Annotated in this window: 46 protein-coding genes (1 of these 46 running past the window's edge); 26 read left to right on the forward strand and 20 right to left on the reverse strand. The window is 52.1% G+C overall.

All coding sequences use genetic code 11. The features are described 5' to 3' along the window. Nucleotides 1–660: IS3 family transposase (locus tag AB1N33_RS13915; protein WP_411272168.1), on the forward strand; the 660-nt coding region annotated here is incomplete at its 5' end. A gap of 473 nt (nt 661–1133) precedes the next feature. After that, nucleotides 1134–4343 carry a M12 family metallo-peptidase gene (locus AB1N33_RS13920; protein WP_411272169.1) on the forward strand — a complete coding sequence of 1070 codons (3210 nt, stop codon included), beginning with the start codon at nt 1134–1136 and terminating at the stop codon, nt 4341–4343. Between the two features lie 173 nt (nt 4344–4516). Here AB1N33_RS13920 and AB1N33_RS13925 read toward each other — a convergent pair whose 3' ends face one another. Further along, complete coding sequence (locus AB1N33_RS13925; RefSeq protein WP_411272170.1) at nt 4517–5410, reverse strand: ABC transporter substrate-binding protein; 894 nt, start codon at nt 5408–5410, stop codon at nt 4517–4519. Nucleotides 5411–5774: 364 nt separating this feature from the next. Between AB1N33_RS13925 and AB1N33_RS13930 the strand changes: the two genes are divergently transcribed. Further along, the gene (locus tag AB1N33_RS13930; protein ID WP_411272171.1) at nt 5775–6611 is read left to right on the forward strand and encodes a lectin-like domain-containing protein; all 837 of its coding nucleotides are present in this window, start codon (nt 5775–5777) and stop codon (nt 6609–6611) included. Nucleotides 6612–6672: 61 nt separating this feature from the next. Here AB1N33_RS13930 and AB1N33_RS13935 read toward each other — a convergent pair whose 3' ends face one another. Beyond that, nucleotides 6673–7704, reverse strand: a complete 1032-nt coding sequence (locus AB1N33_RS13935; RefSeq protein ID WP_411272172.1) for an efflux RND transporter periplasmic adaptor subunit — start codon at nt 7702–7704, stop codon at nt 6673–6675. Beyond that, nucleotides 7697–10774, reverse strand: coding sequence for an efflux RND transporter permease subunit (locus AB1N33_RS13940; RefSeq protein ID WP_411272173.1), 3078 nt, complete (start codon nt 10772–10774; stop codon nt 7697–7699). The genes AB1N33_RS13935 and AB1N33_RS13940 overlap by 8 nt, the downstream gene beginning before the upstream one ends. A 251-nt stretch (nt 10775–11025) precedes the next feature. Between AB1N33_RS13940 and AB1N33_RS13945 the strand changes: the two genes are divergently transcribed. Continuing rightward, complete coding sequence (locus AB1N33_RS13945; RefSeq protein WP_411272223.1) at nt 11026–12396, forward strand: MFS transporter; 1371 nt, start codon at nt 11026–11028, stop codon at nt 12394–12396. On the opposite strand, the gene AB1N33_RS13950 is transcribed toward AB1N33_RS13945, so the two are convergent. From AB1N33_RS13950 to AB1N33_RS13960, 3 genes are all read right to left on the reverse strand, one after another. Further along, nucleotides 12393–13328, reverse strand: a complete 936-nt coding sequence (locus AB1N33_RS13950; RefSeq protein ID WP_411272174.1) for a tetratricopeptide repeat protein — start codon at nt 13326–13328, stop codon at nt 12393–12395. The two genes, AB1N33_RS13945 and AB1N33_RS13950, sit on opposite strands and share 4 nt — an antisense overlap. Nucleotides 13329–13408: 80 nt before the next feature. Next, nucleotides 13409–14512 (reverse strand): threonine aldolase family protein, encoded by a 1104-nt coding sequence (locus tag AB1N33_RS13955; protein WP_411272175.1) that lies wholly within the window; start codon nt 14510–14512, stop codon nt 13409–13411. Nucleotides 14513–14515: 3 nt separating this feature from the next. Next, complete coding sequence (locus AB1N33_RS13960) at nt 14516–14767, reverse strand: hypothetical protein (RefSeq protein ID WP_411272176.1); 252 nt, start codon at nt 14765–14767, stop codon at nt 14516–14518. A gap of 131 nt (nt 14768–14898) precedes the next feature. On the opposite strand from AB1N33_RS13960, the gene AB1N33_RS13965 reads away from it, so the two are divergent. Continuing rightward, complete coding sequence (locus AB1N33_RS13965; protein ID WP_411272177.1) at nt 14899–15426, forward strand: DUF3750 domain-containing protein; 528 nt, start codon at nt 14899–14901, stop codon at nt 15424–15426. A gap of 4 nt (nt 15427–15430) precedes the next feature. Here the strand turns inward: AB1N33_RS13965 and AB1N33_RS13970 are convergent, their stop codons facing one another. Both AB1N33_RS13970 and AB1N33_RS13975 read right to left on the reverse strand, forming a co-directional pair. Further along, nucleotides 15431–16300, reverse strand: coding sequence for an MBL fold metallo-hydrolase (locus tag AB1N33_RS13970; RefSeq protein WP_411272178.1), 870 nt, complete (start codon nt 16298–16300; stop codon nt 15431–15433). Between the two features lie 77 nt (nt 16301–16377). Beyond that, nucleotides 16378–17028 (reverse strand): peroxiredoxin, encoded by a 651-nt coding sequence (locus AB1N33_RS13975; protein ID WP_411272224.1) that lies wholly within the window; start codon nt 17026–17028, stop codon nt 16378–16380. Between the two features lie 194 nt (nt 17029–17222). Here AB1N33_RS13975 and AB1N33_RS13980 point away from each other — a divergent pair, with 194 nt between their 5' ends. Then, complete coding sequence (locus tag AB1N33_RS13980) at nt 17223–18911, forward strand: acyl-CoA dehydrogenase family protein (RefSeq protein WP_411272179.1); 1689 nt, start codon at nt 17223–17225, stop codon at nt 18909–18911. Here AB1N33_RS13980 and AB1N33_RS13985 read toward each other — a convergent pair. From AB1N33_RS13985 to AB1N33_RS13995, 3 genes are read right to left on the reverse strand one after another with little or no spacing between them, the layout of a single operon-like run. Next, complete coding sequence (locus AB1N33_RS13985) at nt 18850–19263, reverse strand: protein tyrosine phosphatase family protein (RefSeq protein WP_411272180.1); 414 nt, start codon at nt 19261–19263, stop codon at nt 18850–18852. The genes AB1N33_RS13980 and AB1N33_RS13985 overlap by 62 nt on opposite strands. 13 nt (nt 19264–19276) lie before the next feature. Continuing rightward, nucleotides 19277–20131 (reverse strand): MBL fold metallo-hydrolase, encoded by an 855-nt coding sequence (locus AB1N33_RS13990; RefSeq protein ID WP_411272181.1) that lies wholly within the window; start codon nt 20129–20131, stop codon nt 19277–19279. Between the two features lie 11 nt (nt 20132–20142). Continuing rightward, nucleotides 20143–20952 (reverse strand): sulfite exporter TauE/SafE family protein, encoded by an 810-nt coding sequence (locus AB1N33_RS13995; protein ID WP_411272182.1) that lies wholly within the window; start codon nt 20950–20952, stop codon nt 20143–20145. A gap of 354 nt (nt 20953–21306) precedes the next feature. Here AB1N33_RS13995 and AB1N33_RS14000 point away from each other — a divergent pair, with 354 nt between their 5' ends. After that, nucleotides 21307–22389, forward strand: a complete 1083-nt coding sequence (locus tag AB1N33_RS14000; protein WP_411272183.1) for a GGDEF domain-containing protein — start codon at nt 21307–21309, stop codon at nt 22387–22389. Between the two features lie 114 nt (nt 22390–22503). Continuing rightward, nucleotides 22504–23499, forward strand: coding sequence for a 5'-methylthioadenosine/S-adenosylhomocysteine nucleosidase (locus AB1N33_RS14005; RefSeq protein WP_411272184.1), 996 nt, complete (start codon nt 22504–22506; stop codon nt 23497–23499). A 75-nt stretch (nt 23500–23574) separates the two neighbouring features. Here AB1N33_RS14005 and AB1N33_RS14010 read toward each other — a convergent pair whose 3' ends face one another. After that, nucleotides 23575–24141, reverse strand: a complete 567-nt coding sequence (locus AB1N33_RS14010; RefSeq protein ID WP_411272185.1) for a YceI family protein — start codon at nt 24139–24141, stop codon at nt 23575–23577. A gap of 199 nt (nt 24142–24340) precedes the next feature. Here AB1N33_RS14010 and AB1N33_RS14015 point away from each other — a divergent pair, with 199 nt between their 5' ends. Continuing rightward, nucleotides 24341–24649 (forward strand): hypothetical protein, encoded by a 309-nt coding sequence (locus AB1N33_RS14015; protein WP_411272186.1) that lies wholly within the window; start codon nt 24341–24343, stop codon nt 24647–24649. 42 nt (nt 24650–24691) lie between these two features. After that, the gene (locus tag AB1N33_RS14020) at nt 24692–25252 is read left to right on the forward strand and encodes a CBS domain-containing protein (protein ID WP_411272187.1); all 561 of its coding nucleotides are present in this window, start codon (nt 24692–24694) and stop codon (nt 25250–25252) included. Between the two features lie 532 nt (nt 25253–25784). Here AB1N33_RS14020 and AB1N33_RS14025 read toward each other — a convergent pair. Continuing rightward, a complete protein-coding gene (locus AB1N33_RS14025) occupies nt 25785–26798 on the reverse strand; it encodes an alpha/beta fold hydrolase (protein ID WP_411272188.1) in 1014 nt (337 codons plus the stop codon). Nucleotides 26799–26905: 107 nt separating this feature from the next. Between AB1N33_RS14025 and arfB the strand changes: the two genes are divergently transcribed. Beyond that, complete coding sequence (arfB, locus tag AB1N33_RS14030) at nt 26906–27319, forward strand: alternative ribosome rescue aminoacyl-tRNA hydrolase ArfB (protein ID WP_411272189.1); 414 nt, start codon at nt 26906–26908, stop codon at nt 27317–27319. A gap of 13 nt (nt 27320–27332) precedes the next feature. Here the strand turns inward: arfB and AB1N33_RS14035 are convergent, their stop codons facing one another. Next, a complete protein-coding gene (locus tag AB1N33_RS14035) occupies nt 27333–28535 on the reverse strand; it encodes an MFS transporter (RefSeq protein WP_411272190.1) in 1203 nt (400 codons plus the stop codon). 515 nt (nt 28536–29050) lie between these two features. Between AB1N33_RS14035 and AB1N33_RS14040 the strand changes: the two genes are divergently transcribed. Then, on the forward strand, nt 29051–29230 hold the full coding sequence (locus AB1N33_RS14040) for a hypothetical protein (protein ID WP_411272191.1): 180 nt from the start codon (nt 29051–29053) through the stop codon (nt 29228–29230). A gap of 51 nt (nt 29231–29281) precedes the next feature. On the opposite strand, the gene AB1N33_RS14045 is transcribed toward AB1N33_RS14040, so the two are convergent. Beyond that, entirely contained in the window at nt 29282–29722 is a 441-nt protein-coding gene (locus tag AB1N33_RS14045) for a hypothetical protein (RefSeq protein ID WP_411272192.1), read from the reverse strand. Nucleotides 29723–30231: 509 nt separating this feature from the next. Between AB1N33_RS14045 and AB1N33_RS14050 the strand changes: the two genes are divergently transcribed. The 3 genes from AB1N33_RS14050 to AB1N33_RS14060 all read left to right on the forward strand — a co-directional run bounded on the left by AB1N33_RS14050 (nt 30232) and on the right by AB1N33_RS14060 (nt 32730). Further along, nucleotides 30232–30945, forward strand: coding sequence for a sulfite exporter TauE/SafE family protein (locus AB1N33_RS14050; protein ID WP_411272225.1), 714 nt, complete (start codon nt 30232–30234; stop codon nt 30943–30945). 86 nt (nt 30946–31031) lie between these two features. After that, a complete protein-coding gene (locus AB1N33_RS14055; RefSeq protein WP_411272193.1) occupies nt 31032–32006 on the forward strand; it encodes a cation diffusion facilitator family transporter in 975 nt (324 codons plus the stop codon). 82 nt (nt 32007–32088) lie between these two features. Continuing rightward, nucleotides 32089–32730: a transporter substrate-binding domain-containing protein gene (locus AB1N33_RS14060; RefSeq protein ID WP_411272194.1), complete on the forward strand. Its 642-nt coding sequence runs from the start codon at nt 32089–32091 to the stop codon at nt 32728–32730. Nucleotides 32731–32733: 3 nt separating this feature from the next. Here the strand turns inward: AB1N33_RS14060 and AB1N33_RS14065 are convergent, their stop codons facing one another. The 4 genes from AB1N33_RS14065 to AB1N33_RS14080 form a co-directional block, all read right to left on the reverse strand. Further along, nucleotides 32734–33537 (reverse strand): TSUP family transporter, encoded by an 804-nt coding sequence (locus AB1N33_RS14065; RefSeq protein ID WP_411272195.1) that lies wholly within the window; start codon nt 33535–33537, stop codon nt 32734–32736. 53 nt (nt 33538–33590) lie between these two features. Beyond that, complete coding sequence (locus AB1N33_RS14070; RefSeq protein ID WP_411272196.1) at nt 33591–36281, reverse strand: family 16 glycosylhydrolase; 2691 nt, start codon at nt 36279–36281, stop codon at nt 33591–33593. A gap of 95 nt (nt 36282–36376) precedes the next feature. Continuing rightward, entirely contained in the window at nt 36377–38923 is a 2547-nt protein-coding gene (locus AB1N33_RS14075) for a glycoside hydrolase family 3 protein (RefSeq protein ID WP_411272197.1), read from the reverse strand. Continuing rightward, nucleotides 38923–40176, reverse strand: coding sequence for a sugar MFS transporter (locus AB1N33_RS14080; RefSeq protein ID WP_411272198.1), 1254 nt, complete (start codon nt 40174–40176; stop codon nt 38923–38925). Before AB1N33_RS14080 ends, AB1N33_RS14075 begins: the two co-directional genes overlap by 1 nt. A gap of 605 nt (nt 40177–40781) precedes the next feature. Between AB1N33_RS14080 and AB1N33_RS14085 the strand changes: the two genes are divergently transcribed. From AB1N33_RS14085 to AB1N33_RS14135, 11 genes are all read left to right on the forward strand, one after another. Then, the gene (locus AB1N33_RS14085) at nt 40782–43748 is read left to right on the forward strand and encodes a TonB-dependent receptor (RefSeq protein WP_411272199.1); all 2967 of its coding nucleotides are present in this window, start codon (nt 40782–40784) and stop codon (nt 43746–43748) included. A gap of 196 nt (nt 43749–43944) precedes the next feature. Beyond that, nucleotides 43945–45513 carry a tryptophan halogenase family protein gene (locus tag AB1N33_RS14090; RefSeq protein ID WP_411272200.1) on the forward strand — a complete coding sequence of 523 codons (1569 nt, stop codon included), beginning with the start codon at nt 43945–43947 and terminating at the stop codon, nt 45511–45513. A gap of 12 nt (nt 45514–45525) precedes the next feature. After that, nucleotides 45526–46236, forward strand: coding sequence for a SapC family protein (locus AB1N33_RS14095; protein ID WP_411272201.1), 711 nt, complete (start codon nt 45526–45528; stop codon nt 46234–46236). A 3-nt stretch (nt 46237–46239) separates the two neighbouring features. Then, nucleotides 46240–47244, forward strand: coding sequence for a cupin-like domain-containing protein (locus tag AB1N33_RS14100; RefSeq protein ID WP_411272202.1), 1005 nt, complete (start codon nt 46240–46242; stop codon nt 47242–47244). Between the two features lie 14 nt (nt 47245–47258). Continuing rightward, complete coding sequence (locus tag AB1N33_RS14105) at nt 47259–48737, forward strand: tryptophan halogenase family protein (RefSeq protein ID WP_411272203.1); 1479 nt, start codon at nt 47259–47261, stop codon at nt 48735–48737. Nucleotides 48738–49066: 329 nt separating this feature from the next. Then, nucleotides 49067–50404: a GH1 family beta-glucosidase gene (locus AB1N33_RS14110; RefSeq protein WP_411272204.1), complete on the forward strand. Its 1338-nt coding sequence runs from the start codon at nt 49067–49069 to the stop codon at nt 50402–50404. Nucleotides 50405–50417: 13 nt separating this feature from the next. Beyond that, nucleotides 50418–51761 carry a glycoside-pentoside-hexuronide (GPH):cation symporter gene (locus AB1N33_RS14115; RefSeq protein WP_411272205.1) on the forward strand — a complete coding sequence of 448 codons (1344 nt, stop codon included), beginning with the start codon at nt 50418–50420 and terminating at the stop codon, nt 51759–51761. 44 nt (nt 51762–51805) lie between these two features. Beyond that, nucleotides 51806–52807 (forward strand): LacI family DNA-binding transcriptional regulator, encoded by a 1002-nt coding sequence (locus tag AB1N33_RS14120; RefSeq protein WP_411272206.1) that lies wholly within the window; start codon nt 51806–51808, stop codon nt 52805–52807. Nucleotides 52808–52887: 80 nt separating this feature from the next. Beyond that, complete coding sequence (locus AB1N33_RS14125) at nt 52888–53979, forward strand: methyl-accepting chemotaxis protein (RefSeq protein ID WP_411272207.1); 1092 nt, start codon at nt 52888–52890, stop codon at nt 53977–53979. A gap of 93 nt (nt 53980–54072) precedes the next feature. Further along, on the forward strand, nt 54073–55071 hold the full coding sequence (locus tag AB1N33_RS14130) for a diguanylate cyclase domain-containing protein (RefSeq protein ID WP_411272208.1): 999 nt from the start codon (nt 54073–54075) through the stop codon (nt 55069–55071). Nucleotides 55072–55262: 191 nt separating this feature from the next. Then, nucleotides 55263–56849 (forward strand): methyl-accepting chemotaxis protein, encoded by a 1587-nt coding sequence (locus tag AB1N33_RS14135; RefSeq protein WP_411272209.1) that lies wholly within the window; start codon nt 55263–55265, stop codon nt 56847–56849. 39 nt (nt 56850–56888) lie between these two features. Here the strand turns inward: AB1N33_RS14135 and AB1N33_RS14140 are convergent, their stop codons facing one another. Next, nucleotides 56889–57671, reverse strand: the 3' portion of a protein-coding gene (locus tag AB1N33_RS14140) for an ABC transporter permease (protein ID WP_411272210.1). Its footprint extends 501 nt past the window's final position; 783 of the gene's 1284 nt are visible here — the last part of the coding sequence; the start codon falls outside the window, past its right edge — the gene reads right to left on this strand; it ends in the stop codon at nt 56889–56891.

A 57671-nucleotide genomic window follows, 5' to 3' on the forward strand; every position in this document is an offset into this window, starting at 1 on the left:
CGCGATGAAGGCATCGTCATGGGCCGGTTCAAAGTAGGCCGGCTGATGAAAGAACAAGGGCTGATGAGCAAGCAGCCGGGTAAGCACGCATACAAAAACGTGCAGGTTGAGCGGCCAGACATCCCTAATTTACTGGACAGGCAGTTCAATGTGGAACAGCCTAACCAAGCTTGGTGCGGTGATATCACCTACATCTGGACTGGCTCAGCCTGGCATTATGCAGCCGTCGTGATTGACCTGCATACTCGACGGGTAATCGGCTGGAGTATGTCACATCGACCGGATGCGGAGCTTGCCGCAAGGGCTTTAGATATGGCTTACGAGCTGAGGGGTAAGCCAACAGGCGTGATGTTCCACAGCGACCAGGGCTCGCAGTACGGTGCTCGTAAATTCAGACAAAGGCTGTGGCGCTACAAGATGGTTCAGAGTATGAGTCGCAGAGGTAACTGCTGGGATAATAGCCCAATGGAACGCGTGTTCAGAAGCCTGAAATCCGAATGGATGCCATCAACCGGCTACCATTCGCCAAATGAAGCAAAACGAGATGTGGGATATTACCTGATGAATTATTACAACTGGGAAAGACCGCATCAATTTAACGATGGGCTACCACCGGCAAAAGCGGAAGAATTAGCTAAAATGGTGTCCGGGTTTTATTGACCACTACAAACCTTAACTATCTTTGTTTGTGACTAAAAGCCGAAGTTTACTCTCCATATGCCATATATGGTTTGGCGTAAGTTATTGTATTGTAGGTAAGTATGATGGTTTTTTGTTGTCATATTCTGGCTTGAACCAGATGGAGCCGTTAAAAGTATGATACTTTTCACAAAGCGGTTAAATATAATTCATAATAAAATCAATATGTTGAAAAATTGAAAGTATGATGCTTTTTTGTAATCTTACAGCTGCATAAAAAGGATTATTAAAATTAGTACATCTTGATTTTAGCTCATTTTAATTGTCGCATACTTAGTCGCTTCTTTTATGATAGATTAGTGGGACTCATGGAGAGTTCTTCATTCTATTTTTGACTACGTTTTTTCCTTTCTGATTATCAGGGAGGTGGCTTGCAAAGTGCGCCAACGTCAGCCAAAGCGTAGAAGATAACCGGCGCAAAGGAGAAGTAGATTATGCGTCTAACACGTTTACTGCCAGTGGCGGCTGCCGTTTCCATGGCACTTAGCGCAACAGCGAATGCCAAAGTAACTCTTAGCGAACTGGATAACAGCCCTTTATCAACTGCACTTAAAGCAGCTTCTGTAGAAAAGCAGGAGACGATCTCGTTAAGAGGTAACACCTATACCCTGCTGAAAGCCAAAACCGACCAGCGCGGCCACGTTAGAATGTATTCTGACGGACAAGGCAACACATTCACTGTTCGAATGAAAGATGGTGAATTGAATGCGACGGCGAGCATCGATGGTGTTGAATACGACGTGCAGGGCAATAAACTTTCGCCAACATCAGTGTCAAAATTACAGGATGATGTTCTGAGAGCGGAGCCCCGGCAGCAGCGCATCAAACTCGACACATCACGCCTCGAATCCAGTGTGCGCGAAGCCATTAGGACACAACACGGCGCTCAGGCCACACAGAACGCGATGCAGCAGTCACCCGGTCAGAGCATCGTGATAAGCGATAATATCAATGGTCTAAGAACCGTTACTTTCGAAGCCTTTCCAGATGATAAGTTTGATGCCGTATCAGATCTGGCGTTTAACAGCGCTCAGTTATCTCAAATCCAGAGTCGCGGCGTTACGCTTGAAGAGTACACCCGTGGGGATAACAACCACAGGATCAGCATTGATTACCGGTTAAGCCCTAATTACCTGCTTAAGCTATACGACAATGGGGCAGATAATGCCTACGACGTAGCCGTCGAAGAAGTTATCGAAAGTGTAGATTTGGCAGCATCATACTACGAGCAAAGCAATGTTAATGTTGATTTCGCGGTCAATGATATCTCTGTAGCCACAGACAGCGCCGACCGCTTCAATTCGACTTTCAATGCCACCTATGAAGACAAACCCTTCATTACGGCATTTATCGGTACGAGCGATGACTCCCCTTTTTCTGAAAACTTCATTTGTGGTAACGCGGGGTTGGGTGATTATGCGCCAATGGAAACGCCGTCATTGCGCGGTGCCGTTACTCCGATTAATACCATCAGGGGAACCACAAACATTAAAGATACCTGTATGGCCGGCGTGACAACTGCGCATGAATTTGGCCATATTTTCGGTCTGAATCACGATCGCGATATTGACGGTCAGGGCAATCCCACTACTCGTCCGGACTTTAATTTCAATTTCGGTTTCGAGAATAACGATCCGACGGTGAACAAATATTCCATCATGAGTTACGGGCTCAACTGTGATGACTGTCAGAGAGTAGGCTTCTTCTCGTCACCGGATACTTATGATTATGTGCTGGGTGTCGATCCGTATGCACCAACCGGTGCTGATGCCAGTACATACCTGAAAACTGCTGTACCTGTTCTGGCCGCTGATAATAGCGTTGCTGCAAAGCATACACAGCAGGAAGGCGGTATTTATACTATCCCGGGGGATGGCGGCGACGAGACGATTATTGGAGTTATCCACCGCTGGGAGCCAAGCTCACCCACAGCGCCACAGACGCTGGCCATTTACGAAACATTTGGCGATACGTTTCTGGCTACGGTACCGCTTGAGCCCGGTCAGGATGAAATCCTTATTCAGTATGGGTCCTACGAGATTGCTATCGTAGAGGGCGTGTTGGATGGTGAAGATGTACAACCTGTCGTAACCTACACGAGCCGGGGCAACGACCCTTCAACATTGCTGGGAGTGTATGACACAGTATCTCGCGTCAGTAACGTTAACCCTGAGACACTTCTGACAGCCGGCACCAGCAGCATTGTGGAATATGAAGTCAGTCAGTCACTGCTCGATGAAATCCAGAGCTACCTTGATTATTATGAAGATGTGGTCATGGAAATACTGCCTGACTCTATCTACCAGACATCGGTTGTTGAGAATGATCTCATTACTGATATCGAAATAATCAGCACTATTGACGATGTAATAAGTACTGGGCGATTGGAGCTGCGCGTGACAACGGCAGACTATGGTCAATTCTCACCTAACTTTATTTTCCGCAACTACTACGCCGGTTCAAGGGCGTACCAGCCAATTGCTTTCAAATATGTAAGCAGCGGGTCGGAAATAGTGTTTGGTTATGAAGATGCTGTGTTTAACCTTGATGAAAACTCGTTCTACCATGATGTGAAAATCAGTACGGATACGCCGTTTGTTGAATACATCGTCGATCAGGGTGAGGACGACTATATCGATGTGAAATTCACCGTAGAGAAAGCTGGGGACTTGGTTGATTACTCCCTGTTGCAGTCGTATGTAAAAACGGCAGGAACGGTAGATGCAGCCTATGTTCTGAGTGAGACGGATATCAATGACGACATAATCGAAGTGGTTGTTCGTGTCGATAAGGCAGCAATCGATCAGCAATCTGGTGATGCGCTTACGGTATCACTAGCAAGCAATATCGGTTACCAAACCAGAGGTACCGCAGTATTGAAGCGACGTGAAGCGCCCGTTATCCGTTTCGATGATGATAACGTGCTGGTGGCTGAGTCAGGTACTGAAGTTTCTCTGCCTATTGAGATTTCTAACCTCAATGCAGACCTTGAGTATGTAGTGGAAGTTGCCAATGCTGATGTTGAGCGCGACGAAACCGGTGCCGTTGTTTATGAGCGCACCAGTGACAACCGTATTACGCTCGATGCGTCGGCGATAGTGCCGGCCTCTGGCAGTCTTGATGTCGAAATCACTGCCTATCCGGTTGATGACATGGATGCGAGAAACAATCCACGTAACACCGACACCGTTGTGGTAGAGGTGAACACAGCCCCGGTCATTCTTGGGGAAAATGGTGCATCACAGTCTGAATATGTGATTAACGTGGATGAGACGGGGGAGTATGTCGTCGATATCCTCTCAATCTCTGACTATAACACTGGGCAGAGTCTGACTGTGGAATGGACAGCCGGAAACGGCGCGTTTGACTTCGTTCAGAACGATGATAATTCCATCACTGTTTCGTTGCCAAACTCCGTACAGACCGATTGGGAGAGTGTATCGTACACGGTAACAGCGGATGATGGTTTGGCGCAGAAGTCAGCAACAGTTGTGCTGCAAAACGCCAATTATGAGGCGCCAACGACACCTACGCCCGAGCCTACACCGTCACAGCCGTCAGGCGAAAGCGGCGGTGGTTCGTTTGGCTTTGGTATTGGCCTGCTGGCGTTAGTGGCCGCGTTCCGAAGACGGATGACCAAGTAGCATAGGAGGTGGGCAATAGCCCACCTTTTTTTGGACGGAAAAACGCCGGATCCAGCCAGATTCGTTGCCAAATATAATATCTTTTCGTGCCACATGATTAATGTCCAACGACACTGCAACATCTGGTAGTGTGTGTTGTTTGTCGTCAGATGGGGCCGCGTGATATCAACGGGTCAGTCCACATAGTAGGTAATGCCGGTGAGATCTGCCGGTATCGTCAAATTCCATTTTATGAGTTGCGCCCGGCTAAACAGCAGCATTGAACTGGTTGTGGTTTGTGGCATTGAGGTATCGCCCTTTTTCCCTTCAAACTGCGCGGCAATCTGCCCGGCAAGTTTGCCCTGGTCATAACCAGAGATAACATAGCCACCGACGGCCTTATGACTGCCCACGGCATAGTCCCACAGTGCAAACGGAGGGACGCCGGCATTGTCTGATGTCCAGGCGATAACCGTTTCTTCCGGCACACTGTTGCCATGTTCATCGGTTAACGTCTGATAAAGACCGACAAGTACCGCATCATATTCCCCGGCGTTGTGTATGGCCTGCTGCCAGTCGGCAAATGTGGTTGCCTGCTGCACATCCACAGCAATTCCTGAATAGGTATGATGAGGCTTATTCTCAAAGACGGTCTGGACGATTGCGGACGATGTTGTGCCGTTATCAAACAACACCAGCACACGTTTTACGTCTGCAAAACGGCGTAACAGTAAAATGGCGCGTTTAATCAGTAGCCTTTCCAGTACCCCGCCAAATTCACTGGAGATCCCGATGCCGTAGTCGCGGGGGTTAGCGTTAATGCCAAAATACACAAAGGGAATGTGATGGTCGATGAGTATCGGGCCGACATATTTCAGTGCATTGTCATCGGCCAGCATTACGATGTCAGGTGACTGCTGCTGGCAGGCTTGCCATGCTGCTAAGGCCGCCCCTCCAAACGCATCATGCGGAATACGCTTGGTGTTCATTTCAAAATAGCTGACAGAATGGGCTGGCAGCAACACGTCCTCAAGGCCTGCCCTGTAGCTTTTTACCCAGGGATAGTCGGCATGGTAACTATCAATCACCAGGATATCTTTTGCTGCCAGGTGCGAAGAGAACAATACGGAAAGGAACAGTAAATTACAGCACATATTAACTGAACGTCTGCGTCGTCCTGACTTAAAAGTATTGTTCGTCAAAAAGGCTTTCCTCACCGTGCATCAACCAATTAGCGTCACGCTCTTATCCTAGACCTAATTACGCTTCATCGCACGAACAGTCATCAACTGGGTGGGCCGCTTTACGCGAAAGCGTGTCAGATAATTTTACATGATTTATCCAATGATTAAGTATTTTGTTTTAATTCAATAGGTTATGACTTGGCACGTGTTCTGCTAATGCCTCGGGATCAAGGACATTTAGTCTGTCGTTCTTTTTGAGGTAGTAGTAATGAACAAACTGATTCTGGCCGCCGGCCTGTTAAGCGCGGTAACATTCAATGCGCAGTCTGCGCTAATCACCTATAACGATTTCTCTGATACCAGCAACATTCAGCTCAATGGAACTACCCAGGCTGTCAGCAATGGTTCGCAGGATGTATTAAGACTGACCGAGGGGCTGGGACAGTCAGGTACGGCGTTTATTAAAGATTCTATTTCGCTGCTTAATGATGCGTCATTCAGCGCGTTCTTCAGCTTTCAGATAACCAATAATACGGGTTGGACAGACGGGGCTGACGGTGTGCTGGGTGCAGACGGTATTACCTTTATTCTGCAGACGAACGACAACACAGCGGGTGCGTCAGGTGGTGGTATCGGCTATCAGAATATTCTCAACTCGGTTGCGATTGAATTTGATACCTGGTCAAACGGTGGCGTCGATGACAATAACGGCAACCACGTTGGCGTTAACCTGAACGGCTCAATGGACTCAGTTGCGCAGTACAATTACGCCACACCATTTAACAATGGTGACGTATGGTATTCATGGGTGGACTACGACGGTGCAACGGACACGCTGGAAGTGCGTGTCGCGTCTGACAGTGTCAGACCTGGTTCGGCGCTGCTGTCTTACAACTATGATCTGGCAGGCGTATTCGGTTCGTCGGATGTGTTTGTTGGCTTTGGTTCAGGTACAGGTGCTGCTGGTGGTACGCACGATATTCTGAGTCTGAGCTTTGCGGATGACTTTGAACCCATCACTGAAACCAGTGTTCCAGAGCCTGCGGGCCTGATGCTTATGCTGGCAGGTCTGCTGGGTCTTCGCGTGGCGCGTGCCCGCAAATAAGCCCGTCAGACAATATGTCAAAAAGGGATTGCACGTCGGTGCAATCCCTTTTTTTGTCTCATCAATATTGCACCAGACTACCCGGTTGTAGCCGTTCACCCCCGCGGATGATGACGTAATCGCCGTCGTTAACACCCTCTTCCAGCACCAGATAAGGGCCGTGTGCATAGCGAATAGTCGCCGTCACTTTTTGCGCTTTATTATTGGCGTCAACCACGTAGATAAAGCGGTCGTTCCCTTTAATAATCAGCGCGTCACGGGGTATCGCGACCTCGTTGCCTGACGGTGCTTTGGGCACCAGCACGGTAACCGCATCACCGGCCAGCAGTTCACTGTCACTGGCATCCAGGCGAACTTCTATCATCCGTGAATTCATGTCACCGACCGGCACGACACTGCGAACCGGCAGCGTGAAAGTGCGATCACGGCTGGTGACGTCCAGTTGCATGCCCTCGCGCAGCAACGGCTCATAGCGAAGTGGCACCGGTACGCTGATGTCTTTTTGCTGGCTGTTAACAATGCGTACCAGCGGCTCTCCCGCCCGGATAAACTCACCAATATTGGCAAGACGCTCTGCTATTACGCCGTCGAACGGCGCCCTGGGTGTTGTATCTGCCTTGTTGCGCTCGGCCCGGGCCACATCGGCCTGGGCTGCAAGAATGTTTTGTTCGACCACCTGCTTGGCCGCCAGCTCACGCTGATATTGTGTGGCAGAGGCATTATCCTGTTTTATGAGTGTTTCCAGCCGCGCAACCTCGTTGTTACGAAACGTCAGATCTGCCCGTAACGCCTTTAACTCAGCGCGCTCTCTGGCAAGCTCAAACTCGTAGCGGTCAGGGTTAATCTGGCCCAGCTGCTGGCCTTTTTGCAGCAAGGTGCCAACCAGTACAATGTCTTCCAGTCGCCCGTCCACTTCTGCCGACACCACGGCGTTTTTTAACGCCATGACATTGCCCTTCAACTGGACGGTGGGCGTCATGGCCTGGCGCGTGACCTGCACGACCTCGACCTGGGCCGGGGGCATATCCTGGGCTGCTGCAGTCAGTGGTGTCAGGGCGGTAAACAGTGCCAGATATCGTAGCCGGTTACGCATGAGATGAACGACTCCTGAAGGTAAGCTGCAATAAGCAGGGTAATAAAATCAGTGTGAACACGGTAGAGACACTCATACCACCAACAATCACCGCGGCCATGCCACGATAAATATCACTACCGTCACCCGGAAACAGCAACAGGGGCAGCATGCCAAACAGGCTGGTGAGTGTGCTCATAAAAATCGGACGTAGCCGTATGCTGAGCGACTGTTCAACAGCCTCCTCCACAGGCAGGCCCTGCCGGAGACCATCCCGGGTCTGACTTACCAGCAATATGGCATTGTTGACGACCAGACCCAGCAGGATGATAAACCCAATCATGCCGAGTAAGTCCAGTGGCTGGGGCCTGAACAGATTCAGTAACTGCAGCGCAAGCACACCGCCTACGCCCGCCAGTGGCAGGGCGATACACACCTGGATAGCGGCGGTCAGTGATTTAAACAGGCCGGCCATAATCAGAAGCAGAAGCAAAAAGGCCAGTAAAAAATTCAGGCTTAACGTCGACATGGCGCGTGCCAGATCTTCCGCACTGCCGGCATAATTGATGCGCGCATCAGGCGGCAATTGTGCACGCAATGCCGGCTCGACCTCGGTTTTGAGGGCGGTAATCAGCGCCTCCAGCGACATATCCGGCGGCGGGTTGACTACCAGACTGTAGCCACGCTTGCGGTCCATGCGCACAATCGCACTGGGTGCCAGTACGGTATCGATATGTACCAGTTCTGACAGCGGAACCACCCCGCCCTCAGGCGTTTGTACCGGAACCTGGGCAATTGCATCGGGCGATGCAAAACGGGCAGTTTTCAGATAGATATCCAGTTTCTCCTGACCATCAAAATATTCACCAAGCCAGAGACCCTGTCCCAGACTGGCGATGACCGAGGCAAGCTGATCGCGGCTCCAGCCAACCTCTCTCAGGCGACTGTCATTCGGGCTGAAGCGCAGTTCTGTGGTTTCAGAAAACGGATCAGGCTCGGGATTGGCGGTAGCGCCCGGCAGGGTTTGCATTACCAGCCCCATCCCCATCATGGCGGTATTTTTAACCGCGTCCAAATCGGTACTGGTCAGTTCTATACGCACGCTGTTGCTGTCGCTGAATCCGCCAAACAGGCTGCGACGCATTGAAAAACCAAACATATCCGGTATGCCACTGATGATGTCGTTTTGCAGTGTGGCCTGTAGCACATCGAGATCGGTGCCATCCTCACCGTTAAGCGCCAGCCATCCTCCGGAGCCTCCCGGAAACGACCAAAAGAAGTAATCGCGCACCGCAGGCTGCTTTTCACCGGTCAGGTAGGGTGTCAGACGTGCGGCAATAAGCTGGGCAATTTCTTTGTCTGCGGTTTCAATGTTAGTGCCGGGCGGAAAAAACAGAAAGCTGTCGACGGTGTCGCGCTTTACCGGCGGCAGGTAGTTGCTGGTAGGCCATAACAAGAAGACCAGCGCCAGCGGGATAATGATCAGCGAGCCTATCCAGGCAAGTCGCTTAGTGCGTGTGTTGCTGATACGCATTAACAGCGCGGCAGCACGATGATATTTGCTTTGCTCAGGCTGGTGATGGAGCGACGCGGTGCTGCGCAGCAGATAACGTGCGCCGGTCGGAAGCAGCGTCACCGCAACAACCAGCGAGGCGGTGATGCCAATAGCAATGGTCATTGCCAGATCAGCGAACATTTGTCCCTCAGCATCTTCCAGGAACATGATTGGGATGAAAATCGCGACGGTCGTTGCAGTGGAGGCGACCAGCGCGCCCCAGACCTGTGTGGTGCCCTGATCACTGGCTTCATCGAGCGAGGCGCCCTGTTCGCGCAGGCGGACAATGTTCTCCAGCACAATAATAGCGGCATCCAGTACCATGCCTGACGAAAATGCCAGCCCGGCCAGTGAGATCACATTCAGCGAGCGACCGGTCACATTCAGTACCACAAACGTGGCGAGCAGGGACACGGGAATGGCAATAGCAATAAGCAATGTCGCACGCCACTGTCGCAGAAACAGCCACAGCACGGTCACGGCGAACAGCATGCCAAGTACAAGATTACTGGTTAGCAGCCCCATCGACCGCTTGATATAGCGTCCTGGGTCAAACGAATACTGGGCGTGCATGTTACGACTGGCAAAAACCGTTGCGTTCAGTTCATCCATCTTGCTTTTGATGCCGTCCAGGGCCTTTAACACATTGGCATCATTGGTTTTAGACACTGCCAGACGAAAAGCAGGGTTATTGTTCTGATAGATAAAGCCGCCAGCGCGGCCAGGCGCTATTTCCACCCGGGCGAGGTCACTGAGGCGAATTTCAACGCCATCGCGTTCTTCCAGGATCAGACTGGCAAGTTCTTCTGCGTCGTAGCGCCCCTCAAAGCGCACCGTGTACTGCTTGCGGCCGACATCCACGAAACCGCTGGACAGATCCTGTGAACGCCCGATTTGGGCAGGCACCCGCGAGATATCGATACCAAGCTCAGCGGCACGGTAAATATCAAAAATAATCTGCAGCTGCTCACCATCGCCCCAGCTACCGTCATCAAATTCAATACGGGACACACCGTACAGTGACTGCAGTTCAGGCAGAATGACATCGCGAATAAAGTTACTGTTAGCCTGCTTTTCCTGCGGGCTGATACCCGCCTCATTCTGGATAAAATAGTCAATCAGCGTGTCATTCGCATCGCCCCATTCGCCCATCATAATCTGGGGACGCTGGGCATTCGCCGGCAGCGGACGTAAGCGGTTCAGACGACTGATAACGTCGATCAGGGCGCGCGTCATGTCCGTTTCCAGCGCGAACTCCAGTTGCATAAAACCAAAGTCAGACATACTCCAGGCGACCTGGTCGGTCATCCCGGGAGTGCCTGCCAGCACCTCTTCGATGGGCACGGTCAGTTCGGCTTCAATTTCCGCCGGTGAGGCGCCGGGCCAGTTGCTGATAACCGTAATAACGGGCTTTTCAATATTAGGCAATAGCTGCGCAGGAATTTTCAGCAGCGAAATAACACCAATGGCAATGACCATCAGCGTGACAATGATCACGGCGATCGGGTTTTGCAAACTCTGTTGTGTGAGTTTCAACGCGTTGGTCACATCCTTGTTGGTAATGTAGATACAGTGTAGTGCGAAGTGCGTAACAGACGCACGTGTTTATTCGCGCGGTCAGACCTCGTATGCCGCGTCAGTGAGCGCACGACAGTGGGGCTACACCGTAAACTGCGCGTCCCGCGACGCAATCTCATTTATACTGTGGCGCGTATAATCCTTAAATTCTGTCGCATTCAAATGATAAGGAGCCCCTCATAAAATCACTCACCAGTGCGCAGGTTGCGCTGATCGCCGTTTGTAGCGGATATCTGATTGCCCCCATGGGGCTTGCCTCTGTCAATGTGGCTATTCCTGCGCTGGCTGCGGATCTTACCGCCAGTGCCAGCCAGGTGGGATGGCTGCCAACACTGTACATGCTGGGTAGCGTCGCCTTCATGCTTCCCTGCGGCAAACTTGCCGACATGTTCGGGCGCAAAAAAGTCTATGCCCTGGGTCTGGTGGTTAATGCCCTGGCGGCGCTTTTTTGTGCGCTGGCAGATTCTATCCAGAGTATTCTTCTGTGGCGATTTGTGCAGGGCGTGGCGGGGGCGATGATTTTTGGTACCGGTATTGCCATCGTAACGTCCGTGACACCGTTTAATAAACGAGGGAGTGCGTTAGGCGTGGTAGCGTCCTGTGTGTATATCGGTCTGACCGCCGCACCGGCCATCGGGGGCTATCTTACAGAGGCACTGGGCTGGCGCTCGGTATTCTATTTTCAGTTACCGTTTATCGTGGTGCTGGTGGCGTTTATTGCGCTTAAGCTGAAAGGGGAGTGGCGCGGCGACTCCGACACACGCTTTGACTGGTTTGGTACGGTACTGTTTATGGCCTTTGCCGGCCTGCTGGTGTACGGCCTGGCAAAGCTGCCAAACCTCACTGGCATTGCGTGCAGTCTGGGCTCACTGGCGATGCTGGTGCTGTTTGTGTCGCACCAGCAACAGCATAAGCAGCCGCTCATTCGTGTCCGGCTGTTCAAAGAGAGCCGGGTCTTTAGCCTGTCGCTGTCATCGTCGTTTTTTATGTATGCCAGTAATTTCGCTATTGTTTTCCTGCTTAGTCTTTATTTGCAGTATATCAAAGGGTTATCACCTGCTGATGCCGGTAGTGTGCTGTTAATACAGGCATTGTGTATGGCCATTACTGCGCCGGTTGCAGGCAGGCTGGCGGACCGGTTCCAGTCGCGCATTGTGGCAACCGCAGGCTGTGTGCTGGTTGCCTGTGGGTTTGTTTTGCTGAATATGATTGATGCCAGTTCGGCGACCTCGCACGTCGGTATTTCACTGGCCGTTGTGGGGGTGGGATTTGGTCTTTTTTCCACGCCAAACAATAATGCCATCATGAGCGCGGTGGATCACAGCGAAATGGGAGTCGCCTCAGCCAGCATGAACCTCGCGCGCACCATTGGTAATCTGGTCGGAATGAGTCTGGTCAATTTCTTACTGCATGCCAATCTGGGCGATGTGGCACTGAGTCACTCCCCGCGTGGCCCGCTGATGGACACCATTTCCGCCGCGCTTCAGCTGTCCCTTGGTCTGGTGATGCTGGGTATTGTCATGTCGCTGTTACGTGGCAGGCAGGCGCCCGCGCCGGCTACTGACGGCGAAACGCCTTAGCGAAACGCGGCACCGATGCTGTCATACAAGTGCTGGTGGTAATGGTGCAGCTGGTCACGTGAAATAGTCGCAAACAGCGTACTTGCTTCATTGGCTTTGCCCTGCGCAAGCCAGACCTCACACAGTCGCAACTGCATGTAGTAGGTGTCCCGCAAGACAGTGTCAGGGCTGTATCTTTCCTGATGTGCAATGGCCTCTTGCAGGGCTGTTGCAGCCTCATCAAATCGTCCGTCTGCCTGATACGCCCGGCCAAGATTAAGGAAAGCCGTGGACGCTCCCATCAGGTTGCCTTCGTCACGGTTAGCAACCACAGCCTGCTGATACCAGGACTGCGCGGTCTCCCATTTTTTAAGATGGTACGCGTTGTGACCGGCGGCGGTCAGTAAATCTGACTTGGCGTACGCTTTGCCTATATTGGTAAAGCGGCGCATGGCGTCATCAATGAGTTGCTGCGCGCGGTCAAAGTTCTGAAGATATTGTTGAAGCACAATGACTTCGGCATAGCGACGTGGGGTGAGTGCATCATCCGGCATAGACATCATCAGGTGCGCGGCTTTTTCGGCGTAAGCTTCGCCCTCTTCGCGCCGCCCGGCATTGAGCAGCTGCTTGGCATAAATAGTACTGGCCGTGGCGGCAAAAACAGGTGGGCTGCGCTGTAGTGACGCATAATCCTGCATCTGGTCCATCGGGATACTCATACGGTCGGTTTCCCACAGGGCATGCATCAGCAGGTAGGTTGTGCGAAACCAGGCGACCGAGTGGGGTGTCTGAATGGCCTGCAGTTCCCTGGCTATCTGCTGACAGGTGACAGCGCGGGCGATACAGGACTCAACTGAGGATAAAACCGGATGCGATGGCGATGCGGCGGCGATCTGCTGGGCATGGCCAGTGCAACAAAACAGTACGCAACAAAAGGCGATGACGCGTAACATTTTCTGACCACTCCTCACATGCTCGCACTTTACCGGCGACTTAACGCCCCAGAGTATGCCCTGCACCGTTGGTTAAGTCATTACAAAGATTGGTGCAGGCAGGCATGGAGGTGCTTTGCCCAAAAATCGGGGGCGTGACGAACTGCGTTATCGCCCACAGAAACTTCACAGACGCAGTGTGTATCACTGCCACTGCGGGGTAACGGCAATACCATAACGCCGGTTTGCTGTGCATAGTCGTTTAACCGTGTGACCAGTCTATTGGCATCCATGGGGAGCCTGACATGGAACATCGCCGCTTCTGGCTGCTCGGGGATCAGTGTCAGTGGCAGCGGACGAATGGCATCACACAGGACGCGGGTATAGTGGACAAACTCCGGCATCATCGGCAGGTAATGTGCAAGACCGCGACGTGCGGCCAGCACTTCGGCATACTGCGTAATGGGGTTGCCCCCTGCCCGTCTGGCCCATACTCTGGCCTCATCGATCAGCGCCTTGTCCGCCAGCAGGGCAGCACCGAAAATGCCGCCTAAGTCTTTGTAGAAACTAATGTAAATACTGTCAAATACGCCGGCGATCTGTGCCAGTGTGCGCTCGTATCCGCGTGCCGTTTGCCACAGGCGTGCGCCATCCAGGTGCAGATGGACGCCGTGCGTATCGCACCACTGGCGTATCGCCAGCAGGTCGTCCCATGACGGCATGGCCCCACCAATTTCCCGCATCGGCGTTTCAACAATCAGTGCGCACAGCGAGGCAGGATCAAGCGCATCAAGATCGCGTGCCTTCAGCACCTGCTCAGGCTTTCCCGTTTCGACACTTTTTAGCCCCCACAGGTGTTCTACCGCCATATGTTCATGCAGCAACAAATGTGATGTCGGGTGCAGTGCCACGCCCTGTCGGCCGGTGCGCAGACTGGCACACTTAACTGCAACACATTGTGCGAGCGTGCCGGTGGGTAAGAAGAGACAGTCAGGCTTGGACAGCAGCGTACACAGCTCAGCCTCAAAGGCTTCCAGCATACCGCCACGGCCGTAGGTATCCCGTCTGTCATCGTCACGAACCGTGTCGGCGAGTACGCTAAGTTCGTCTTTAACGCTAAGTGGCTGATGTCTGTGGATCACCGCCGTTGCCTGGTCGAGCAGGCTGGCGTAGCGGGCTTGTAGCGAGGGTGAGATCAGGCTCATGGTTTACTTCATATGGACTTTACCGCCAATCATTTTATACGCCGGTGTGCCACGTATGAGGGTTTCCCGTGCAAACGCCTGACCACAGCCGGGACAGTGACAGGCTGTGGTGGTGAAGTCTTCGACAATACGCTCGATAAAACATTTCACCAGCGCCCCTTTACCGCCTTTGCGGTATTTAAACAGCGGGGCTTTACATTGCAGACAGGAAATTTGTACGGTGCGTACCGGCCCTTTTTTGTTTGGCTTTGCCATAACTCCCTTAACATCGTGTGTTTGTGTGATGGTAAAGGTTTTAACATTGTCTTGCTATTGCATTGAGGTAACACTAATCCTGGAGCGTCCCAACACAGTAGTAACAATGTCTGCTTATTGGGTGATGTTTTATGAAGTTAGTGTGTATTTTGATGATTGTTGGCGTATTAGTCGGTTGTGCTTCTGCAGACTGGCGCACTGCCAGCCGTGAACCGGCGGGCATTGCTCTGGATCCGAAGGTGGTATCAGATGCCGTTATAGAGGTGTATGCTGCTGACGCATTTTCCTGGCGAGGCTGGTTTGCTGTGCATACCTGGCTGGCGCTTAAACCACAGCATGCCTCTGAGTACACTGTCTATGAAGTCGTCGGATGGCGCGTAGATCGCGGTTTGCCAGCACTGCGGGAATACCGCACTGCCACCCCCGACCGCTTCTGGTATGGCGCCCGACCCGAGAAAGTACTGTCGGTGACCGGTGATAAAGCACAGGCGCTTATCCCAAAAGTGACTGACGCCATTGCCCGCTATCCCTGGGCCAATGAATACACAGTTTTTCCCGGCCCCAACAGCAATACTTTCCCGGCCTGGGTAGGCAAGCAAGTCCCGGAGCTGGGACTTGTGTTGCCATTCAGTGCGATAGGCAGTGGCTACGCCGACTAACCGGTTACAGCTGGTTGAGCGGCACCTTAATGTACCTGACGTCATTGTCCTCGGCAGGTGGCAGTTCACCGGCACGCACATTCAACTGAATTGACGGCAGTATCAGGCGCGGCATGCTTAATGTGGCGTCGCGACGCTCGCGGCGTTCAACAAATGCGGCTTTGTCGGTGCCGTCCTTAACATGGATATTCTCCTTGCGCTGACGGGCGACGGTAACCGCATACGCATGCTCGCGGTCTGCTGGTGGATAGTCATGACAGACGTAGATGGTGGTCTCGTCGGGCAACGCAAGGATCCGTTGGATAGAGTCATACAGTGTTGCAGCGTCCCCACCGGGAAAGTCACAGCGTGCAGTGCCGACGTCAGGCATAAACAGTGTATCACCCACAAACACCGCATTATCGTTAAGTACATACGCAATGTCGGCGGGTGTGTGCCCGGGCACGTGCATAACGCGAAAAGATAACTTGCCGACGGTTAACACATCACCCTCATCAAACAGGCGATCAAACTGGGCGCCGTTAGGCAGGAATTCTTTTTCCACATTAAACAGTGCTTTGAACGTTTTTTGCACCTGGGTAATGTGCCTGCCAATACCTATACGGGCGTTAAACCGTTGTTTAAAAAACGGTGCGGCCGAGATGTGATCGGCGTGGGCATGGGTTTCCAGAACCCATTCAACATCAAGCTGATGTGCATCAATGTACTCAGCGACTTTCTCAGCGCTGTCTGTGGTGGTTCGGCCTGAGCTGTAGTCAAAGTCCAGGACAGGGTCAATAACCACGGCCTTGGCCGTTGACGGATCGCTCACCACATAGGTAAACGTTTCGCTGTCGTTATCTAAAAAGGCTTCAATATCATAACGTGTCGTCATGGTGTTGCTCCTATCTGGTTGTCAGGATGGCGGCACCTTGCGGTGCCGCCGGTGTCACACCCGGAGAGTAAGCCAGGTTATAACGCCCGTTTGCTGAAGTACCAGTCTACGTAGTTGTAGCCCTGATCCTTGCGGCTTTCAGCATCTTCTGTGGTGTGCGGTGGTGGAACAATTACCTCATCACCCTTCTTCCAGTTTTCCGGTGTGGCACAGCTGTTGGCATCACTGGTTTGCAGCGCCTCGACGAGACGGACAAATTCATCCACACTGCGGCCATTGCTCATGGGATAGTACACCATTGCCCGCAGGATCCCTTCCGGGTCGATAATAAACGTGGCACGTACCGCCGATGTATCGCTGGCGCCTGGCTGTACCATGCCATAGGCGTGGGCGACTTCCATCGACAAATCCGCAATGATCGGGAACGGAATGGTCACACCGAAGTTTTCTTTAATGTTTCTTACCCAGGCAATGTGCGCATGAATGCTGTCGATGGACAGACCCAGCAGTTCGGTATTCAGTTCAGCGAACTTGTCGGCGGCATTGGCAAAGGCCATAAATTCAGTGGTACACACTGGCGTGAAGTCAGCCGGATGTGAAAACAGCACCAGCCATTTTCCTTTGTAATCAGCCAGCGTTTTCTGACCATGCGTGGTTTTCGCATTGAAGTCAGGCGCAGGTTTATTTAGTTGTGGAAATGTTACTTGTGTTTGGGTTTCAGTATTTATATATCACCTAGTTATATCATTATGCCTTAAATGCATAACAAGTATTGCCGTTTAAGAACAGTAATTCCAATCTGTTTTGTTAATTGAAGTGATTGGCAATCCCGTTCACGCAAAATCAGGTGATCAGGCCACTGGTCCGATGTGAATAATATGTTAAAGTGAACAAGGTATCGTGCTATCTAATAAGGTCAGTTATGTCGTCGCCGCTTTCAAATGGTGAAACCCATACGGTATTTAACCAGCCAGCGCCGCTGGAAAATTATAATGTCTATCAGTCTGATCAGGTTCTGCAGTACTGGGTAAGCCGTTTTGGCGGGACATCGGCATCGCCCCGGCTGACCACCTTTGGCGAACGTTGTGGCACAGATTTGCTGGAAGCCGGATTTCTGGCCAATAAACACCTGCCGGAACACCAGTCCCATGACCGGTTTGGCCACCGGATTGACCAGATTAATTTTCATCCGGCATATCACATGCTCATGCAGCATGCGATTGAAAATGGCCATTGCAGTCTGCCGTGGACGTCTGAGTCCAGAAGTGCGCATGTTGACCGCGCCGCTATGGCATTTATGCATACCCATGCGGATCCTGGATCAGGTTGTCCGCTCACCATGACCTTTGCGTCGGTACCTGCCATCGCGTCGCAGCCGGATGTTGCCGAAAAATGGTTGCCTAAAATCATGAGCAATATTTATGACAGCCGCAACATTCCCTGGTTTGAAAAGACCGGCGTGACCATCGGCATGGCAATGACGGAAAAGCAGGGTGGCAGCGATGTGCGGGCCAATACAACCGTGGCGACCCCGGTTCACGAACCCGGCCCCGGGCAGTTGTATAGCCTGACTGGCCATAAGTGGTTTTGCAGCGCGCCGATGTGTGACGGGTTTCTTGTGCTGGCGAATATTGGCGAAGCGCTGTCGTGTTTTTTAGTGCCACGCTGGCGCGAAGATGGCTCAAAAAACCCGATACACATTCAGCGGCTCAAAAATAAGCTGGGCAACAAGTCGAATGCCAGCTCCGAAATAGAATTTCGCGGCGCGCATGGCTGGCTGCTGGGTGAGGCAGGGAGAGGCATTGCAACCATCATTCAGATGGTCGCGCTTACCCGCTATGACTGTATGCTGGGCTCGTCTGCGCTAATGGCTCAGGCAGCAAAGGAGGCAATATGGCACACGGCGGGACGCAGTGCGTTTGGTAAAAATTTGCACGAGCAGCCTTTGATGCAGAATGTGCTGGCCGACCTTGCACTGGAAGCAGAGGCGGCGACAGCCATTAGTTTCCGTTTGTCTTATGCGCTGGCACACAGCGAAGATGCACACGAGCGCGCGCTGATGCGCAGTGCGACGGCGATAGGCAAATACTGGATTTGTAAACGGGCAATACAACACACTTATGAGGCGATGGAGTGTGTCGGCGGCGTAGGATACGTGGAAGAAAACGTGACTTGCCGTCTTTATCGCGAAGCGCCGGTCAATGCTATTTGGGAAGGGTCTGGCAACGTTCAGTGTCTTGACTTACTGCGTGTTCTGGCACGTGAACCCGATACGCTGGAGGCACTGCTTGCAGAACTGGAAAAAGCGCGCGGGCATTATGCTAGGTTTGATAGCGCGCTGGATGACCTGCGGTCGGCATTTTCACAACCCGAACGCCTGGAAGTGCGCGCCCGGGCTGTAATGGAACAACTGGCGGTGTGCTGGCAGGCGGCTACCCTCATTACGTACGGCGAGCCTCTGGTTGCCGCTGCGTTTGTTAACGGGCGGCTGGGCCAGAATCACTACCATCAGTATGGCAACTTGCCGGATGATACCGACTTTCTGGCTATCATCCGGCGTGCAATGCCGCAAACCCGGCCAGGTCATAGCCCGCACGCTGCGACAGTTTGAGCACCTCATCAGGCCCAAGTGATTTTGAGGCTGACATCGCCCACAGGGTGATCGACCGCGTACCCGTGCGACAATAGGCCAGTGTCGGGCCTGGCAGCGTCTGAACAGACTGTACGAAAGTATCTGCATCGTCCAGCGTCACTTTACCGCTGGTTACGGGCTGATACACACAGGTCATACCGAGTTTTTCGGCTTCCTGCTGTATTTCGGTAAATGTCGGCTGATCGTTGCCCTCGCCGTCGGGACGATTACAGACAATCGACTTAAAGCCCATCGCGTGAACAGCGTGGACGTCCTGCGGCAATATCTGGGGAGCAACGCTCAGCTGTGGTGTGACGTTTCTGATGTCCATAAGACTCTCCTCATTAAAGCGCATTAACCGGTATTTTGACGTACTGCATCCCATTGCCTGCAGTGGCGCCAAACTGACCGTTTCTCAGATTCGCCTGGATAGCAGACAACAGCAGCTTGGGTACAGCCAGCGTAGCATCGCGCGCCTCTCGTTTTGTGACGTAGTCTTCCAGCGAGGTCGACGGCGTAATCTGAATGTTATTGTGTTTTGCTTCACCAATGGTAATGACCGAAAGTGGCGCATTGCCTTCTTTAGGATAGTCGTGTCCCAGGTGAACGCAGGTGTCATCTGGCAACGTGAAGAAACGCTGAATGGTTTTATACAATTGTTCTGCGCTTCCGCCGGGGAAGTCGCAGCGTGCGGTGCCCAGATGCGGCGCAAACATGGTGTCGCCGACAAAAATGTGACCGTCGATCAGATAACTGACGCAGGCGGGCGTATGGCCCGGCGTATGCCATACGCTGACGGACAGATTGCCGATGGTAAAGGTATCACCTTCGTCAAACAGGGCGTCGAACTGGGTGCCGTCGGTACAGGTATCGCCGGCAGAATCAAACACCGGCACCCACATATCCAGTACCTTGGTGATCCCTTTGCCAATACCTATTTTTCCGCCAATCTTTTCCTGAAGATAATGCGCAGCCGTGATGTGATCGGCGTGCACATGGGTTTCCAGGATCCAGGCATTGGTCAGGTTATTCGACGTGATGTACTCAATAACTTTATCCGCCTGCGTGGTTGCGGTTTTTCCGGAATACTGGTCGTAATCAAGTACGGAATCGATCACGGCACAGGTGCGGGTGTCCTCGTCCACAATGATGTAGGTGAACGTTGAAGTCTGGTCGTCATAGAGTGTTTCAATTTTCATTGTGAACTCCGCTAAATTAATTCTTTAGAAATAATGAAAACTGCGATCACCAGGGTGAACACAGCAAAAAACTTTTGCAGGGCGGTGTCGTTGAGTTTGCCGGCGACACGCGTCGAGGCCGCCATTCCGATAAAGGTGGCTACCAGCATCAGGGGCAGTAAAGGCAGTTGCAATTCAATACCAGCCTGCAGATCACCGATAAAGCCGAGGAGTGACTTCAGTGCGATGATGAATAACGAGGCACCAACCGCGTTTTTCATTGGCATACCAAGGATGAGAACCAGTGCGGGAATGATCAGAAAGCCACCGCCGGCACCGAGGATCCCGGTCACCACGCCAACAACCGCACCTTCCAGCGCGATCAGTGAAACCCGGGCCCCGGCCGCGGGGGCGGCGTCATTCGCTTTGGGCACAACCGGTGCCTTTTTGTAGGCTTTGCGCAGCATCATGACAGCGGATGCCAGCATCAGCAGGGCAAATAACACCATGATGGCGGCATTTTTGGTGATATGTACCGGATCAGTAAGCAGGGTGTCCGGAATCGCCGGCATAAGATAAGCACGGGTAAGGTAGACTGCAATGATGGACGGGATAGCAAACAACACCGATGCTCTGATATCCACAAGCCCTTGGCGAAAGTAGCGCACCGCACCAAACGCCGCCGTCGCGCCAACAATGAGCAGCGAGTAACCGGTCGCAATGTCCGGACTCACGCCCATGAGGTAAACAAGAATTGGAACGGTCAAAATGGAACCGCCGCCGCCGATTACCCCGAGTACGACGCCCATTAAGACTGCTGCGAGATAGCCAAGTATGATCATGCTGACTGTCCGTTAAAAATTTGGTTATAAGATATATTATTAGGTTATATGTGTATATTAGGAAAACCCGATTTGAGCAATCTGTTTTCTTAACTTCTTGAAATTTATAATTAAAAACATTTAACAATGTGTTGACTAAGAACAGGCATGGTCTGTTGCGTTCTGACTCATTGTGTGAAGAGGTGAAGTTGGCGGGCGGCATTGATCATGCGGGTTAGCTGACATACTCTTACCAGAAAGCAGGCCATTCAGCGCTGGGTTCACAACAGGGGGCAATCCGGATGCAGCTTGCCGGTTGAGCAATGACCATAAACGTCATCCGCAGACCCTGCTGCGGATGTCGGGAAAGCGTGGATGAAAGAAACGTTACAGGTAGGATCCCCAACTTCTGAACTCAGAAGACTCAGAGTTGCACTGTTAATTGGCGGTGTAATGATGACGCTGTTTGTTTTTGCCGACCTTTCGCTTATACCGCAAGCGTTGCATGACACATACCTGGTAAATCGTTTGCTTGTGCAGTTACCGCTCGTGTTACTGGGGTTTTCGTGTACCTTTCTGGCTGTATTCAGTCAGATCAGAGACCGGCTCTTTGCGCTGCTGATGGTGGCGATTACCTTTAGCAACTATGCTTTTATCTACGCTGCCTGGACCGCGCAGCAGTTCGCATTTCCTTATGAAGGCACCATCCTGTACGCGTTTTACTGTATTTTTGCGCTGGGGATCCCGTTTCGGCTTGCGACGCTGGCGTCTGCCATCAATGTGCTGGGTTTTGTGGTCCTGCTGTCGTTCTGTCCTGTGTATGCCGAGCGCGACATGCTGGCCGCCGGTTTTGTGGCGGGCTCGCTGTTTATTGCCTCATACGCGCGCTACCGTCTGGATTCAATGATGATGCTGTTAAAGGCTACCAACGCCAGACTGACGGTACTGAGTACCCATGATGAACTGACCGGGCTGCTTAATCGGCGGGCGCTGATGGATGACGCCCGTTATCTGCTGTCAGTTTGTCAGCGTGAAAATTTATGGGTTGCGGTCATCATGGCCGACATGGATGAGTTCAAAAAATACAACGACGCGTTTGGTCATCAGCAGGGCGACCGGGCAATTCAACTGCAGGCAACCATCCTTAAGCAGGTGTTTCAGCGTTCTGCTGATGTTATAGGACGTTATGGCGGTGAAGAATTTCTGGTTGTGGTCAGCGGACTGGACGAACTGGAAGTGAGTGCGCGGTGCGAAGCGATTTTGTCTGCCTGGGATGACGTTGCACTGGCGCATGCACAAGGTGCCAGCGCATCCATCATGCGATGTTCTGTTGGGGCTGCGGTTGCCAAAGGCGCCAAACACCAAAGCCTTGAGTCACTGATCAGTGTGGCTGATAAAAACCTGTACAACGCCAAAGAGGGCGGGCGCGGTATTTACCGGCTGTCCACCGTTAACTAAGGGTCATGGCCGGCAGTAAAATGCAGCCGGGTATGACCCAGCGGATGCTCGGGCGGATGTCATCCCGCTCTGAATACTGGTACGCTAGCGCTTTACCTGTTTTGACTCATTGCTATGCGTACCATACTTTTTATTTTGTGCTGCCTGTGGGGCGTCTCTGGCTGCCAGTCGACATCGACGGCGGTGTTCGGGCCAAAACTATTTGCAGATGCGACGCGGGTCACGCTGCTGGCGGTTGCGTATGAGCCTGAGCTGGCCGGCGTGCTCTCACGCATTGAGGCCGATCCTGCAGCGACCATTAGTAAGACGGTGACTTTTCGTGGTATTACCTACCGAATTGGTCAGTACCATGATATGCCGATAGTGGTGTTTGCAACCGGGATCAGTATTCCGAATGCGGCAATGAGCATGCAGATGGCGCTGGACTACTTTCCTGTCAGGCAGGTGATTTTTATGGGCGTCGCCGGTGCTATCAACCCACGCTGGCATCCCGGGGACGTTGTGATACCAGCGCGCTGGTACTATCACGACGAAAGCATTTACGCGCAGCCCTCTGATGAGGGGCAGACCGGTTATCGGCTGCCGGCACATTACCAGCGTTTTGTGAATGCCCTGCCAGAACGTCAGCGTACCGACTCACACCTGCCAGATTATCAGCCGTTCGGCATGATTCACCCGTACGAAATGTCAGTGTCGTTTGACGATGACAACGGAGCGGTTCCGGTTTCCTATTTTGAAGCCAGCGACCGGCTTCTTGCTGCCGCCAGGCGCGCAGTCTCTGCGTTACCGCCACAAGCGGTCACCAGCGACCGTAATGCCACCGTCCATATTGGAGGAAATGGGGTGAGCGGTTCGGTGTTTGTCGATAACCGAGACTACCGAAAGTGGATTGAGAAGGTGTATCATGCGGACATCGCTGAAATGGAATCTGCGGCGGTTGCTCAGGTATGTGCCGTCAATACTACACCGTGGATCATTGTTCGGGCGGTCAGCGATCTGGCGGGTGGACAGGAAGGGGTTAACACCGAGGACACCTTTGCCGTGAATGCTGCACACATTGGCGCTAACGTTGCGTTTGCGTTATTGAATGAGCTTGCCGGTCAGCCGTAACGGGTGACACGATATTGTTGAAAACGGTTCTACAAAAAAGGAGGTCAGCGACCTCCTTTTTAATGCTGTTGGCTTTTACTGCCTGACACCCTCAACATGCAGGTTAAGTTCTACCACCTGTGAGGCGGGACCCAGGTCATAATCAATACCGAAGTCTTTCAGGGCAATAGACGTGGTACCGGCAAAACCAGCGCGGTAGCCGCCCCATGGATCCTTGCCTTCGCCTATTTTCTTCGCATCAATGGTGATGGATTTGGTGACGCCGTGAAGAGTGAAATCACCGGTCACCATCAGGTTTCCGTTGCCTTTGTCTTCTACACGGGTACTGACAAATTTTGCTTCAGGGTATTTGTCGGTTGCCAAAAAGTCACCACTGCGCAGGTGCTTGTCACGCTCAGCATGATTTGAGTCAATGCTGCTGGTATCAATGGTTACCATGATCTGGGCTGCTTCAGGATTGGCATCGTCGTAGCTGAACTTACCGCCGAAGTCATTAAAGCGGCCAGTCAGCCAGGAGTAACCAAGGTGCTGAATTTTAAAGTTAATCGACGCATGTGCGCCTTGCGTATCGATGACATAGTCGGCGGCATGTGCGCCAGACATCATCACAGCGGCCGTCAGGCCTGTCAGTAACTTTCTCATAGTTGCTCCATCATTTACGTTGCCAGAATAGTAGTACGTCAATCTTAGTCACAGGACCAAAAATCTGCGATGGCAACAATTCGACCCTATCGTTCGCATAAATAGAATGATCGGAGCGCGGTGAATGGCGCACTTTTGTCGCTGGCCAACGGTTCCTAAAATCCAAATCGCCCGTATAGTTAAATCAGAGGTGAAAATAATGAAATGGTTGTTGCTGTTTGCTGCTGTGATCTGGCTGACCCCGCTGTATGGGAACGGTCTGGTTGCGGTTAATGACAACAGCGCCGCTGCGAACATTGCCTCAGTCCCCTTTGATTTTGTGTTGGATACTGAGTCTGTTGCTGAATCCGACACCGACAGTGATCCGGGCATCCACAGTTTCGCTCAGTTCTGTCTTGCGGACGAAAATGTTCCGCGTTATGGACTGGTGGTCTTATCCGTTCGCACCACTGCCTGCTCTGCCTTTTCCATCCGTGCTCCGCCCGTTGCAGTTAACTACGCCGCATAACTCTCGTTTTACTGTTAACTGACAATATGAAGGAGCATGACTATGCATGCCTTAAACCTATACCAAACCGAATCTGTCGATAAACTGGCGTGGCCGGTGATCAGTCGTCAAATCACGATGCGCTCGCCCGCCGTTGCTATCTTTACCGACTTTAAACAGCACATGCCGCACGTTATTGACGAAGGTGTATCTGCTACTGAGATTGAAAACATCATGATGCGCGCTCACGTCCGGATGATGCTGGTAGTCGATCATCACGGTAAATTTACCGGCATCATCAGCACCAGTGACATCGACGAACAGAAAATTATGCAGCGGGTAGCCCGGGGAGCGGAACGAGACTCTCTGCGGGTCAGTGACTTTATGCAACCGAAAACGTCGCTGAAATCATTCGACTTTGATGAACTGACCCGCGCAACGGTTGGCGATATTGTTGAGACGCTCAAAGATAACCAGCAGCATCATTGCCTGGTGCTGGATCGTGGTGAACATGAAGTGCGAGGGGTGATAAGCGTCAGCGATATCGCCCGTGTGCTGCAATTACCGTTGGATATCCAGAAGCAGCCGTCTTTTTCGAGTCTGTCAACGGTGATTGCAGCCTGAGATGACGGACAGCGGCAGTGCAGGTGCACCGCCGCACTTATTTAGTGCTTTTCCACGTGAGAATTCCGGACAAAAAGGCAGTCGCTGTCGATCATTAGTATACAGAGGACGTGCCGTGCTGCGACTGGCAGGCTGAATGGTCTGTCACCGGAATTATTGGAACGGAATTCGCTTATCCGGGGCAATGAGTAACCCGTCCCGATGGAGCATACTATGACTTACGCAAGCTATCCGCCGACAGTGATTACCAAAGCGTTTACATGGGCCAGTGAAGAACTGGGGCTAACACCGGCCGAGTCCGCCAGCATGCTGAATATCAGTGAGCATGATTTGTTGGGAACCCGGTTGGTTGGGTTTCAGACGAACGCACCGCAAACCCGGATTCAGCTGAATTTTATTCGCTTTTATTACAATCTGGTCGCCGTGTTTAGCGGCGATACTGAGCAGATGCGACGGTGGTTTTGTCGAAACGACGAGATGTTAGGCGGGTCGCCCAAGCAACTGTGCCAGAGCGAGCAAAATTTTGAACCACTTATGCATCGCTTGTTGGGGACGCCTTCGTTGGGGACGCCTTCGTTGGGGACGCCGTCTCCGCCTGAGCCGCCGCCTCGGTCTGACGCTGAACTTCATTGATAAGTTCAACACATTCCGTCACTGCGGTAATAGGCAACATGTGACCTCTGTCTTTAAGCACAACATAATGGGCGTCTGGCAGAGACTTTTTCATCTGTTCAACGTGATGGCGGCAGGACAGCACCTTATCGCCATCACCGTACAACACGCCGACCGGACAGGTAATGCTGTGGTAATGCTTTATTTGTTGATAAAGGCTCTTTTGTGCCGCAGCAAGATCGCCACTTGCTGCGAGAAACGCACCGGAACGCATCGACAACGCGCCACCGTAGCGGTACCCAAAGTCAGGCACAGGCGGTTCGGGCTTAAAGATGATATCGACCTGTTTTCGTCCCATCTTTTTCTGGATCAGCGGACTGACCGCTTTGGCAACGGCGTAACGCAGTGTGGGGCTGCGGAAATACCAGCGTGCAAGCGCGGTAGGCTTAAGCGGTAACGGGGCGGTCAACGGTGCAATCAGCGCCAGGCCGCGCACGCGTTCGGGCGCCTGCATGGCGAGATTTAAAGAAATGGCACCGCCCATGGAGTGGCCAACGAAAAGCGCACTATCCAGCTGGATGCTGTCCATCCAGGCCAGCAGCATGCGCGCCTGATTGTCAAAACCGGGGTCGGTACTTAGCGGACGATGCGCACTGCCACTGCCCGGTCTGTCCAGACAGTAAACGGTGTAATGTTCTGTCAGTGCTTTTTCTAATGCGTAGAAGTTATGCATGTTACCGGCAAGTCCGTGTACCAGCACAACAGCAGGACCACTGCCATTAACGGTCCAGTGAATAGTACCGCCCGGCACGGCTGTAATCTGACCCTGTGCAGGAAAAGCGCGTGCCAGTGCACTGTCACGGTATCGGGTGATAAGAACGGCGCCTGATGCTGCGAGCAGCAACAGGCCAATAACGACAGCAAGCCAGATCATAGTGAGTCTCTTTGGTTGTATAGCAAATAAGCTACGGCCTGTGCCTGTTGAAGTCAATCAGCAGGGTCTGTGGTACAGTCACTGTTGGCATAGTATGAGGAAATGACATGATCGTAATCACGTCTTCTATTGCAATTGAAGACGACGAAATTCAGCTGCAGGCGGTGCGTGCACAGGGCGCTGGCGGACAAAATGTCAATAAGGTTAACTCGGCAATCCATCTGCGTTTCCCGGTACAGGACTCGAGCCTGCCTGAGGACGTAAAAACACGGCTGTTGTCACGGGCTGACAGTCGCCTGACGGTCGATGGTGTGTTTGTGCTGAAATCACAGGAATACCGTACGCAGGAGCAAAATAAAGACGCCGCCATTGCCCGGCTTATCGCGTGGATCCTGCCAGCAACCAAGACACAAAAAAAGCGCAAACCCACACGCGTTCCACCAGGCGCGAAAAAACGAAGAAAAGCGGCGAAGCAGCAAATCAGCGATAAGAAATCACTCAGAAAGAAAATTGATTTGTAACTTAAGCGCGCCGTTAGCGGGTTGCCTCCTGCGCCTTTAGTGTGCGCAGAGCGACGGATACCAGCAAAATGAAAAACACCAGCAGCAGACTCGCACACAGAAATGGCCAGCGCTGACCATAACCATACAACCACGCCGCAATAGGTGGACCAACGATGTAACCCATAGCTGGCGTTGCGGTGATCATGCCTGTTACGGTTGCCTGCCGGTCGGGGTGGCAGTAACTGGTAGCGACCGCGGCAACCGAAGGATAGGCCATGCCCATTCCGGCCCCCATCATTACCATCGCCACATAAAGTACAGCCAGCGACTGATGGATAAACATCACCAGGTAGGCGCTGACTAATAATGGCAAAGAAAGATAGATCATCGACTGCGAGCGGATCCTGGCCCGCTGAACCACCAGTAACTGTATACCAAGGGACGCGGCAGCCGTACACATCATTGCCACACCCACATGTTGCGCGGCTTCTACTGTGGTGAAGTGATAATGGTCAATAAAGAAAAAGCCCAGTGTTTGCTGCATCATCGCCATACAGCAAAACAAGGCTGCACAGGTTCCGATCAGTATCGGTGTTATACCGCGGACCTGGCCAGGTTCTGCTTGTGGCTGATGAGCCTGAGAGCTCCCTGCCTGTTGTGGTGACAGCACCGGCAATTTCCACCATATCACTACCAGCGCACACAGGGTGAGCAACACAATGGTATAAAGCGGGGTTAAAAGGCCAAAACCGGCAAGTAAGCCTGCGTAGGCCGGACCGACGATTTGTCCGAGGTTATTGGCGGACGTGACTTTGCTGATGGCGCCGACACGCTTGTCCGGTGCGCTGATAGCGATGGCATAACCCACAGCAGACGGCGGTGTGGCAGACATGATAGTTGACTGCAGGCTGCGTGATACCAGCAAAGCAATAAACAGGACAGTACCAGATAACAGGCCACTGTAGCCAAATGACCACACGCCGGCATACAGCGCGGTGCCGAGCGTATAGCCTGTCAGTCCCATCATAAGCGTAAATTTATAACCTTTTTTGCGGGCAAAGCGACTCCACAATGTGGTGCCCAATGCAAAGATAAAGGCAGAGGCAGACATCATAATGGCAACCTGAATTTCACTCAGACCGGTATCCCGACCCAGTGAAGGGAGAATGGTCAGCACGACACTCTGACCAATTGCGGTTGCCAGCAGTGCAGAAAATAAGAGTGGAAACGCCATTAGTAAGACAACTCGTTGAGTGACGGGCCTGAAAGACGTCGAAAAGTGTACCACAGGGCTAAAAAAAAGCCCGTCAGATGACGGGCAAGAATCAGAGGTTGTGGGGAAGCCATATGAAGGTTTCCGAGAGGGAGAGGCTGCCTGAAGGGAACCATAGACGGTGACACTGTGCTAACTATCACCGGAACAGGCAGAGCCCCGGCGCAGTAGCGCCCTGTGAATACGCTACTGCCTCTATCGCTAAGCGAAGACCATGCCACGTCCCGGTTGTTAATCCGAAAGTATGATTAACCTTATGATATATATAAATTATTTGGTTTTTTTGTGACGTTGGAAAGGTCTGACTTGCGCGCCCATGGATGGTCGGTGAGTGAAGTTTTTACGCATGTTGTGTTGTTTTTTACCAACAACCAGTGAGTTAGCGCGATCGTTACCTTTAGTAACGAATTTCCTTTTTACTTTTCCGGCTCGCCATCCATACTTTGAGTACGGTCAGATAGAAAACGGGGGTAAACATGCTGACGCGAATCATCGTCATCATGCTGTCAATGGTAGCCGCGGTAACCTGCTACGCGATGGGACTACATGCAGGCCTCGTTGTTTTTGCATTATTTGGCGTGTTGTTCGAGCTGGTGTTCTGGATTGCGCTGGCGAAGCGACGCCCCGACGTGGTAAAACAGTCACATCCCGGATAAAAAAACGGCGCCATAAAGGCGCCGTTTCTTTCAACATGGTCAGAATAGCAATTAGCCGTTGAACGATTTGTTGAACTGCTTAGCAAATTTTGCCAGCGTCTCACCATTACACGCTACTTCTTCTGTGCTCAGGTGACCAGCATTGCGCTTGGTTTGCTTGAATGCTTCGTTAGACGTTGCAGCAGCGATACACAGCGCAGTTTCAAACGTGTTGTTTGTGTTCTCAAACGCCGTCACGCTGATTGTTTCGTTGCTGTCCATGGCGCGGAATTTTCTGACGAAATCGTTCAGAGGCATATCGTTACATGAGATGTTGCTCAGGTCGTAACGAGACAGTTTCAGTTCATCAACCTGGCGCTCGAACGCATCTACAGATTCAACTGCTGCGATACACAGCTGGCTGATAGGTGAGCCGTCTTTGTTTACCAGTTCAACTGCATGTGCAGTAGTTGCAACCAGAATCAGAGCCAGAGCAGATACAAATGATTTCATCGAAGTTTCCTTAAAAGTTAAATGTGTTGGGGCTGAGTCAATCTGGGCGGCATTGTAATTAAAAAATGCGCGTCAACAATTTAGATTTCTTACCTGTTTCAGATTATAAAAACTAATGTGTTGTGCGAATTTGGTGTGGTCAAAATCTGTTCAGGCCTTATTGTTTAAGGTTTGAGCGACATGTAAGGAAATCACCATGGAATCATGTGTATAGATTGTTAATGTATTATTTTAAATACGTTTATATCGCGTGTTATACGTTTTTCATCGTTTAATTAATATCCTGTTACGTGTTTCATTGTCACTGTTTTGTAATAAAAATAGTTATGCGAATATGTGCGTAATTATTCACTGTGTTGTTGTCGGCGTATGGCCTTTCCCCCGCTCCATTTTCCGCGTATTCTCAACACGTCTTTCCTACATAAGCCAAGGGGCATGTGATGTCGCTGACTGACACCGTAATATCACTGATCACAGCCGACGGACAGCTGCCGCTTTTTACTGCGCTGATGTTAATCAGTATGTCGGCCCTGACATCTCTGATTACCGCCACACTGGGTATTGGTGGTGGCATGTTGTTGCTGGCAGTTATGGCTGGCAGCATGCCGCTGTCTGCGCTGATCCCCGTGCACGGACTTGTCCAGCTGGGGTCGAATGCCAACCGGGCACTGATGACATGGCGTCATATCGACTGGACGTTGCTGCGCTTTTTCTCGGTTGGCGCCGTCGTCGGTGCAGTTATGGCGTCGTTCATCGTCGTGCAGTTACCATTGGTACTTATTCAGGTTGCAGTGGCGTTGTTTATCCTTTTTTTGGTCTGGGGTGCAAAACCGAAGGCGCAGGAGATGCGGCCGGCAGGCCGTATACTGGCAGGGATGATCACCACGGTCATTTCCATGTTTGTTGGTGCAACAGGCCCATTGGTTGCAGCGTTTGTTCACCGTAACCGCTTTGACAAAATGCAACTGACCGCGGCGTTCTCAAGCTGTATGACCGTGCAGCACGGATTAAAGGCCTTTGTGTTCAGCGCAATTGGCTTTTCATTCTGGCAGTGGGCGGGGCTGACACTGGCAATGATAGCTAGCGGTGCGGTTGGTACCTGGGTAGGGTTACACGTCCTCAGGCGCATTCCGTCTGCGCGATTTGCCATGCTGTTTAAAGTGGTGGTGACCATTCTGGCGCTACGGCTGTTATACCAGGCGGCAATCAGCTTTTATGGGTAGTTGGGCCTGTTGGTGAGGGTCGCTAAATCAATATAAAGCAACCTGAAAAAAGGAGCAGAACACCCGTTAATTCCTGTGGTAAGCTGATGATAAGCAGCGAAAAACAAATGCAGGATCGGATGCACGCGCACAGTCATCACCATCATCACCATCCGCACGACGATAACGCCGACAGTAAACGGATAGGCTGGGCATTCTGGCTGAACTTTATCTTCACGGTGATTGAGTTTGTTGGCGGCTGGCTGACCAACAGCGTCGCTATCATGGCCGATGCGGTGCATGATTTGGGCGACTGTATGTCGATCGGGCTTGCCTGGGTGCTGAGCAAGCTCGGAAAGAAACAAGCCACGCAGAACTATTCCTATGGCTTTAAGCGTTTCAGCCTGATGGGGGCGATGATCAACGCCGTTATCCTGATGGTCGGATCGGTATGGATCCTGTCTGAAGCCATTCCACGACTTTTTGACCCGCAAATGCCGATGACCGAGGGGATGATCGGTCTCGCCATTCTGGGCGTTGCCGTCAACGGCGCGGCAGCGTGGAAATTGCATGGTGGCCATACCCTGAATGAAAAAGTACTGAACTGGCATCTGCTTGAAGATATGCTCGGCTGGATTGCCGTGCTGATTGTTGCGATTGTGCTGCATTTTGTGGAATGGCCCATACTGGATCCAATTTTGTCGATCCTGTTTACGCTGTTTATTCTGTCTAATGTTGTGCGCTACGCGACGCAAACGGTCAGACTGTTTATGCAGGCGTCCCCGGACGTTGAGCAGCGCGAGAAAATGATTGCAGCGCTAAAGTCAGTAGACTATGTCAGCGATATCCATGATGTGCATTTCTGGTCACTGGACGGAGAGCAACATGTGCTGACAGCGCATCTGGTGCTGGATAGTCATGTCGACAGTCAAACTCTGCGTACCTTAAAAGATCAGGTGTCGGATAAGCTTGACGGCTTTTCACTCCAGCATACCACGATTGAATTCGAGTTCCCCGGCGAGCCGTGTCGCGATGAGGATGGTCCGGATGGCAGTGACGTTCCTCATGATCATGCGCACTGACACACAGAATAACAATACATAGCTTGCAAGCGGTTGGTGGCGCGGCATACTTAACAGGTGGGTACAGTAGCAAGGGCTCGATATGATTAAACACTTCATCGCACTGATCATGGCAGGACTGTGTGGGATCACGTGCGTACAGGCGGACGATACGGTGATTGTTGCCGGCGCGCACTGGCCGGGCTTTGCTGCTCCTGACGGCAGCGGCGTTTACCTGGAAAAAATCAGAGCCCGCTTTCCCGCTGAGGTTGAGCTGCGTTGGGATGTGTCTGAGTTCGTGCGGGCCCGGCGTCTGTTTCTTGCGGGCCGCGCCGATGTTCTGGTAGGCGTATATCGCACAACGTACCCTGAACACCTGTATCCGTCCGAACCTATCGATATTGAGAACAGACTGTGTGCATATTACCTGTCTGACAATACTGATATTCCTACACTCGATACGCTGCATGACAGGCGAATTGCGTGGCGAAACGGCTATGCCTTTGAAGATCTCATCCCGGGTTATCGTTCGCACCTTGCCTATGAAAACCCTGCAAATGCCTTTGCCCTGCTGGAGCGTGGCAAGCTGGATGTGATCGTCGATTATGAGCATAACGTGCCTGAGCACCTTAAATCACAACTTGGCGCACTGACTTTGCTGCCCAGTGAGCCACTCTGGCTGGTATTTCAGAACACTGAGCGCGGACGCCGGTTGCTGGCGCTCTACGATAATGCTACGCAATAAACGTTACAGCGTTAGTGCTTTGAGCAACAGGCTGACCCCACTGACTGCCAGCAAAAATACGGCGACAACCCGGATGGCCTGAGCGGGGATCCGCGGCGCCAGATAGCGGGCAATGCGGGTACTGACCATGACCACAGGGATCGCCGCAAGGGTGAACCACAGTACAGTTGCATTGGGCGTCGTGCCAAACGGCACCAGTACCAGCCGGCACAGCGCAGCCAGGCTGAATATACTCAGCAATGTGGCTTTCACCTGCTCAATATCCCAGGGCTGCCGGTAACACTGAAACACTACTGGCGGTCCAAACGTGGAGAACAGGCCGCCCAATAGTCCACCCAGTGTGCCTGCAACGGCAAACTGCCATGGAGGACTTTGCCGTTTAAGGCCGCGTCGCCGCAGCATAAGCAGCAGGCTGCAGCCCAGAATACAAAGCCCTAACAGCATCATCAGCGTACTGCGGTACTGTGCTGATAACCACTCCAGCAGGACAAAGCCCATCACCAGGGCCGGCAGTCCGGTAGTCAACATGGTCGCTGCGCTTCGCCACTGGATGGCATGGCGGTGTCGAATGGCCATGTCCGCTGCATTGACCAGGCTTAACGCGCTGATAATGAAGGCGGTGGTGCTCACCGGTACCGGGGTAAACAGGGTCACGCTGGCAATGACAAACAAACCGAAGCCAAATCCCGTCAGCGACTGAATAAGAGTAGCGCCGCAAATAAGAAAGCCCAGGATGAGTAATGTGTCGTTGGTCACGGTTGGCCCTGCTGTGACAGTGAAGGCGGCAGTGTAATGCAGCAGCGCCAAAAAGAAAAACCCCCTCGCGGGAGGGGGTTTTTATTCATCGGTGAATCGATGTGTTACGGTTTCCAGACGATGTTATCCAACTGGAAAACGGTACCGCTGGCAGTGCCCCAGTCAGGAGCGACAACAAACGCAGCATCGACAGCGGTAATATCTACCGGTTGTTCCCAGTCAGGAACACCGTTGGCCAGCAGATCTGCAACCGAAATGCTGTAATGACGCCATTCACCCAGTACAGGCTGCGCGATGGCAAAGGCACTGGTCGTTTTCGGATAACCACTGTCAAACTTCACGTAGAAGCCGGTATTATCCAGGCCAACAGAAGGCTCTGTAATCAGCTTGAGGTCAAACTCAATGGTGCCTTCGCTGTACGCACTCAGGTCAATAGTGGTGCCTGAAGGCTGTACGAAGAACGGCAGGGTTGTTTCGTTGATGCTAAAGCTGAACTGTGCCACGGTGCCGTAGGCATCGTCACTGTCTGTTTCCTCAGTTTGTGTGATGCCATTCAAATCAGGTGCGAATTCCGGATCCGGTGTGTCGGTACCGTTGTAAATCAGCAGGTCTCCTGATGGCTCAACCGGTGGATCCGTTGGTTCCGGGTCAACAGGTTCACCAGCTGTCCACACAATGTTATCAATCTGGAATGTAACGCCGCCCTGATCGCCGGCTACCGGGAAGATAACAATACCAGTGTTGACGTCGGATACGTCCAGGCCACCATCGATAAGCTGCTGTACCGGCACGTTGATTGTTTCCCACGTAACGTCAGCTACCACACCCAGTTCCTGATCACCGCTGGTACACGGGTAGAAGCAGTCAACCTTCATCGCCATCCCTGATGTATTAGAACCATAATCCAGTACGCGCAGGTCAAAGCTAAGGTAACCGTTGGTGTAAGCGGTCAGGTCGATACCGGCAAGTGACTGGATGTAAAATACACCCGTTGCGTCGGCATCGTCATCAAAGCTGACTTCCAGCACGTTATTGCCATCAAGATCAACGACGGCCCAGTTGACTTTGTAGCTGTCATTGTCGCCCTCGAAGTAATCGAAGCCAGTACGGCTGTCCCAGGCACCCAGACCACGGGTCCAGACAGGATCAACCTCGTCAACAAAGACCGCGACCTGCTCATCATTCACCTCAGGTGAGGGAGCGCGGATCCCACAGCTGTTAGTACCGGGTGCACCACACTTAAACTTCACATTATCCAGCATGATGTGCGCGGAACTGGTGGGTTCAACCACGAACAGACTGACAACCTGACTCACATCGACCGGGTTGGCGCCATCATTATTTGCATTTGCCAGCAGGTCGCTGAGTTTCAGGTGGAGGGTTTGCCATGTGTCCATTTCCAGATCGCTGACCGCGAGGTTGATGAAGCCAAGGTTGGGATACCCGCTGTCCATCTTAATCGCGATCGTGCCATCCGGATCGGTCTGTGCACTGTCAATGTAGAGGTCAAAAATGATCTCGCCATTGTGTGGTGCCCACGGCTGTGATGCGGAGCCAACACCATATAGTTCCAGCGTACCGGCATCTTCTGCGTAGATAGAGACGTTGCCGCTGTTGGAGGTCAGAATATCGATAACCGTACCATAGTCACCACCAACATCCGGGGTGGTCAGTGTCAGCGCACCGTCATTGTTCCACCACGAGTTAATCGCCAGCGCCCGGGTCTGTGTTTCTTCATTGCCTACCCATTCCAGCGGCGTGATCCCATCAGCAAACAGCGTGTGTTCTGAGATGGTGTAAGATGCTGCTGCTGGTGGTGTGATGTCTTCATTAACATTGGACGCACAACCAACACCGGTCTCTTCATCAGCAGGACACTGATATACACGTACATAATCCACTTCCATGCGCAATGGCAACGCAAGGTCATCTGCGGGTGCACCTGGCAGGTTACCGCCAATGGCAAGGTTCAGCAGAATATGAAATGGCGTGTTAAACGGCGCGTAGTCGTTGGTAATAAAACCGCTGTCCTGTCCGCCCCAGTAGTAACTGAAGAAGTTTTGTTCAGTCATGGTGGCGTAGTGGGTGTCGTCAAAATACCAGCGAATTTCACCCTGCTCCCACTCAATAGCATAGCGGTGGAAGTCATCCGTAATGGTCATCTCTGGCTCATAGGTTTTATAAGTAAAACGATTTAAGGGCCATAAAGAACCATAGTGCAGGGTTCCCTGAATTTCGTTTTTGCCATCAACGCCCAGGTTCGTTGACTCGAGAATGTCGATTTCGCCACCCGCGGCCCAGTCACCATAAGGAGAATCGGTGGGCAGCATCCAGAACGCGGGCCAGGTGCCTTGTCCACCCGGCATTTTAATGCTGGCTTCAATACGGCCATAGCGAACATCCAGCTTGCCTTCAGTGGTCAGGCGGGCTGACGTATATTCATAGCCGCCAACAGCATCAGCTTCGGCCTGAATGACCAGCTTGCCGTCTTCAATAAAGGCATTGTCTTCTTCATAGTACTGAAGCTCATTATTGCCCCAGCCAGGAATGCCATATTCCGAGCCGTCACCAGTGAGAAAATTCCAGTTCTCAGTATTGATGGTATCGTCATCAAACTGATCTTCCCAGACCACAACCCAGCCGGCTTCCTCAGGAGTCTGAGGAGGGGGCGGTGGTGGCGGCGGTTCAGGGTTACTGACCTCGCCATTACTTTCTATGACCTCGTTACAGCCTGTCACGGTTGTGGTAAGCACGGCAAGCAATGCCAGTGCAATGGGACGCTTTATCAGTTTCATTATGTTGTCCTCAATGTTGCGTCAGAGGATGGTTATCCCCAGTTTCCTTCACTGTACTTACCCATTTACAACTCACGACAGGGTGATACAGAACGTTACAAATCGCACGCCTGAAGCGACTCAGAATGAGGGTCCAGACGAACATCTGAAATTTGTAGCGACGTGGCCGAGCCTGTGCTTAGCGTCAGCACCTCGAACACTTCTGCCAGATTGACACCGGCGTTAACAAAGCACTGCACAGGAATCGCGACGCGTTGCCATTCGCTGTTTGCGTCAGTAAATGCGCTAAGGGGCAAACTGCCGTCACAGTCGGGGCCGCAGCCCATGCCCAAATCAACGCTGGTCGCCGCGTCTTTTAAGCGGACATCCATCACCAGCGCACCCTGATCGCCTGCGTAATCACGTAAATCTTCCGGGAACTGTGAGCCAAAAATTACCCGGCCCGGACCACTGAATGTGATATCCAGCGTATCTTCCTGCACGGCGCGGTCTGTGGTGCGCACCGCGACATTACCGTTGGTGAGGGTGTTGCTTGCCATTGTCATGGCATTGCCGTCGCTCAGCGTTACCAGTTGCCAGGGCTTTTGCAGGCTGCGTACATAAATGCCGTGACTGAGTACTACCGCACCGTCTACACCATTGTCCTCTGACAGCGGCGCAGTCAGCGGATCCGTGTCGCCATAGCTCAGGCCATAGCCGTAGGCAAACAGCGGGGTCTTGCCATCCCCTTTATTCACCAGCTGGGTTGGCGTGGCAGGCCACGAGAAAGACAATTTGCCCTGCATCGGATAGTTCACGCTGCCATCCGGCTGGGTGAACAGCACATCAGCCACTCCCTGACCTTCTGAACCCGGCAGCCAGGCAACAACAAAGGCATCGCTGGCATTCAGTTCAGGGTTAACCCACAAAGGCCGTCCTGTGATGAATACAGACACAACCGGGATACCCTTCTCCTTCAGCGACTGCAACAGAGCCAGGTCTTGCTTATCCCCGCGCTGATATTCAAGATTGGACAGATCGCCATTACCTTCGGCGTAGGGGTTTTCACCAAAGACCACTATGGCTACATCGGGCTTGGCGTCGGTTGTACCGTCGGGCGACAGAATCGCTTTGCCACCGGCGGCGGTAACCACCTGCTCAATACCCTGATAAATTGACGTAGCGCCGGGGAAGTCGGTGTTTTCGTTACCTGTTCCCTGCCAGGTGATGGTCCAGCCGCCAGACTGCTTGCCAATGTTATGGGCCGCATCCCCGGCAACCAGCACGGTCATGTCGGGGGACAATGGCAGCAGGTTTTGCTGGTTTTTCAGCATGACCAGTGACTTTCTTACCGCCTCGCGAGCGATAGCGCGATGTTCGGCAGCGCCAATCACGCTCTGATCGCCAGACAATGCGCGCTGCGCAGGAGAAGGCTGATCGAACAGTCCTACCCGTACTTTTACCCGCAGAACCCGACGCACGGCATCATTCAGACGGGCTTCGCTGATTTCACCACTTTTGACCTGAGCAATCAGATTTTCATACAGGGGTTTCCAGGCACTGGTAGGTACCATGTATACGTCCAGACCGGCATTGATGGCAGCGGGGCAGTTTTCGTTGGTACAGCCTTCTATCTGACCGTGGCCATTCCAGTCGCCAACCACAAAGCCGTCAAAGCCCATTTTTTCTTTCAGTACATTAGTCAGCAGGTACTTACTTCCATGGATCTTCTTGCCATGCCAGCTGTTAAACGACGCCATCACAGATTGCGCGCCAGCGTTGAGGCCCTGGACATACCCTTGTCCATGGATACGGAACAGTGTTTCCTCGTCAGCCAGGTTATTGCCCTGGTCGTCACCGCCGTCCGTACCGCCGTCACCTATAAAGTGTTTAACCGTAGAAATAACGTGGGTGTCATCGATAGAGCCATCACTCAGGTCACCCTGCAGCCCCGTTACAATGGCATGGGCGTAGTCGCCTACAACCTGTGGGTCTTCCGAGTAGCTTTCATAGGTTCTGCCCCAGCGGTCATCACGTGCAGTAGCCACCGTGGGCGCGAAAATCCAGTCGATACCGGTAGCGCGGACTTCTTTTGCGGTGGCCTCAGCAATCTGGCGCACCAGATCCGGATCACGCATCGCACCCAGTCCGATGTTATGAGGAAAGAGTGTGGCGCCAATGACATTGTTGTGGCCATGAACGGCGTCTGTTCCCCACATGGTAGGGATGCTGCTGCCGTCAAGAGAATCGTCAACAGACGCCTGATACATGGCTTCGGCAAGCGCTACCCAGTCCTGCGGTGTCGCGTGTTTGTCATTATTCGGAAACGCGCCGCCGCCGTTTAAGTACGAACCGAAGCCGTATTTGCGCATGTCTTCCACGGTGACATCGCGAATCTCAGGCTGAATAATTTGTGCAACCTTCTGTTCCAGCGTCATGTCTTTCATCAGCGCGTCAACACGCGCTTCAACGTCATTTTCATTTGCGGTTTTAAAGGTAACGCGTGGCCAGTAGTCGGGTACCGGCGTGCCTGGCGCAGGCGGCAGCGTAGTCGCTTGTTCGGGCTGCGCTGCCGTCTGTGTTGTAACGTCTGGCTGTGAACAGGCGGCAACAAACGCTGCGCCCGCAATCAGTAAGAATAAACGGGATAACCGTGGTGTCATTATTGATTCTCCTTACTAGCAGCCTGGGTTACCGGCACGGAGCCCACCAGACCGTAAAATGCGATGTAGACGTAGCACACAACGGGCAGCAGGAATGAGATCTGCAAACCAATGTTGTCAGCAATAAGCCCCTGTAACACCGGCACAATGGCGCCGCCGACAATGGCCAGACACAACATGCCGGAGCCTTTAGGCGTCTGGTCGCCCAGCCCTTTAAGCGCGAGGCTGAAAATAGTCGGGAACATAATGGAATTGAATAGGCCGACACCGAGAATTGACCACATTGACAGGGCCCCACTACCAGTCACTGAAATAACAATCAGCACACATGACATCATGGCATTGAAAGCCAGCAGACGACCCGGATTGACCTTCTGCATCAGCACAGCACCGATAAAGCGGCCAACCATGGCACCACCCCAATAGTAAGCAATAAAGGTCGATGCCTGTCCTTCGGTCAGTCCCATCACAGACGGCAGACCAAAATAGTTAACCAGGAAGCTGCCAATCGCGACCTCAGCACCCACGTACATAAAAATACCGACGACACCAAGTGCAAGGTGGCGGTGTTTAAGCACCGAACTGTCAGTAGGTGCGGCAAGCTCGATATTTTCCTGTCGTGGCGAAGGTAGTGTAATTTTGACCATGACAACGGCCATCGCGACCAGGATCAATGCCAGGCCCAGATATGGAGTGACGACAGAATCGGCACGCACGACCGATTCGGTTTCATGCGCAGAGAAAATAAGAATGCCACCGATAACCGGCGCAACAGTGGTTCCCAAAGAATTAAATGCCTGGGTCATCGTCAGACGGCTTTCGGCGGTCTCGGCAGGCCCCATTACGGTCACCAGTGGATTAGCCGCTACCTGCAGAATGGTAATACCGGATGCCAGCACAAACAGCGATGCCAGAAACATCCAGTACTGTTCCATGTACGCTGAAGGGATAAACATGACACAGCCGCAGGCGGCCGTTAACAGGCCGACTCCGATGCCTCGCTGATAACCAATTTTACTGACCAGCCAGCCACCAGGAATAGAAATTAGGAAATAAGCACCGAAGAAGCAGAACTGCACCAGCATGGCTTTGGTAAAGCTTAATTCAAAGAGCGCCTTCAAATGCGGAATGAGAATGTCATTCATCGCAGTGATAAAGCCCCACATAAAAAACAGTGAGGTCAGCGTCCACAACGCAAACTGTGTGGTGGCGCCCGTCCCCGGAGATTGTGATGCCTGAGCGTGATGTTGCATAAAATAAGCCTGTCTGACGGAAAATGATGCGGCGTGTAAACACGAATTAACAGATACAATGCATCAATTGTTAAAAACTTGTTGGTCAGTATAGGGCGGTCAGGGTAAAATGCAAGCGCTTACATTTGTTAATTGTTTGCGCTTACATTTTTACCTTATCCAGCGTGGATTTATTGCCAGCTTAAAAAACTGTAACGCGCAGGAACTGGAAAGTTTTTCCTGTCTCCACTATTTTTAACAAGGCGTTAACAGGGCGTATTGAGCATGTGTTCATTAGAATTGTGTATGAAAAATAAGGGCTGGGTGTGAGGTTTGGTAACCAGGGTTGTTTAGCTGTAAGCAGTTGGAGAAATTTTGGTTAACAACTTAAAAACACTTGCATTACAACTTATTTCTTCGTACATTGTGATGAAAGCGCTTACAAAACGCGGATGCATTTTTTGTAAGCGCTTCCATTAACCCGCATTTATAGCGGGGAAAGGACAACACATAACCAAGGTGAATAGGACGGGCAATGTGTTGAGCAGCAGGACATGCGACCGTTAACTCAGTTCGCATGTGCTGAACACAATTGGCAGGATATTCAACCACGGCTGGGGTATCACATGAAAACAAACAGATTTAACAAAACTCGATTAGCGACCAGCCTGTCGCTGATCATGGGTGCAGTGGCGGCAATGCCGGCCTACGCCCAGGATGCAGAAGATAAAAATAAGGAATTTGAAGCGGGCGACTTCGAAGTTATTGAAGTCAGTGGTATCCGTGAAAGTTTGACTAAAGCCATGCTGACGAAGAAGGCTGCGTCGGGCGTGGTTGATGCAATTTCTGCAGAAGACATTGGTAAATTCCCTGACACTAACCTGGCTGAGTCACTGCAGCGTATTACCGGTGTGTCAATTGACCGTTCAGCAGGTGAAGGTAGCCGTATCACAGTGCGTGGTTTTGGTCCTGATTACAACCTGGTTACACTGAATGGTCGTCAGATGCCAGCGGCTAACACCGCAGCAACATCGGCGTCATCATCACGTTCATACGATTTTGCTAACCTGGCCTCTGAAGGGGTTTCAGCAGTTGAAGTCTACAAAACCAGTCTGGCCAAGCAGCCTACCGGTGGTATTGGTTCTACAGTGAACCTGGTTACCGCCAAGCCGCTGTCAAACCCTGGTCTGAAAGCCACCGTTACCGCTAAAGGTATGATGGATGAGTCTACTGAAACCGGTAGTTCACTCACACCACTGCTGTCAGGCATTTACAGTCAGACCTTCAATGATGACAAATTTGGTATTCAGCTGATTGGTTCGTACCAGGAACGTGACGGTGGTCAGGCAAGCGCTGAGACCGGTAACGGCTGGTACACTATTAAAGGCGATGGCGGTGACTGGGGTTCACTACCACGCGATGGCAGCTTTACTAATATTCCGGGTCCGAACGATGTGTACTCAGTACCGCGTAACCTGGCGTATAACTTCGACGAATTCCGTCGTACCCGTACTAACGGCCAACTGACACTGCAATACGCACCGTCAGATGAACTGACATACACGCTCGACTACACCTATTCAGAGCTGGAAACGCAGACCATGCGTCAGCAACTGTCTACCTGGTTTAACGGTATTCCTGCGTATGGCGAATACACCCCGGGTACCAACTCTGAAGGTTCAGTCATGGGTCCGGTTATCTATGCCGACGCTACATGCTGTGATATCGGCCTGGGCACCAGTGACTTCACTGTGGTTAACGAAAACAAATCACTCGGCTTCAACGTTGAGTGGGTTGCCAGTGACAACCTGAACCTGGAACTGGACTTCCACAGCTCGACTGCGGAAGCCGGTCCTAAGAACGACCTGGGCAGTGATAACGTGATCAGTGCGGTTCAGTTTGACCGTGTACTGACCGCTGTCGATTACTCGCAGGACTTCCCTGTAATGGATATCACCTATGCTGATGGCGTGAGTGGTCTTGATCCGGCAAGAATGTCAACTTCTGGTACCTCGTTCCGTAACAGCTACATGAAGTCTGAAATCAACCAGCTTCAGTTCCGCGGTAACTACTACCTGGACGACAGCGTGGTCACCAGCATTGATTTTGGTATCACTGCCATGGAAGCGAAGAACCGTTCTGCGTACTCTGTTGCACAGCGTGACACCTGGGGTGGTTACGGTGCGCCGGAAGATTATCCGGATGATATCTTCGTACAACAGGATCTGCCAGGCCGTTTCGACGATGTGCTGGGCAGCAATGGCGCCGACCTGGAGCCATTCTACTACGCGTCTAACATGCAGGACCTGATTGGTGCCATCAGCGCGATTGCCGCCGCGAACAACGAGTCAATCAGTCCGTGTGGTACCCGTCTGTGTATGGATCCAAACTACCAGGTTGACCGTCGTGTCACTGAAACACAGTACGCGGCTTATGTTCAGGCGAACATGGAGTTCGAAATCGCTGACATGCCTGTCTGGGTGAAAGCTGGTCTGCGTTATGAAGATACTGACGTAGAGTCGTCAGCGCTGGTACCGCAATTCACGACAATTCGTTGGTCAGGTGCGAACGAGTTCTTCGCGGTAGCGGACGGCGAAACGTTCACCACGCTGGAAGGTGGTTATGATCATCTGCTGCCGTCAGTCGACTTCAAAATGGAAGTGATGCCTGACTGGTTTGTTCGTGCATCATACAGCGAAACCATTACACGTCCTGGTTATGCGGATATCCAGGGTGGTCTGACAGTGAACCAGCTGGCGCGTTTCAACGGTGGTACAGGTAACTCGGGTAACCCGAACCTGCAGCCATTTGAATCGACCAACATCGACTTCTCTACCGAGTACTACTACGGAGAAGGCAGCTACGTGTCTATCGGTTACTTCGACAAAGAAGTGGATAACTTCATTGGCGTAGATACTTACACCGACACTATTTTCGACCTGCCTACGCCATTTGGTGGTCCGCGCTACGACGAAGCGGTTGCAGCGCTGGGAACAGACGATGCGGGTGCCGTACTTGATTACCTGAGAGCAAACTACGGTGATCCGGTAGAGGGTATCTCTGGTCAGGATCCGCTGCTGCCAATTACAGTAACTCAGGCAGTAAACTCAGATACCTCACGTTCTGTTGACGGTTTCGAAATGGCTGTACAGCATATCTTCGGTGACACCGGCTTTGGTGTGATTGTTAACTACACCACCGTTGACGGTGACGTAGAATATGACAACTACAACACCAATAAAGGTGAAGGCGTTGACAACCAGTTCGTACTGCTGGGTCTGAGTGATACTGCTAACGCGGTACTGTTCTATGAAAACTACGGCTGGGAAGTCCGTGTTGCATGGAACTGGCGTGACAAGTTCCTGGCCGGCACCGTTGACGGTAACGGCGAGCGTAACCCAACATACATTGAGTCTTACTCTCAGGTAGACGTTAACGTGCGCTACGCTATTAACGAAGACCTGGAAGTGTTTGTTGAAGGGATTAACGTAACCGGTGAGTACCAGCGTTCCCATGGTCGTCATCCGAACATGCTGATTGGCATTTATGATGTTGAGCCGCGTTACAACCTGGGTGTGCGTTACAGTTTCTAAGTGTCCCTGAGACTGCTAACGTTAAAAGCGCTGTTGTAGCAATACAGCAGCGCTTTTTCTTCAGTACCTACAGATAAAAATACCGCAGGTATTGCACCGGGCAGGTTCCCGGCCCACACTGGAAGTCTGGTTTTTTTATCTGTATGTATTGGTCGTTGAATGACGGTTTCACCGGCGCAGTGACAGCGATAGCACAATGAATAATTCTCACAGTTCTTCAAAACCCATTAAATCGATTGTGATCGCCGGTGGTGGCGCGGCTGGCTGGCTGACTGCCGGTGTGCTGGCAGCCAGATACCACAACAAAGAGGCATCTGCCGTCAGTATTACACTGGTCGAGTCGCCGGATGTGAAAATTCTGGGTGTCGGTGAAGGCACCTGGCCAACCATGCGCGATACGCTGCGTAAAATTGGCATTGACGAAGAAACATTCATCCAGCGTTGTGACGCGTCGTTTAAACAGGGTACCTGTTTTCATCAGTGGCGCACGGGGCAACCCGGTGACACCTATTATCACCCGTTTGAGCTGCCGGCTGGCTTTCTGGATGCCGATATTGGCGCATGGTGGCTGGATCACACGCCGGATGCTGCGTTTGGCGATCTCTTTTCAGCCCAACCGGCGCTGTGCGAACACGCGCTGGCCCCTAAGCAACCCCAAACGCCGCCGTATGCGGCGGTTGCCAATTATGGTTATCACCTTGACGCCAACAAATTTGCAGACCTGCTAAAAGCACACTGCATCAGTAATCTGGGCGTTCGGCACGTGGTTACCCATATCACTGCGCTGGATACAGACAGCGACAACCATATTACTGCGCTGCTAAGCGACAGCGCCCGCATCGAGGGTGAGCTGTTTATCGACTGCACCGGTTTCGCCGCCCGTCTGATTGGTGAGCATTACGGGATACCGCTGACAGAAGTGGGCGATGTACTGAAAAACAACACTGCGCTGGCCGTGCAGGCCCCGTATGTCGATGAGCAGGTGCCGATTGCCTCTGCAACATTATCGACGGCACAGGAGTGTGGCTGGGTGTGGGATATTGGCCTGCCGCATCGCAAGGGCGTGGGTTATGTGTACAGCGATGAATTCTGCACACCTGAGCAGGCTGCAGACGAACTGAAAGCGTATCTGGCGAAAGACCCAAAAATACAGTCTGTCAGCGAAGATAAATTCCGTACCATTCGCTTCACACCGGGCTACCGTGAAACCACCTGGGTAAAAAACTGCGTGGCGGTGGGAACCTCAGCCGGCTTTTTCGAGCCACTGGAAGCGTCTGCGCTGGTGATGATTGAGCTGGCAGCAAAACACATTGCCAGTCAGTTACCTGCTGATATGTCAGCCCTGCCCGCCGTTGCACGGCATTACAACCGGGCATTCAGTGCTAAGTGGCAGCGGATTATTGATTTTCTTAAACTTCATTATGTACTCAGCGAGCGCAGAGACAGTGAATACTGGCGCGCGATGACCTCGCCTGACAGCATGTCAGAACAACTGCACGACTGGCTGGTGCAGTGGCGTCAGCGTCCGGCCAGCATTGAAGACTTCATGTACAGTGACGAGCTTTTCCCTCTTGCCAGCTACATGTACATTCTCTACGGTATGGGATTAGCACCTGAGCGGGGGAATCGGGCTGCGGCCTCCTCGCCTTCTGTCGAACACTATTTACGACAGAATCAACAACGAAAACAACAGTATCTGGCGGGTTTGCCAACCAATCGTGCACTCATTCATGCCATCCGGCAACGTGCAATGATGAGCCAGTAAACAGGAGAAACCATGGCTAACCATGTTCTGCTCAATAATGTTGAGCATAAAGATTTGAAAATTCGTCAGGACTTCAGCGGTGATTTCGGTGAAAACATGATGTGTGCCCCGGTTTATCCGGTTGAGGCGCGTCATGCCCAGGCGTCCTACCCACTGGTTTTTGCCAAAACCGCTGACGGCGAATTTCAGATGGTGGCGCTGTTTGGTTTTGAGCAGGGCGAGAACCTGTTTGTCAACAATGGTCAGTGGGAAGCGGCCTACCGCCCGCTGGTCATCGAAAAAGGTCCGTTTCTGATTGGACGTAATGATGCCAGTGCAGAGACCCTGTCTATTCATGTTGATATGGATGATGCCCGGGTTAATACGAACGACGGGCAGCCGGTGTTTTTACCGCACGGTGGCAATACAGACTATATCGATAATATGGCCAATGTGCTCAGTACGCTGCACCAGAGCCAGGAAAAGCACCGTGAGTTTGTTGCGCAGTGTGAAGCATTGTCGTTAATTGAGTCATTCGTTATGGACATTGATCTTGATGGCAAAGGGACCCATCGTCTTGCTGGGTTTTATACCATCAATGAAGAAAAACTGCAGGAACTGGATGGCGACACGCTCGATAAACTGCATAAGGCACGTCACCTGGAAGTGATTTATATGATGCTGGCATCAATGTCACAGTTTCGTGCACTGGTAGAGCGCAAAAAGGCCAGGGCTGGAGCATAAGTCATGCAGCAGGTGCCGGTCATGGATGCGTTATCCGATGGCGAGACACTGATCTCCCGGTTGCAAGGGCAGACGACGCCCTGTGCGCTGCCGGGACTGGTTAACGACTGGCCGGTTGTTCAGGCTGCGAAAACGTCGAATGAGGCGCTGGTCGACTACCTTTGCCAGTTTGATAAAGGCATGACCGTAGACTGTCTGGCGCTGGATGCGCAATACAACGGCAGAATGTTTTACAACCAGGACATGTCAGGATTTAATTTCACCCGGCATCGTCAGCCGTTTAAATCAGCCTTGCAATCCTTACTGGCGCGTCAGGCCGATCCTGCTGCCGATTCGCTGTACGTCGGCTCCACCAGTGTAGACAGTTGTTTGCCTGGCTTTACCGAGGCTAACCCTATCGGCCTGACCGGCGTGGACCCGCTCGCAACGCTCTGGATAGGCAACAAAAGCCGGATTGCGGCGCACTATGATGTGCCGGATAACCTGATTTGTGTAACCGCAGGTAAACGTAAAGTGACCCTGTTTCCGCCAGAGCAGGTGGACAATTTGTATGTCGGACCGCTGCATGTTACGCCAGCGGGGCAGGCAATCAGTCTGGTTGATTTCGCAGCGCCGGATTTTGAGCGCTTCCCCAAATTTAAGGATGCCCTTGAAACCGCACTGACATTTGAATTGTCTACCGGGGATGCCCTGTTCATTCCCTCCATGTGGTGGCATCACATTGAAGGTCAGGAAAGCATCAATATGCTGGTGAATTTCTGGTGGCGCGACGCACCCGCTTACCTCGGGCGGTCAGAAAATGCGTTATATCACGCCCTGGTTACTATCAATCAGTTGCCACAGAAAGAGCGAATGGCATGGAAAGCCATGTTTAACCATTTTGTATTCGGTGAGGACGCCGATCGGTTCTCCCACATTCCAGACAGGCAGCAAGGTCCGCTCGGACAGCTTGACGAAGCAACTGTTCGTCAGTTCCGAGCCTGGCTGGCTAACCATTTTAAGCATTAATCAGAGGTAGTCTGATGACCCAGCAGCAGAAAAAACAACGAATTGTAATAGCCGGCGGCGGTACCGCAGGCTGGATGGCCGCCGCGGCATTTACGCGTCTGCTTAATAATCAGGTTGATGTTACCCTGATTGAAAGTTCGGATATCGGCACAGTAGGGGTAGGCGAAGCCACCATTCCAACCCTGGTGTTTTTCCATAAACTGCTCAAAATCAATGAACAGGAGTTTATGGCGGCAACCAACGCCACGTTCAAACTGGGCATCAACTTTGAAAACTGGAAAGATCTCAATCATGCCTACCTTCACGCATTTGGTGTCACGGGTAAGGACTGCTGGGCTGCCGGCTTTCAACACTTCTGGCTGCGCGGGCTGAAAGAAGGCCTGAGCAGCGACTTCGGCGATTATTGTCTGGAGCGTAAAGCGGCTGAAGCGCAGAAATTTGCCCACCTGCCAAACAACGGCCTGAATTACGCATTTCACATTGATGCCACATTGTACGCAGAGTTTCTGCGCGGCCTGGCTGAGAAAGAAGGCCTGACCCGTATCGACGCAACCATTGAAGACGTAAGAGTGCGACCAACAGATGGTTTTATTGAAAGCCTGGTGCTTAATAACGGTCAGGTAGTTGAAGGTGACATGTTTATTGACTGCACCGGCTTCCGCGGACTGCTGATAGAGAAAGCGCTGCACACAGGTTACGAAGACTGGTCTCACTGGTTACCGTGCGACAGCGCCGTGGCGGTACAGACAGAGTCGGTCAGTGAGCCGTTGCCGTATACGCGCTGTATTGCCCATGATGCGGGCTGGCAGTGGCGTATTCCTTTGCAGCACCGTGTTGGCAACGGCATGGTATTTTGCAGCAACTATAAAACTGACCAGCAAATTATCGACAGCCTGCTGGCCAACGTAGAAGGTAAGCCGCTGAACGATCCGAAAGTGATTCATTTCAGAACCGGTCGCCGTCGCAAACAATGGAACCGAAACTGCCTGGCGCTGGGCCTGGCAAGTGGCTTTCTTGAGCCGCTGGAATCGACCAGTATCCACCTTATTCAACAGGGTATCGTCAGGTTCCTCCGGATGTTCCCCACCAACGGCGTAGTACAGGAGGATATCGACGAGTTCAACCGTCAGGCTGATTTCGATATCGAGCACATCCGTGACTTCATTATTCTGCATTACCATGTCACTAACCGGACCGACTCGGTATTCTGGCGTCACTGTCGTCAGATGGATGTGCCGGCGTCGCTACGCCATCGTATTGATCTGTTTAAGAAAACCGGACGGGTTTTCCGTGAAGGCAGTGAACTGTTCGATGATTCATGGCAGCAGGTCATGATCGGTCAGGGACTGATGCCCGAGAGCTATCACCCCATTGTTGACACCATGAGCAGAAATGAACTGGAAGGGTTATTAACCCAGATTAAACAGGGTATTGAACGAACGGTTGATAAATTACCGCCGCATCAGGCATATCTGGATCGCTACTGCGGCTAATGACAAACAGCGCCGGAGGCCGTGGTTTAGCTTTCCCTGCACAAGCCACGACCTTCGGGGTTGCCCTTGTTTATTTCCGGAAACGACGGAATGATGCCAGCCCTAATAATGCCCCTGCAAGTAATGCATCATCACACGCTCCCTCACTTGCCAGTGAGTCACCACTAACACCGAGTGTTTAAATATAAACGTGTAAAAATGATGTAAAAAATAAATGAAAGCGCTTACAAAAAGTGGTACTGTTATTCTATTATTAAAGCAGGTTTCCGATTACCACATCGGCGCATATTTTCAAGCCCGGCAGGGCTCAGCTGGATTACAACATCGCGATGGAATTAATAGCTCGACAAGGCACTGTGTTTGCTAACAAATCATTTACCATGGGCGTGGCAACGTCATCATTTCAGATTGAAGGTGATGCAGCGCACAGGGAGCCCTGCATCTGGGATACGTTTTGTGAGCAGCCGGGAAAAATTGCCGATGGCAGCCATGGTTTGGTCGCCTGCGATCATGTGAACCGCTGGGAGCAGGACGTCGAGATGATTGCCTCACTGAACGTTGATGCCTATCGGTTTTCAGTGAGCTGGCCCCGTATAATCCGCGCCGACGGCAGCGTCAATCAGCAAGGCCTCGACTTTTATGTCCGTCTGCTCGACAGATTGGCTGAAAAAAACATCAAACCCTACGTTACGCTCTATCACTGGGATCTGCCCCAGTATCTGGAAGACGAGGGGGGCTGGCTAAACCGCAGGACTGCGTTCGCCTTTGCCGAGTATGTTGATGTGGTTACGCGTGCGTTTGGCGACAGGGTGTATTCATACGCCACGTTAAACGAACCGTTCTGCAGTGCTTATCTGGGTTATGAGGTAGGTATTCATGCTCCGGGTAAAGTTGGCAAAGAGTTCGGTAAAAAAGCCATTCACCATTTGTTGCTGGCCCATGGCCTGGCGATGAAGGTGCTGCGTCAGAATGCACCGCAGGCACAAAGTGGTATTGTGCTTAATTTTACGCCATTTTATCCGGCCAGTGACAGCGAGGCCGACAAGCGCGCAACGGAACTGGCGCACGTGCATTTCAATGACTGGTACATCCGGCCAATTCTCAAAGCGGAATATCCCGCGCTGATCGATGAGATCCCACAGGCCCATCGTCCTCATATTGAAGAGGGTGATATGGCGATTATTGCCGCAGAAGTGGACTATATCGGCGTAAATTACTACACCCGTGGCATCATTAAAGATGACGGCTCAGACGACCCACATCAGTTGCCGCCTCCTGAGGGGTGTGAAAAAACGGCGATGGGCTGGGAAGTTTATCCGCAGGGCCTGACAGATCTGTTGTTACAACTGCACCGTGACTATCGCATGCCGGACATTATCATCACCGAAAACGGCCTGGCGAGTGATGATGTGATGGAACACGGTGTGGTGAATGACGAACAGCGTATCCGTTATCTGCAAAACCATATGGATGCGGTAAATTCTGCGGCCGAACAAGGCGTTACAATTACCGGTTATTTTGTCTGGAGTCTGATGGACAATTTTGAGTGGGCACTGGGGTATGAAAAACGGTTTGGTATCGTGTATGTTGATTATAAGACGCAGACACGAACCCTAAAAGCCAGTGCCAATGCGTTAGCTGAGATGCTCAAAAAACGAAGAAAGTAACCGGGACAGGTCAGTGCAGCAGACAATAAGCATTCGTGAGAAAATTGCTTACGGGCTAGGCGATACCGCCAGTAACTTCATTTTCCAGACCGTCATGCTGTTTTTGACGTTCTATTATACCGACATCGTTGGGCTGCCTGCCGCGGCGGTTGGCAGTATGTTCCTGATTGTGCGTTTTTTTGATGCGGTGACAGACCCGTTAATGGGCTCAATCGCCGACCGCACCCGCTCGCGGTGGGGCGCCTACCGTCCTTATCTGCTCTGGCTGGCCTTACCCTTTGCCTTATGCAGTGTGCTGGCGTTTACGTCGCCGGCCGGACTGTCGGAAGACGGAAAGCTTGCCTACGCGTTTGGCACGTATGCCCTGCTGATGCTGATGTATACCGCAATCAATATTCCTTACTCTGCCTTAGGCGGTGTGCTGAGTGCCGATGCAACAGAGCGCGTGTCTATTCAGTCTTTCCGTTTCGTTTTTGCCATGGGCGGCGGACTGATTGTGACACTCTGCATGCTGCCGCTGGTGGCATGGCTGGGTGACGGCAATGATGCACTGGGTTATCAGCGTACTATGATGCTGATGAGCGCCATTGGTATGGTGCTGTTTTTACTCTGTTTTGTCGGAACTCGCGAGCGTGTGAAGCCGTCGAACGATGTGCCCCAGCCGTATAAAGCGCAGCTTAAGGCGTTGTGGAAAAACGATCAGTGCCGGGTGTTGTGTATTGTGGCAGTATTTCTGCTGACCGGCATGGTGCTAAGAAACACGCTGGCACTTTATTATGTGAAGTACGTGTTGCTGCGTCCTGACGACGCTACGCTGTTTGTGACGGCGGGGATGATAGGCAGCATTATTGGTTGCGCGCTGGCTAATCCGGCCGCCAGGAAATTCTGTAAGATTCGCGTGTATATTTTCCTGCAGCTCGCCAGTGCCGCGATTTGTGTGGTGAATTACTTTATTGCACCGCACGCCTGGGAGGCCGCAGTCGCGCTGCACTTCCTGTGGGGCCTGCTGCTACAGATGGCAACGCCGCTGCTGTGGGCCAAGATTGCCGATGTGGTCGACTATGGTGAGCATAAAACCGGCTTGCGTATGACTGGCATGACCTACTCTACCGTGGTGTTTTTTATCAAGGTAGGACTGGCGGTTGGAGGCGCACTGGCGGGCTGGTTACTGGCGTTGTATGGCTATGAGGCGGGGGTGGTAAATGCTGATGTGGCTGCCGGTATTACTGCGTCGTTCTGTTTTGGACCGGCCATCGCATCAATATGTGTTGCCTTTATTATGCGCTGGTATACTCTGGACAATCAAACAGTTAACGCGATTCAACAGCAACTTACGCTGGAAAAACAACACGGCTAGCAGACCGGTATCACCGCCGGGAAACAATGAGCCGGAGAAAGGTCATGGTTACAATAAAACAGGTGAGCGAGCTGGCCGGCGTGTCTTCAGCAACGGTCTCCCGCGTCATCAATAATACTGACACAGTCAAAGAAAAAACCCGCAAGCTGGTGCTCGAAGCCATGGCTGAGCTGGGCTACCGCCATAATGTGATTGCCGCATCGCTGGCATCAAATAAAACCAACACGGTAGGGTATGTGGTTCCGGAGCTGCACGGCTCTTTCTTTGGTGCCATGATGGCGGGCTCGGAAAAAGTGCTGCGTGAGGCGAACAAGCATATGTTTGTGGTCACCGGCCACAGTGACGAAAAGCTTGAGAAAAAAGAAATAGAAGCCCTGCTGAGCCGGCGTTGTGATGCGCTGATTCTGCATGTTGAAGCTGTTAGTGACGATTATCTCATCGACCTGGCCAGGCAGAATGTGCCGATGGTGATTGTTAACCGGTATATCGAGGAAATCGGCGAGCAATGTGTCAGCCTGGATAACGAAACGGGTGGTTATGTGGCCACCCGCCACCTGATTGAACTGGGGCACACCGACATTGCGTATATCGCCGGTGCGCTGTTCAAAGCCGATGGGAAAAACCGTCTTGAAGGACACAAGCGGGCGCTGGCTGAGGCCGGTATCGCCTATGACGAACGGATGATGGTCGAGGGTAACTTCCAGGCTCAGTCCGGTGAAGATGGGATCAATGCACTGTATGGTCGCGGTGTACACTTTACCGCAGTTGCGTGCGCCAACGATGAAATGGCCAGTGGTGCAATCAATGCATTGCGTAACAACGGCAAGCAGGTGCCCGAAGATGTGTCTGTCATTGGTTTCGATAACATCGACTTTGCCAGTTACCTGACGCCAAAGCTGACGACGGTGAACTATCCGGTCAGAGAAATCGGGGCGACAGCCGCGCGCTGGATCATCGATCAGGCGTACGGCGACCACAAAATGCACATGAAACATATTTTCACGCCAGAGTTAATTGTCCGCGGGACGACACGTGCCAGGAAGTAGCCGGTTTCAGACTTTTAACTAATAGTGATTCTTAAAAAAACGCGGTATGTTAATACGTTATTTACTTTTGAGATTGCTCAATGATTGTGTTTCGTAGTGCATTGCAGGCCAAAGAGCGTGAACTTGCCAGCCTTACCGGTAAGTTATCAGCCATTCAGGACACCCGGTCCGCCCTTGAAGATGAAAACCGTCGTTTAAAGGCGGAAATCGAAGCCCTGAAAAAAGAAAATGCGGAGCAGCGTGCTAATGCCATGGTAAAAACCATGCTTGATTCGCTGCAGCAGGTGGCGGATATCCGGCATACCGTGGAAGCATTTTATCAGCGCATCGATAAAGAAAGCGCAGAGATTGCAGATATTAACGCCCTGTTTTCCAGCTCCGGTGAGGTACTCAATACCATCGTTGCCGACATGGGTAAGGTCAGTGAGCAAATGGGTGAGATGAGCCATCGTATCGCCGGCGTGTCTGAAACTGCAGATAACATCAATAAATTTGTTAACACCATTACCAGTATTTCTGACCAGACTAACCTGCTGGCGCTCAACGCGGCCATTGAGGCTGCCCGTGCGGGCGAGGCAGGACGAGGCTTCAGTGTGGTTGCTGATGAAGTGCGTTCGCTGGCAACAGAAACAAACCGCTCGGCCAGCGAAGTGGCGGAGCTGGTGAAGGGTATCATTCAGTCAACCCGTGCGGCAGTCGACTCTGTTGGCGAGCTGAAAACCAATAATGACAACCTGTCTCAGGGCGTCAGTGAGCTGAACAATGGCTACGACAAAATGGTTGGCCATTGCAATGAAATGAAGGCCACCATTGAAAGCGGCTCGCTTGAGATGTTTGTACAGACCGTGAAACTCGATCACGTTGTATGGAAGAGTGATGTGTATGCCGTGCTCAGCGGAAACAGCAAAAAAGCACCGGGAGATTTTGCCGACCATACCAGCTGTCGTCTTGGACGCTGGTACGCCGAGATGGCCGGTTCAGGTGTGGGAAAAAAACGTGCATACAGCGAGATAGCGACCCCGCATGCAGAAGTTCACCAGTTTGGTGTGCAGGCAATGCAGGCGGCGCAGCAGGGTAATATGAAGGAGCGTGACAGGCTTCTTGGAAAGATGGAAGATGCCAGCAGACGGGTTATGCAGGCGCTTGATCGCCTGGTAAATGAACTGCAGTAGTCCCAATCGCGTATTTTCCTGATTAGGTTTTTTGCCTGCCTGAACTACTATTATCAGACAGGCAGCATAACGTTCGTGCTTAGTGAAGCAGGTATGACCCAGGAAAGTAAACTCAGACAAATCATCCATATTCAGACAGAGATCGCCAAGCATGGGCTGGATCTGGCCAAGGTGCTGGAGTATGTCGTTCAGTGCACGCCCGATCTGCTTGACGCCGATGGTGCCGCCATTGAGCTCGCTGAGGGTGACGAAATGGTGTACCGCGCGGCATCGGGCATGGCGAAGCAGTTTCTTGGCCTCAGGCTGAAAATCAGCGAGAGTCTGTCCGGTCGCAGTTATCGCGAAGGGGCGGTATTTCTCAGCAATGACGCCATGAACGATGAGCGGGTCAACCGGGCTGCCTGTGAAGCTATTGGGCTGCGTGCCATGCTGGTGTATCCGCTCAAGCACGCGGGTAAAGTGATTGGCGTATTTAAAGCCATGTCATGTCGGGTCAATGCGTTTGATGACAACGACATGGAGCTCATAGAGCTACTCAGCGATGTGGTTGCTGCTTCCATGTACTTTTCCTCGGTATACAGCAAAGATGCGCTGTTTATCAGAGCGACCCAGGACTCGCTGACCGGCCTGGCTAACCGGTCTGTGTATATGGACCGGTTGCGTATGGAGCTGAATGCCAGCAAGCAGTCTGATAAGCATCTCGCCGTTGTCATTTTCGATATGGATAACTTAAAGCCGGTGAATGACGAGTTCGGACACCTTGCCGGCGATGCCCTGTTAAAAGGGTTTGCCCTGCGCCTGAAAAGTGCGTCGCGGCATTCGGATGTGGTGGCGCGTATTGGTGGTGATGAGTTTGCGCTTCTGCTTAAGCCAATTGACGGAAAGGCGCAGGTTGAGACCGCAATAGAGCGCATCAGTCAGCGGCTGGATACCTCGGTGTCGTTCCACAGCCACGTATTTCCAATTGAGTGCAGTGTGGGCTGCGCCCTCTACCCCGATGACGGCGACAGTGTGGATGTGTTGATGCACAAGGCTGACGCACGCATGTACGAAAACAAACGCGCAAAAAAAGAAGCGCTGGAAAGCGACTAACCGCTTCTCACTTCTGCTATTTTCTCTTAAGCATTTTGTTGAACTTGCCGATGGATACGGTATAAAGCTGCCCAACGGGCGCTCTGCGCTTTTTTTTTCAGATATCTCAACTATCTTTTAGTTTGTTGTGCCTTTTCATTCCGAATCAGGCGAATAAGCGTGAAGTAGACCCAAAAGGATATTGTTACATTATGCGTAATAATCAACCTGTTACTCAGAAAGAGTACATCTTTCCGTCGGATTACCGTCTTATCTCCTCAACCGATACGCGAGGTGTAATCCAGCACTGTAACAAGGAGTTTGTTGAAGTCAGTGGATATAGCCGGGAAGATCTGATTGGTAAAAATCACAATATTATCCGTCACCCCGATATGCCACCCGCGGTTTTCAAAGAAATGTGGCAGACATTACAAGCCGGCAAAAACTGGATGGGGCTGGTAAAAAACCGCAGAAAAAATGGAGACCATTATTGGGTCTCTGCGTTTGTCACTCCGATTTTTGAAAATGACAAAATCATTGGGTATGAGTCGGTGCGTGTACCGGCAATGAACAAGTCAAAACAGCGCGCAGAGGAAGTGTATGCGCGCATTCGCGCCGGTCAGAATCCAGTTGCGATCAGCCGGAGGCTGATGCATACGGCTAAGCGACTGATACCGATTATCATGATTGGTGTACCGATGTGTATCATTCTGGGTGTTACGTCAGGTGTGTTGGCCTCCCTGATTGCCCTTTTCGGTCTTGCAGGGATGTGTGCGTGGCAGGTGCACAATTACAACGCGTCATGGACGTCGTTTTTATCGGTGAGTCCGGACAGCTACAGCAATCCGGTTGTGGCGGTGACCTACTCGTCGGAACTGGGCCCCAGAGCGCGGGTTAAGCTGGCGTTCATGAGCGAACTGGCAAAGAACCGCACGGCGTTAACGCGCATTAATGATGCCTCAGCAACGTTATCCAGCATTGCCAATACCACGCATCAGCAATCTGAAATTACCAGCACTGCGGTATATCAGCAAAACGAGGCAACACAGCAAATCGCCTCAGCGGTTACTCAGATGTCGCAGGCAATTCAGGAAGTGGCAGAGCGGGTTGAGCAAAATGCTGAAAGTGCCAAGGCCGCCTCGACCAATGTGAAAACCGGCAACAGCAAAGCCAAACAGGCGATGACAGCGATTGTAGAACTGAAAGAAGCGGTTGAGTCTATCTCTGAAACCGTGCGGGAGCTGGCCCAGTCAACTAACGATATTGGTGAGGCAGCCAGTCTGATTTCAACCATTGCCGAACAGACTAATCTGCTGGCATTGAATGCCGCGATTGAGGCTGCCCGTGCGGGCGAACAGGGGCGTGGGTTTGCCGTGGTTGCTGATGAAGTAAGGGCGCTGGCATCAAAAACCCGTGAATCAACCGACCGTATTCATAACATTATTCAGGTACTGGCAGAGCGCTCTGAGCGGGCCGTCACTGTGTCAGACAGAGGGCTCGAATCTGCACGTCACGGCACAGAAATTGTCGAGGAGACACGGGCCGTTCTGAATGAGATTGACGACGCGGTGGACGGCATCGCTACCGCCACCGTTGAAATGTCATCGGCAGTGGAAGAACAGAGCACAGTGGCTGAGCATATTAATCAGCAAATTGTGGATATTGCCGATAGCGCCAATGAAACCCAGCGCTCGTCTGAGGCGTCACTGAAAGCCAGTGAGTCGTTGCGTGATACCGTGAAAGAAGTCCACTCACTCATCACCCGCTTTGATCGCGTAAAACGCATTGGTGAGGATTAAATTACACTATGATAAACAGCCCGCGTTGAGCGGGCTTTTTTATTGCTTCTGCAGCCCGCTGTGCAACGCCTGTCGGTAGGCTGCTATTGCCGGGATAAAGCTGATAAGCCAGGTGGCAACCATGACACAGCCAATTATCACCGCAGTAGACAGCGTGAAGATGTTGCTGCCGATAAACAGGCCGTATTGTTTGCTTAGCCAGTCTGCACTGAAACCAAAGCCGGTCTGCACTATCAGCACGCTTATCGCACAGGCCAGCCCACTAATGAGCAGCGCTTCCAGTTGTATCAGCCAGAGGACAGCCGCCGGGCCGGCGCCAATGGCGCGCAACACCGCAATTTCCTGGCGCCGTTCGCGCATTGATGCCAGTAGCATTGTGGTCAGGCCAACCAGCGACGCCAGCAATATCAGGACGGAAATGCCTAGCAGCAGTTTTTCAATATTGCCCATCATTTCCCATAGCTGTGCTAGTGCGACACCTGGCAGAATCGCCAGCAGCGGTGCCGCTTTTGACTGATTTATCTGGTATTGCAGCTGCAGGGCGGTTACCCGGTTTTTCAGCCCCACCATAACCGCGCTGACTTTACCGGGCACTGCGTCAGACAATGTGTGTGCGTCTTCGTGGTGGTGTGTTTCTGTTTCGCTTTTGACGTCAGGCCTGCTGAGTCGTCTGAGATTGGTGGTTGCTGGTTGCCCGTGAATGCTTTCCAGCCCGTGCAGAGTGACATAGACGGCTTTATCAACCGGCGTACCGGTGGCATCCAGTATTCCGGTAATGGTGAAGGGCGCTTCATCATGATGGGAAAAACTTACCTCACCCAG

The organism is Alteromonas nitratireducens, from assembly GCF_040812025.1.
Taxonomy (GTDB): Bacteria; Pseudomonadota; Gammaproteobacteria; order Enterobacterales; family Alteromonadaceae; genus Alteromonas; species Alteromonas nitratireducens.

Bases quoted from the DNA above. Each gene is read 5' to 3' on its own strand.
- AB1N33_RS14080 (WP_411272198.1), bottom strand. From the start codon at position 40,176: ATGCAACATCACGCTCAGGCATCACAATCTCCGGGGACGGGCGCCACC.
- AB1N33_RS14040 (WP_411272191.1), top strand. From the start codon at position 29,051: ATGCTGACGCGAATCATCGTCATCATGCTGTCAATGGTAGCCGCGGTA.
- AB1N33_RS14095 (WP_411272201.1), top strand. From the start codon at position 45,526: ATGGCTAACCATGTTCTGCTCAATAATGTTGAGCATAAAGATTTGAAA.
- AB1N33_RS13985 (WP_411272180.1), bottom strand. From the start codon at position 19,263: ATGGACATCAGAAACGTCACACCACAGCTGAGCGTTGCTCCCCAGATA.
- AB1N33_RS13965 (WP_411272177.1), top strand. From the start codon at position 14,899: ATGAAGTTAGTGTGTATTTTGATGATTGTTGGCGTATTAGTCGGTTGT.
- AB1N33_RS14130 (WP_411272208.1), top strand. From the start codon at position 54,073: ATGACCCAGGAAAGTAAACTCAGACAAATCATCCATATTCAGACAGAG.
- AB1N33_RS14100 (WP_411272202.1), top strand. From the start codon at position 46,240: ATGCAGCAGGTGCCGGTCATGGATGCGTTATCCGATGGCGAGACACTG.
- AB1N33_RS14120 (WP_411272206.1), top strand. From the start codon at position 51,806: ATGGTTACAATAAAACAGGTGAGCGAGCTGGCCGGCGTGTCTTCAGCA.
- AB1N33_RS14060 (WP_411272194.1), top strand. From the start codon at position 32,089: ATGATTAAACACTTCATCGCACTGATCATGGCAGGACTGTGTGGGATC.
- AB1N33_RS13995 (WP_411272182.1), bottom strand. From the start codon at position 20,952: ATGATCATACTTGGCTATCTCGCAGCAGTCTTAATGGGCGTCGTACTC.
- AB1N33_RS14035 (WP_411272190.1), bottom strand. From the start codon at position 28,535: ATGGCGTTTCCACTCTTATTTTCTGCACTGCTGGCAACCGCAATTGGT.
- AB1N33_RS14005 (WP_411272184.1), top strand. From the start codon at position 22,504: ATGCGTACCATACTTTTTATTTTGTGCTGCCTGTGGGGCGTCTCTGGC.
- AB1N33_RS13955 (WP_411272175.1), bottom strand. From the start codon at position 14,512: ATGAGCCTGATCTCACCCTCGCTACAAGCCCGCTACGCCAGCCTGCTC.
- AB1N33_RS13990 (WP_411272181.1), bottom strand. From the start codon at position 20,131: ATGAAAATTGAAACACTCTATGACGACCAGACTTCAACGTTCACCTAC.
- AB1N33_RS13970 (WP_411272178.1), bottom strand. From the start codon at position 16,300: ATGACGACACGTTATGATATTGAAGCCTTTTTAGATAACGACAGCGAA.
- AB1N33_RS14050 (WP_411272225.1), top strand. From the start codon at position 30,232: ATGTTAATCAGTATGTCGGCCCTGACATCTCTGATTACCGCCACACTG.
- arfB (WP_411272189.1), top strand. From the start codon at position 26,906: ATGATCGTAATCACGTCTTCTATTGCAATTGAAGACGACGAAATTCAG.
- AB1N33_RS14090 (WP_411272200.1), top strand. From the start codon at position 43,945: ATGAATAATTCTCACAGTTCTTCAAAACCCATTAAATCGATTGTGATC.
- AB1N33_RS14110 (WP_411272204.1), top strand. From the start codon at position 49,067: ATGGAATTAATAGCTCGACAAGGCACTGTGTTTGCTAACAAATCATTT.
- AB1N33_RS14070 (WP_411272196.1), bottom strand. From the start codon at position 36,281: ATGAAACTGATAAAGCGTCCCATTGCACTGGCATTGCTTGCCGTGCTT.
- AB1N33_RS14020 (WP_411272187.1), top strand. From the start codon at position 24,692: ATGCATGCCTTAAACCTATACCAAACCGAATCTGTCGATAAACTGGCG.
- AB1N33_RS13935 (WP_411272172.1), bottom strand. From the start codon at position 7,704: ATGCGTAACCGGCTACGATATCTGGCACTGTTTACCGCCCTGACACCA.
- AB1N33_RS14025 (WP_411272188.1), bottom strand. From the start codon at position 26,798: ATGATCTGGCTTGCTGTCGTTATTGGCCTGTTGCTGCTCGCAGCATCA.
- AB1N33_RS14125 (WP_411272207.1), top strand. From the start codon at position 52,888: ATGATTGTGTTTCGTAGTGCATTGCAGGCCAAAGAGCGTGAACTTGCC.
- AB1N33_RS14135 (WP_411272209.1), top strand. From the start codon at position 55,263: ATGCGTAATAATCAACCTGTTACTCAGAAAGAGTACATCTTTCCGTCG.
- AB1N33_RS14085 (WP_411272199.1), top strand. From the start codon at position 40,782: ATGAAAACAAACAGATTTAACAAAACTCGATTAGCGACCAGCCTGTCG.
- AB1N33_RS13980 (WP_411272179.1), top strand. From the start codon at position 17,223: ATGTCGTCGCCGCTTTCAAATGGTGAAACCCATACGGTATTTAACCAG.
- AB1N33_RS13920 (WP_411272169.1), top strand. From the start codon at position 1,134: ATGCGTCTAACACGTTTACTGCCAGTGGCGGCTGCCGTTTCCATGGCA.
- AB1N33_RS14055 (WP_411272193.1), top strand. From the start codon at position 31,032: ATGATAAGCAGCGAAAAACAAATGCAGGATCGGATGCACGCGCACAGT.
- AB1N33_RS13960 (WP_411272176.1), bottom strand. From the start codon at position 14,767: ATGGCAAAGCCAAACAAAAAAGGGCCGGTACGCACCGTACAAATTTCC.
- AB1N33_RS14075 (WP_411272197.1), bottom strand. From the start codon at position 38,923: ATGACACCACGGTTATCCCGTTTATTCTTACTGATTGCGGGCGCAGCG.
- AB1N33_RS14015 (WP_411272186.1), top strand. From the start codon at position 24,341: ATGAAATGGTTGTTGCTGTTTGCTGCTGTGATCTGGCTGACCCCGCTG.
- AB1N33_RS14010 (WP_411272185.1), bottom strand. From the start codon at position 24,141: ATGAGAAAGTTACTGACAGGCCTGACGGCCGCTGTGATGATGTCTGGC.
- AB1N33_RS13930 (WP_411272171.1), top strand. From the start codon at position 5,775: ATGAACAAACTGATTCTGGCCGCCGGCCTGTTAAGCGCGGTAACATTC.
- AB1N33_RS14000 (WP_411272183.1), top strand. From the start codon at position 21,307: ATGAAAGAAACGTTACAGGTAGGATCCCCAACTTCTGAACTCAGAAGA.
- AB1N33_RS14045 (WP_411272192.1), bottom strand. From the start codon at position 29,722: ATGAAATCATTTGTATCTGCTCTGGCTCTGATTCTGGTTGCAACTACT.
- AB1N33_RS14105 (WP_411272203.1), top strand. From the start codon at position 47,259: ATGACCCAGCAGCAGAAAAAACAACGAATTGTAATAGCCGGCGGCGGT.
- AB1N33_RS13950 (WP_411272174.1), bottom strand. From the start codon at position 13,328: ATGTTACGCGTCATCGCCTTTTGTTGCGTACTGTTTTGTTGCACTGGC.